Raw genomic sequence first — 53,634 nt, 5'->3', positions numbered from 1 at the left:
CGGTTACATTCCGAACCCGGAAGCTAAGCCTTTCAGCGCCGATGGTACTGCAGGGGGGACCCTGTGGGAGAGTAGGACGCCGCCGAACAATCTTTAGCCTCGGTCCCGAGCACTATGTGCTCGGGACCGAGGCATTTTTGCGTTCCCACTCGATCGGATGTTCCACCGGATCGAGTGAAAGGGTATCAGCGCTCTGGCGCTGCGAGGTCGAGGTCACGCAGAGTAGTCAGTGAGGGTCGGTCAGACGGCCCGTTGATGGCCAGTCAAGAGGCCCAAGTGGCAGCGGGGTATATGTGCCGAGCGGGCGGAGGGTGAGGTGATGGCCTGTGAGTATGACGGGCTGTGCGGTGAGGGGGCGTAGGGTGACGCCCCGTCCGTCCCCGCCTGCTGTGATGCCGTCAGTTCCAGGACGTGGAGCCGACGGTCGGCTGGTCCTCGCCATGGCCTTCCGCCGAGTCTCCCGGCACCCCCGCGGCGCGGGCGAGCTCGAGGTCGAGGGCCTCGCGCCGGATGCGCTGGTCCATGTAGAGGAGGGCCGTCACACCCGCGCTGATCGGGAAGGTGATGGTCGAGCTGATCACTCCGCCGACGCCGACCACGATCAGGAAGGTCCAGCCGACGGAGACGGATTCGCCGGACAGCCAGTCCATGGCGTTGTCCCCGCCGATCACCATGGCGACCAGGCTGGTGGGGATCTCGACGATGGCGCCGACAATGAAGACCAGGACGACGGCCAGCAGTTGGATGCCGAAGACGCGCCCCCACGAGCCGCGCACCAGCTTGAAGGAGCGTCGCAGGGCCTTGATGATCCCCTGCTTCTCCAGCATCAGCGCGGGAGCGGCGAGGCTGAAGCGGACCCAGAGCCAGGCGGCGACGCATGCCGCGGCGAGCCCGCCCAGAGAGGCCAGCGCTGCACCCTCGCTCGGCACGCCCGCGACGGCCAGCAGCAGACCCGGCGTCATACCGGCGGCGATGACGGCCGCGGCGATGGTGGGGATGAGCAGGAGCAGCCCGCACAGCTGAAGGAGGTGCGGCCGGGCACCGGCCCATGCCTCCCTGGCGGACACGTTCCGGCCCAGCACCGCCCGCGCGGCGACCACGGTCATGAGGGCGGTGGTGACGATCGTTCCGAGGACGCCGAGGAGGAGGGTGGCTCCGCTGTCCCCGAGGATGTCGCCGACGGCGCGCAGCGCCTGGCCGACGGTGGCGTCCGGATCGTCGAGGACATTGCTCTCGTTCCCTCGGCCGTCGTTGAACCACAGTCCCGTCGCGGCCGTGATCAGACCTTGGGTGACGATCGAGACGATCAGCGAAATACCGAGGACCGTGCGCCAGTGGGCGCGCATGATGGCCACCGCACCGTCCAGGATCTCGCTGACGCCCAGCGGCCGCAGCGGAATGACACCGGGGCGGGGAGCGGGCGGCTGACGCCGGCCGGTGCCCCATCCGCCACCCGGCGCGGGAGCGGGTGGCACCGGTGGTGGCGTGCGGCCTCCCGATGCGGCCCAGCGGCCGGGCGGCGGCTGGTGGCGGGCCCACTGTTCGCCCCATGCCCGCTGTTCCGGGGCGGGCTGGTCGGCGGGCTCGCCCTGCTGCTGAGCGCCGTGGTCCGGTTCGTCGGAAGGGGACGATCCGGGCGGGGCCCAGCCCGGAGAGTCATTCATCGTCGCTCCGTAGGTTGTTCGTTGACCGGCCGCGGCGTCCGCGGCGGGCGGATGTCAGCCATCGTGCCACGGTGCGTTCCGCCGCGTACCGGTCACTGGGGGCGGTCCGGCACTTCAATAGTCGGTGGCGCACAAGGCAGACTGGGCGGATGGCTGATCAGCATCCGGTGTCCCCGGAAGGCTCCATACCTCCCACCGCCCTGGCGCTGCGCTGGGAGGAGCCCCCTGAGGGACCCGTACTGGTACTTCTCGACCAGACCCGGCTGCCCGCCGAAGAGGTCGATCTGGTGTGCACCGATGTGCCGGCGCTGGTGGAGGCGATCCGCTCCCTCGCCGTGCGCGGCGCCCCGCTGCTCGGCCTCGCCGGGGCATACGGGGTCGCGCTTGCCGCGGCCCGCGGCTTCGATGTGGACGAGGCCGCCGAATCGCTTGCCCATGCCCGTCCCACGGCCGTCAACCTCGCCTATGGCGTCCGCCGTGCCGTCGCCGCGTATCACGCCGCGCTCCGGGACGACGCGGACGACGTTCAGGCCGCCGTGGCGGCCCTCGCCGAGGCCCGTGTTCTGCACCGGGAGGATGCCGAGGCCAGCGAGCGCATGGCGGCTCGTGGTCAGGCGCTCCTCGAAGAGCTGCTGCCTGCCGGGGGTCATCGGATCCTCACCCACTGCAACACCGGCGCCCTGGTCTCCGGAGGCGAGGGGACCGCCCTCGCTGTGGTCAAGGCGGTGCACCGGGCGGGGCAGCTGCGGCGGCTCTGGGTGGACGAGACCCGGCCCCTGCTCCAGGGAGCGCGGTTGACCGCGTACGAGGCGGCGCGCGCCGGTATGGCGTACACGCTGCTGGCCGACAATGCGGCGGGCTCGCTCTTCGCGGCCGGTGAGGTGGACGCGGTGCTGATCGGTGCGGACCGGATTGCCGCGGACGGCTCGGTGGCCAACAAGGTGGGCAGCTATCCGCTCGCGGTGCTGGCCCGCTACCACCATGTGCCGTTCGTGGTGGTGGCCCCGACCACCACGGTGGACCCGGCCACCCCCGACGGAGCCGCGATCGAGGTCGAACAGCGTCCTGGTCATGAAGTGACAGACATCACAATTCCGTATGCTCCCATCGCCAGACAGGAGGCGGGTACCGGAGTGCCGGTCGCTCCGCTGGGCACACAGGCCCACAATCCGGCCTTCGACGTCACGCCACCGGAGTTGGTGACGGCGATCGTCACCGAGGAGGGCGTGATTTCCCCGGTCACCGAGGACGGTATCGCCGAGCTGTGGACCAGGTCACGATCGGGTAATGGGATGATGTCGATATGAAGGGACGCGTCCTTGTCGTCGACGACGACACCGCACTGGCAGAGATGCTTGGCATCGTGCTGCGCGGCGAAGGCTTTGAACCGTCGTTCGTGTCGGACGGCGACAAGGCTCTTGCCGCCTTCCGCGAGACCAAGCCCGATCTTGTGCTGCTCGATTTGATGCTGCCCGGACGGGACGGCATCGAGGTCTGCCGACTGATCCGGGCCGAGTCCGGGGTGCCGATCGTCATGCTCACGGCCAAGACCGACACGGTCGATGTGGTGGTCGGGCTCGAGTCCGGGGCGGATGACTACATCGTCAAGCCGTTCAAGCCGAAGGAGCTGGTGGCCCGGATCAGGGCACGGCTGAGGCGTTCCGAGGAACCGGCGCCCGAGCAGCTGGCCATCGGCGATCTGGTGATCGACGTGGCGGGGCACTCGGTGAAGCGGGACGGCCAGTCGATAGCGCTGACGCCGCTGGAGTTCGATCTTCTGGTGGCGCTGGCCCGTAAGCCGTGGCAAGTGTTCACCCGTGAGGTGCTGCTGGAGCAGGTGTGGGGTTATCGGCATGCCGCCGACACCCGGCTGGTGAATGTGCATGTGCAGCGACTGCGGTCGAAGGTCGAGAAGGACCCGGAGCGGCCGGAGATCGTGGTGACCGTGCGCGGTGTCGGCTACAAGGCCGGGCCCAGCTGAGATGACCGGTGGTACGGCGCCGCCGCCCGATGGACCGGGCGGCGGGGCTCCGGAGGGTGCCCGGATTGGGCGGCCAGACCCGGCGGGTGAGATACCGCTGCTGCGCAGGTTGTGGAGCGGCGGGCATCTGCTGCCCGACGGGGCGTCCGGAGGGCCGGCCCACCCGGTGATCCGGCTGTTCGGCCGGTGGGTGCGCCGTCCGCTGCTGCCCGCTGCCCGGCTGTGGCGGCGGAACATCCAGCTGCGCGTGGTGGCCACCACGCTGCTGATGTCGCTCGGTGTGGTGCTGCTGCTGGGCCTGGTGGTCATCGGCCAGGTGCGCAACGGTCTGCTGGACGCCAAGCGCCATGCGGCGCAGGGCCAGGCTGTCGGTGGCTTCGAGGTGGCCGAGCAGATGGCCGACCGCAAGAGCGACAACCGTGGCCAGGACGGGGCCGGGGCCGGTGCCCAGGACTCCGGTGCCTGGCTGAACGCGCTGGTGGAGCAGCTCGCCAGCGGCGGCAAGGGTGCCTATTCGGTGGTGGCGCTCAGCTCCGACTCCGGCGAGACGCCCTATGTGGCCAGCCGGGGGCCGCGGGCATCCGGTGATGTCCAGCCGGACAGTGTGCCCGCCGATCTGCGCCGTCGCGTGGACGAGGGCCGCACCGCCCCGTATGAGCGCTACGGGAAGATCGTGCACGCGGGCTCCGGGGACTCCGAGCCCGCGCTGATCATCGGCAAGCGTCTGGACGACAACAACGGCGACGCCTACCAGCTGTACTACCTCTTCCCGTTCTCCCAGGAGGAGAAGTCCCTGAGCCTGGTCAAGGGCACCCTGGCCACGGCCGGGGTGTTCGTGGTGGTGCTGCTCGGGGCCATCGCCTGGGTGGTGGTCCGGCAGGTCGTGACGCCCGTGAGGATGGCGGCGGGGATCTCCGAGCGTCTGGCGGCCGGACTGCTCCAGGAGCGGATGAAGGTCACCGGGGAGGACGACATCGCCCGCCTGGGCGAGTCGTTCAACAAGATGGCGCAGAACCTCCAGCTCAAGATCCAGCAGTTGGAGGAGCTCTCCCGGATGCAGCGCCGCTTCGTCTCCGATGTCTCCCATGAGCTGCGCACTCCGCTGACGACCGTAAGGATGGCGGCGGACGTCATCCATGAGGCACGTGGGGACTTCGATCCGATCACCGCGCGCTCGGCCGAGCTGCTGTGGGGCCAGGTCGACCGCTTCGAGTCGCTGCTCAGCGATCTGCTGGAGATCAGCCGGTTCGACGCGGGCGCGGCCGCGCTGGAGGCCGAGCCGATCGATCTGCGCGATGTGGTGCACCGGGTGGTGGACGGGGCCGAGCCGCTCGCCGAGGCCAAGGGCACCCGGATCCTGGTGCGGGGCGCGGAGGCGCCGGTGATCGCCGAGGCGGACCCCCGCCGCGTCGAGCGGGTGCTGCGGAACCTGGTGGTCAACGCCGTGGAGCACGGCGAGGGCCGCGATGTGGTCGTACGGCTCGCGACGGCGGGCGGCGCGGTGGCCGTCGCGGTGCGGGACTACGGCGTCGGGCTCAAGCCCGGCGAGGCGACGCGGGTGTTCAACCGCTTCTGGCGGGCCGATCCGGCCCGTGCGCGCACTACTGGCGGCACCGGTCTGGGCCTGTCGATCGCGGTGGAGGACGCGCGGCTGCACGGCGGCTGGCTCCAGGCGTGGGGCGAGCCCGGCGGTGGTTCGCAGTTCCGGCTGACGCTGCCGCGTACCGCGGGCGATGTGCTGCGCGGCTCGCCGATCCCCCTGGAGCCCGAGGACTCCCGGCGCAACCGCCGTCCGAGTGATGTGACCCCGCAGCCCGCGGCGGAGCGGCTGGCGGCGGTGCCCGCGCAGCCGCGATCCGCGCTGCCCGCCGACGTCGTGGCGCCCGCCGCCGATCCGACGGCCCTGCCGGGCAATGGGGCCCGGGTGGTGCGTGGCACCACGGAGACGCCGTCCGACGGGCCGCGGGGCGGCCAGGAGCCGTCCTCCCGGCCGACGCCATCGAACGAAGGGGAGGGCCGCCCCCGTGGGCGCTGACCGTGCCGACCGTCGCCGTTTCCGCCGCCGTGTGCGCCCCCCGGGCGGCCGGGGCCTGAGCGCGCCCGTGCTGCTGGCCTGTGGCGCCCTGCTGCTGTCCGGCTGCGCCTCGATGCCCGACAGCGGCGATGTGCGGCGGGTGGACTCCTCACCGCGCTCCGACGTCGACTCGCAGGTGCGGGTGTACGGGGTGAGTCCGGGCAAGGGCGAGCAGCCCGCGGAGCTGGTCTCCGGCTTCCTGGAGGCCACGACGAGCGACGAGGAGAACTTCGGTACGGCGAAGGAGTACCTGACCAAGAGCGCGGTCAAGCGGTGGCAGCCCTTCGCGGCCACCACTGTGCTGGACCAGGCGCCTGACGTGCGGGTGGAGACGGACCCGGGCGACCGGGACGGCAACGGTAAGACGGTCGTGCTGTCGGGCAAGCGGATCGCCGTCGTGGACGAGACCCACGCCTACAAGCCCGATGAGCAGCCGTACGAGGAGCGCATCCATCTCACGCTGAGCGGTTCGGAGTGGCGCATCGACGGGCCGCCGCGGGGGCTGATCCTCGGCGAGTCCGACTTCCAGCGCATCTACCGCTCGGTCAACAAGTACTACTTCGCCGATCTCGGCCCGGACGCCGAGGATTCGAAGGCCGGGGACAACGTGCTGGTGGCCGATCCGGTCTATGTGCGGCGCCGTATCGACCCGGTGACCGCGACCGTCAAGGCGCTGCTGGACGGTCCCACGGGGTGGCTGGAGCCGGTGGTCAGCAGCTCCTTCCCGCGTGGTGCGGCGCTCGGCCGCCGGGACGAGCGGCTGTCGCTGGACGACTCGAACGCGTTGAAGATCCGGCTGAACGAGCCGGCCGCGCAGATCAGCGCGGCGCGCTGCGCCCGGATGGCGGCGCAGACGCTGTTCACGGTTCAGAATCTGGGCGAGGGATCGTCCGAGGTCAGCGGGGTGCGGCTGGAGCGGCAGAACGGTTCTGAGCTATGTGCCCTCTCCAGTGACGCGGCGCGGGCCTACGCCCCGGACGGGGTCGAGGGCCATCCGCGCCACCAGTATTTCGTGGACTCCGAACACCGGATGGTCCGGCTGTCCGACGACGAGGACCGGCCACAGCCGGTGCCGGGGCCGTTCGGCGCCGATGACGCGGGTCTGGGCTCGGTGGCGGTCTCCCGCGACGAGCGGGACGCGGCGGGGGTCACCGCCGACGGCTCGGCGCTGTATGTGACCGAGCTCGCGTCGGACGCCGACCGCGGCAAGGTGCGGGTGCGCAGCCGGGGCGGCAGCGTGGAGCACGGTCTGACGGCGCCGAGCTGGGACGGGCTGGGCGGTCTGTGGGTGGCCGACCGGGACCCGCGGCAGCCGAGGCTGCTGCGGCTGCCGGGCGGCACCGGACCGGCGGACGAGGTGCGGCTGCCGAAGCTGGACGGTGGCCGGATCACGGCGCTGCGGGTGTCCGCGGACGGTTCCAGGATCGCGATGCTGGTCAAGCGGTCCGGCCACACCACGCTGCGGCTCGGCCGGATCGAGCGGCGGGGCGCCGCGGACGCCCCGGAGCTCTCGGTGGGGGCGCTGCGGGCGGTCGCGCCGAAGCTGGAGGACGTGGACACCTTCTCCTGGGCGGGTGACAGCCGGCTGGTGGTCGCGGGCCGGGAGTCGGACGGGGTGCAGCAGCTGCAGTACGTGGAGACGGACGGCTCCCCGTCGAACGTCCCGGAGGTGCCGGGGCCGAACGGGGTGCAGTCGATCGGGGCCTCGGAGGACCAGACCCGGCCGCTTATCGCCGAGACCAGGGAGAACGGCATCGTGCGGCTGCTGCCGAACACCGACTGGAAGACCGTGGACCAGGACGGCTCGGCTCCGGTCTACCCCGGCTAGGTCTGCGCGGCCAGGTCTGCTCGGCCAGGTCCAGATCTGCTCTGGTTGGGTCCAGGTCTGCTCTGGTTGGGTCTGCCCCGGCTCTTAGGCCAGGACACCGATCGGGGGTGGCCGGTTGTCCACATGTGCGCGGTTGTCCACAAGGGGTGGCGCGGGGGCCTGACCACCGGGACAGTGGTCTTCATGCGGGGCTGGTGGCAGGAGATCTCTGATCTGGTGCTGCCGGCCGACTGCGCCGGATGCGGTCGGCCGGGAGGCACGCTGTGTGGTCGTTGTCGTGGAGCGCTGCGCGGGTCCGGGGCGCGCCGGGTGGAGCCGAGCCCGGCGCCGCCGGGGCTGCCGGTGGTCCATGCGGCGGTGGATTACGTGGACGAGGCGCGGGCGGTGCTGCTCGCGCACAAGGAGCGTGGAGCGCTCCGGCTGGCGCGGCCGCTGGGCGAGGCGCTGGCGAGAGCCGTGCGGGCGGCCTGCCCCGGCGGCGGGCCCGGTGCGGGGTCCCGAGGGCGGGCGGTCTTGGGATCGGGCGCGATATGCGGGGCCGGACCGGGTACTGGATCCGGGATGAGACCAGGGACCGAATCGGGTACGAGACCGGGTGCCGGGGCGAGCTTGGGACAGAAGGCCGGACCGGGTGCGAGACCCGGTGCCGGGCCGGGTGCGAGACCTCGCGGAGCGCCGCTGCTGCTGGTGCCGGTGCCGTCGGCCCGGCGCTCGGTGGGCGCCCGGGGGCATGACCCGGCTCGGCGGATCGCGCTCGCCGCGGCGAGCGTGCTGCGTGCCGACGGGCGCCCGGCGAGAGTCCCGGCCGTGCTGTGCCAGCGGCGCCGGGTGACCGACCAGTCGGGGCTGGACGCGCGGCAGCGGCGGGCGAATGTGACCGGTGCGCTGGGGGCGGTCCCCGGCGGCGGACGGCTGCTGGTGGCGGGCCCGGTAGTGGTGGTGGACGATCTGATGACCACAGGAGCCTCGCTCGCGGAGGCGGCGCGGGCGGTGACGGCGGCCGGTGGGCTGGTCATCGGCGCTGCCGTGGTCGCGGCACCCCTGACGGCCACCAACCGGAACTGATTACGAAGCCACATCGTTGCAGGTGATAAGCGTGGCAAAGCACCTGATCGGAGGTACGGGCCGGTAGGGGGTGCCGACTTCCGACCGGTCGAGCTATGTTCGGTTGTGAGGAATGGCGGGTGCTATGACTCACTCATCCGCTTGGCGTGTTTTGCCTGCATTCTAGTGAGGCTTGGAACAAACGGGATTGAGATCCTCCCCGTGGGAAGGAGGAGCTGAAAGCGCCAAGCCGGTGGCTCCGGAAGACGCCGGAGCCAAGTGCACAAGGGATGACGCTCCGATATTGACTGGAGCTACCCGGGAACGGAGTTCTGCGTGGACATCGTCGTCAAGGGCCGTAAAACTGAGGTGCCCGAGCGGTTCCGGAAGCACGTGGCCGAGAAGCTGAAGCTGGATAAGATCCAGAAGCTCGACGGCAAGGTGATCAGCCTCGACGTCGAGGTGTCCAAGGAGCACAACCCGCGGCAGTCCGACCGCGCCGACCGAGTGGAGATCACGCTTCGCTCGCGCGGCCCGGTGATCCGGGCGGAGGCCGCCGCGGCCGATCCGTACGCAGCGCTGGACCTGGCGGCCAGCAAGCTGGAGGCACGGATGCGCAAGCAGCACGACAAGCGCCATACGCGCCGTGGCAACGGTCGCATTCCGGCCAGCGACGTGGCCATCACCGTGCCCAACGCGGCGCGCATCAACGGGCATGGGGATATCGCCCCCCAGCGCACGACGGAGACCGTCCCCACCACCCGGATGGGCCCCCTGGAAGTCCAGGGCGAGGGCCCCCTGGTGGTCCGGGAGAAGACGCACGCCGCGGCTCCCATGTCGCTCGACCAGGCTCTTTACGAGATGGAGCTGGTCGGGCACGACTTCTATCTGTTCGTCGACTCCGACACCAATCGGCCCAGTGTCGTCTACCGGCGGCATGGCTATGACTACGGGGTGATTCATCTTCAGCCGGAAGCGTTCGTCGGAGAGGCAGCCGGCGGCGCCGGCGGCGCACTCGGTGGCTGACCGAGAAATTCAGCCGAATCCAGCCTGACACGTAAGTGGTGCCCCGGAGCGTCTGCGCGCCCCCCGGGGCACCTCCGTGCGACTACGGCGGGACCATTCCGCCGTCCGGGCATGAAATCATGGCCGGGCGACCAACCGGTGTACCGCAAACACCGGTTGACGCCAGACCGAGTGCACCCAGGGTGCGGACCGCAAGGGCCATGGCCTTCAGGGGGAGGAACGATGGCGGACAGCTTCGGGCCCGTGTCCGACGCCGGTGAAGACCATGGCGTCGGTCCGGACGGGGGCGAGCCGCGCGGCGAACCGCGCAAGGAGCCGATTCGGGTCCTCGTCGTGGACGACCACGCGCTCTTCCGGCGTGGATTGGAGATCGTCCTGGCCCAGGAGGAGGACATCCAGGTCGTCGGCGAGGCGGGGGACGGGGCCGAGGCCGTGGACAAGGCGGCGGATCTGCTGCCGGACATCGTCCTGATGGATGTGCGGATGCCCAAGCGCGGGGGGATCGAGGCCTGCACCGCCATCAAGGAGGTGGCACCCAGCGCCAAGATCATCATGCTGACGATCAGCGATGAGGAAGCCGATCTCTACGACGCGATCAAGGCTGGGGCCACGGGCTATCTGCTGAAGGAGATCTCGACCGACGAGGTCTCGACCGCCATCCGGGCGGTGGCGGACGGCCAGTCGCAGATCAGCCCGTCGATGGCGGCCAAGCTGCTGACCGAGTTCAAGTCGATGATCCAGCGCACCGACGAGCGGCGGCTGGTGCCCGCGCCCCGGCTCACCGACCGGGAGCTGGAGGTGCTCAAGCTGGTGGCGACCGGAATGAACAACCGGGATATCGCCAAGGAGCTGTTCATCAGCGAGAACACCGTGAAGAACCACGTGCGCAACATTCTGGAGAAATTGCAGCTGCACTCCAGGATGGAGGCCGTGGTGTACGCGATGCGGGAGAAGATCCTCGAGATCAGGTGAGGGTTTCGCCTCGCCGGGAGCCGGGAGCCGGGAGCCGGGAGCCGGGAGCCGGGAGCCGGGAGCCGGGAGCCGGGAGCCCGGCCCCCGGGGCCCCCGGGGCCCCCGGGGCCCCCGGGGCCCAAGCCCCGGGTGAGCGGAGATCGGTTCAGGCGACCCCGGCCGAGACCGCCGCCGCGAGCGGCGCGGCCAGCTCCGGGCGGTCCACGCGCTCCACCCGTACGGCGTCACAGCCCACCCATTCGGCCGCCTCCCGCAGCGCCTGCGCCATGGGGGCCACGGCCTTCGGCGACTCCAGGGACACCTGCCGCGCCACCAGGGTCGTCCCCTCCCGGGCCGGATCGACCCGGCCCAGCAACCGCCCGCCCGACAGCAGCGGCATGGCGAAGTAGCCGTACACCCGCTTGGGCCTGGGCACATACGCCTCCAGCCGATGGCTGAAGCCGAAGATCCGCTCGGTGCGCGCCCGGTCCCATATCAGCGAGTCGAAGGGCGACAGCAGAGTGGTGCGGTGCCGGCCGCGCGGCGGGGTGGCCAGCGCCTCGGGGTCCGCCCACGCCGGTTTGTCCCAGCCCTCGACCGCCACCGGCACCAGCCCCGAGTCCGCGATCACCGCCTCCACCTGCTCGCCCTTGAGCCGGTGGTAGTCGGCGATGTCCGCCCGCGTGCCCACGCCCAGGGACTGCCCGGCCAGCCGGACCAGCCGGCGCAGACACTCCCGGTCGTCCAGGTCGTCATGGAGCAGGGCGTCCGGAACGGCGCGCTCCGCCAGGTCGTACACCCGCTTCCAGCCGCGCCGCTCGACGCACACCACCTCGCCGAACATCAGCGCCCGCTCGACCGCGATCTTCGCGGCCGACCAGTCCCACCACGGCCCGCCGTTCTTGGCCCCGCCCAGCTCCGTCGCGGTCAGCGGGCCCTCCGCGCGCAGCTGCTTCACCACCGTCTCGTACACCCCGTCCGGCAGCTCGTGGTGCCAGTGCGGACGGACGCGGTAGGCGCGGCGCCGGAAGGCGAAGTGCGGCCACTCCTCGATGGGCAGTACGCAGGCGGCATGCGACCAGTACTCGAAGGCGTGGGTGCCGGTCCAGTACGCCGACTCGACCGTCTTACGGCCGACCGCGCCCAGCCGTGCGTACGGAATCAGCTCATGGGAGCGGGCCAGCACCGAGATCGTGTCCAGCTGCACCGCGCCCAGGTGACGCAGCACGCCCCGCACCCCGCCACGCCGGTCGGGGGCGCCCAGCAGCCCCTGGGCGCGCAGCGCGATCCGGCGCGCCTCGTCGGCGGAGAGGGTGGCCTCGGGCGTGCGGTCCACGGCGGACCCGGTGGCGGCGTTCGTCATGCGCGCCACCGTAGTAGCACCCACTGACAACGCCGCCGACGCCGCCCGCGCCCGCCGGATGTCCCACGCCCGGGGCCTCGGACCGCGGACGCGGACCCCGGACCGCGGACGCCGCCCCCGGACCGCCGACGCCGCCCTCAGGCGACCGATGGCGCCGTGGCCGCCCGGCCCCGGCCGGACGCCTCCGGCTCTTCCTGCTCCTCCTGTGGCGCATTGGCCGCCATGGACGCCTTGGCGGGCAGATACGGCGTCGTCGAGGGCAGTCCCCAGTCGGAAGGCAGCAGCGCGCCCCGCCAGGCGTCACGCCGGGTTCCCTGGTGGACGATCCGGGCGCGGTCCGTCCCCTCCATCCGGAAGCCCGCCCCGAGGGCGACCGCCCGCGAACCCTCGTTCCCGGCCTCGCTGCACCACTCCAGGCGCTCCACCCCGAGCCGGGTGAACGCCCACTCGATCACGGCCCGCGCCGCCTCGCCCGTGTAGCCGTGCCGCCGCCGCTCGCGCGCCGTCCAGTAGCCCAGCTCGGCCTGGTGCTCGGGGGAGCGCAGATGGGCCAGCCGGACCAGGCCCATGGCACCGACGAGGGCGCCGTCACTCTTGGTGACCACCGCGAAGTCGTAGGTCACGTCGTCACGCCAGTTCCCGGGGCAGATCCGGCCGGTGAAGTCCTCCGCGTGCGCGCGTTCGTACGGGGAGGGCACGCTGGTCCATCGCTGGATGTCCGGGTCCTGACAAGCAGCGAAGACCGCGTCCGTGTCGGAGGGCCGGAAGGGGCGCAGGACCAGGCGCTCGGTGGTGAGGGTGACAGGCTCCATGCGACCCGAGTCTGCGCCGCCGCCGTCACTCACCGCGAGCGGTTTCGGTGAATTGGAGGGCACCTGGGGGGCCTCTCGGGCGTTGACACGGTGAGGTGACATCCGGTCCTCGTGGTGACGGACCTCCCGGCGTGCCGGGGTCTGTCTTACGATGGCCGTTGCGGCGGGGCCTGCGCCCCTTGACAATGCCGCGCCAGCGCACCCCGACCGTGCCAGGCCCGACCGGCAAGGAGCCAGCCTACGTGTCCGTCCTCAACAAGCTCATGCGTGCAGGCGAAGGAAAGATCCTGCGCAAGCTGCACCGCATCGCGGACCAGGTCAATTCCATCGAAGAGGACTTCCTGTCCCTCTCCGACGCCGAGCTGCGCGCCCTCACCGACGAGTACAAGCAGCGGTACGACGACGGTGAGACCCTCGACGACCTGATGCCCGAAGCGTTCGCCACGGTGCGCGAGGCGGCCAAGCGGGTGCTCGGACAGCGTCACTACGACGTCCAGCTGATGGGCGGCGCGGCGCTGCATCTCGGGTATGTCGCCGAGATGAAGACCGGTGAGGGCAAGACCCTGGTCGGCACCCTCCCGGCGTATCTGAACGCGCTGTCGGGCAAGGGCGTCCACCTCATCACGGTCAACGACTACCTGGCCGAGCGTGACTCCGAGTGGATGGGCCGGGTGCACCGGTTCCTCGGCCTGGAGGTCGGCTGCATCCTCGCCAACATGACCCCGGCGCAGCGCCGCGAGCAGTACGCGTGCGACATCACCTACGGCACCAACAACGAGTTCGGCTTCGACTATCTGCGCGACAACATGGCGTGGGCGAAGGACGAGCTGGTCCAGCGCGGCCACAACTACGCGATCGTCGACGAGGTCGACTCGATCCTGGTGGACGAGGCCCGTACGCCGCTGATCATCTCCGGCCCGGCCGACCAGGCCACCAAGTGGTACGGCGACTTCGCCAAGCTGGTCACCCGGCTCAGCCGGGGCCAGGCCGCCGAGCCGCAGAAGGGCCAGGAGGAGACCGGGGACTACGAGGTCGACGAGAAGAAGCGGACCGTCGGCATCCATGAGTCCGGGGTCACCAAGGTCGAGGACTGGCTGGGGATCGACAACCTCTACGAGTCGGTCAACACCCCGCTGGTCGGCTACCTCAACAACGCGATCAAGGCCAAGGAGCTCTTCAAGAACGACAAGGACTACGTCGTCATGGACGGCGAAGTCATGATCGTCGACGAGCACACCGGCCGTATCCTCGCGGGCCGCCGCTACAACGAGGGCATGCACCAGGCCATCGAGGCGAAGGAAGGAGTGGAGATCAAGGACGAGAACCAGACGCTCGCCACGATCACCCTCCAGAACTTCTTCCGTCTCTACGACAAGCTCTCCGGCATGACCGGTACGGCGATGACCGAGGCCGCCGAGTTCCACCAGATCTACAAGCTCGGCGTGGTCCCGATCCCGACCCACCGCCCCCTCGCCCGGCTCGACCAGTCCGACCTGATCTACCGCACCGAGGTCGCGAAGTTCGATGCGGTGGTCGAGGACATCGTCGAGAAGCACACCAAGGGCCAGCCGGTCCTGGTCGGCACGACCTCCGTGGAGAAGTCCGAGTACCTCTCCCAGCAGCTCGCCAAGCGCGGGGTGCCGCATGAGGTGCTCAACGCCAAGCAGCACGACCGGGAGGCGACGATCGTCGCCCAGGCCGGCCGTAAGGGCGCCGTGACCGTCGCGACCAACATGGCGGGCCGCGGTACCGACATCAAGCTCGGCGGCAACCCCGACGACCTCGCCGAGGCCGAGCTGCGCCAGGGCGGTCTGGACCCGGTGGAGCACTCCGAGGAGTGGGCCGCCGCGCTGCCCACCGCCCTGGAGAAGGCGGAGGCCGCGGTCAAGGCCGAGTTCGAGGAGGTCAAGGAGCTCGGCGGGCTGTATGTGCTGGGCACCGAGCGCCATGAGTCGCGCCGGATCGACAACCAGCTGCGCGGCCGCTCCGGCCGTCAGGGCGACCCCGGCGAGTCCCGCTTCTACCTCTCCCTCGGCGACGACCTGATGCGGCTGTTCAAGGCGCAGATGGTCGAGCGCGTCATGGCGATGGCGAACGTCCCGGACGACGTCCCGATCGAGAACAAGATGGTCACGCGGGCCATCGCCTCCGCCCAGTCGCAGGTCGAGCAGCAGAACTTCGAGACCCGTAAGAACGTCCTGAAGTACGACGAGGTCCTCAACCGCCAGCGTGAGGTCATCTACGGCGAGCGCCGCCGCGTCCTGGAGGGCGAGAACCTTCAGGACCAGGTCGGCCACTTCATGAACGACACCATCGAGGCCTATGTGCGGGCGGAGACGGTCGAGGGCTTCGCCGAGGAGTGGGACCTGGACCGGCTGTGGAACGCCTTCAAGCAGCTCTACCCGGTCAGCGTGGTCATCGAGGAGCTGGAGGAGGAGGCCGGCGACCGCGCCGGGATCACCGCCGAGTTCATCGAGGAGTCCATCAAGGACGACATCCATCAGCAGTACGAGGCGCGCGAGGAGCAGCTGGGCTCCGAGATCATGCGTGAGCTGGAGCGCCGGGTCGTGCTCTCCGTCCTGGACCGCAAGTGGCGTGAGCACCTCTACGAGATGGACTACCTCCAGGAGGGCATCGGGCTGCGCGCGATGGCCCAGAAGGACCCGCTGGTCGAGTACCAGCGCGAGGGCTTCGACATGTTCCAGGCCATGATGGAGGGCATCAAGGAGGAGTCCGTCGGCTATCTGTTCAACCTGGAGGTCCAGGTCGAGCAGCAGGTCGAGGAGGTCCCGGTCGAGGCGTCGGAGGAGCAGGTCGCCCTCGAGAAGGACGTGCAGGACGCGGTGCCGGCGGGCGCGCCGTCCGTGGGCTCCTCGGCGGCCCGCCCCGAGATCCGTGCCAAGGGCCTGGAGGCCCCGCAGCGGCCGGACCGGCTGCACTTCTCCGCCCCGACGGTGGACGGAGAGGGCGGCGTCGTCGAGGGCGACTTCCCCAACGGTGAGACGCCCCCGCCGCCGCGGTCGGAGGCCGACGGGCTGACGCGTGCGGAGCGGCGCAAGGCGCAGAAGGGCCGCCGCCGCAAGAAGTAGTGACCGGGCTGGGGTGAACGGGCCGGGGCGCCGCGCGAGAGCGCGGCACCCCGGCCCGTCGCGTTGTGGTTGTGGTTGTGGTTGTGGGCCTATGGGGTCCGGCGGACCACGCGGCGGAGCCGCGTATCGAAGCTTTCCCCTCCCCGCCCCTTCCCGATACCGGGGCCCAGCCCCGGGCCCCGTCAGGGTTCCGCCCTTGGGCCCTGCTCCTCAATCGCCGGAGGGGCTGGGTTGGCTCCCCGCCTCTTCCCGTTACCAGGCTTCGCCCCTGCACCCCGGGGGCCGGGGTGCAGGCCCCTGCCACGCGGCGCAGCCGCATACCGACGCTGCAGGAAGGGGCGGCGCCCCAGTCCGGGGTCTGGGGCTGAGCACCAGTTTCGGGAAGGGGCGGGGAGGGGAGCAGCCCGCCGCAGGCGTGGAGATCCGTCGGACGGGGCTTAGGTGAGTGGGCCGAGGTCGATGGCGGCGCAGCGCCAGCGGGCGTCGGCGCCGAGCTCGAGCCGGAACGCGAGCGCTGTGAGCCGGTCTCCGGAGGCGATCCGGGCGAACGCCTCGATCACCCCATGCCGGGGCTGGTACTCGCCACAACGCCGCACCACGGGCGCTGTGGCCCGCTCTCCGGCGGGGCGCAGCGGCGCGCGCGGGGCGAGCTCGATCAGCTGGTCGTAGGCGGCCGGGAGGGCGTGCCCGAGGAGGGTGTGGACGGGGCGCTGACCGCTGAGGGTGAGCACCAGCCGGTTGGCGAACCAGAAGCGCGGCAGCCGATCCCGTTCCCGCCACGCCGCGGCGGCCGCCGCGGACCGCGATACGGCCGCGGCGCGGGACGCGGTGGGCGTGCGGTGCGCGGCCGGGGTGGGCGGTGTGGGCGGTGTGGAGACGCCCGGGGCGGGCGGTGGGGCCGTCGCGGCCGTCGCGGCCGTCGCGCCCGTCGTGGGCGGCGCGGGCGGGGCAGGTGGTGTGGCGCTGTGTGGTGCCGTCGTCGTGGGTGGTGCGGCCGTCGTGCGGGCCGCCTGCGGCGGTGCGGTCGCGGGCGGCGCGGCCGTTGTGCGGGGTGCCGCTGTTGTGGGGGTGCTGCGGGGGCGGCGGGGGTCCTTGCGGCCGGGCGGGCCGCTTCGCCCTGGCCCGCTGCCACCGCGCTGTCGTACGGCCTCCCCGGCCCTTGTGGCCCGGTTCGTGGACCGGTCCGTCGCCCGGACGCCCTCACTCATGCTGCTCGCCCCGTTCTCCGTGGCCCGGCCGGATACCGGGCGGTAGCTTTCGTCGGAGAGTCTTCTATCGGCGGGTTTTCGGGGTCCGCAATGCGCCTGACCCGCGATCGTGGTCGGCGTCGCGGTTCACCTATTCGGGGCATGCGGCGGATCGTCGGTCCCGGTCATCGGCTCGAGCGCGGCTCGGTCCCGTCTTCATACGGCCCCATCGGCACCAGTCCCCCGAAAGGGGACCACCGGCCTTCGCGGAAGGCTCGGGCGAGAGGACGGGCGATCGTATGCTGGGGGCCTATTGGTCTCTGATGAAAGCGGCAGCCATGCGCGTCTACGTCCCCCTGACCCTCTCCGGTCTCGCCGAGGCGTACAAGGAGGGCCAACTGGGGCCGACGCCGCTGACCGCCTACGCGGTCACCCCAGCGCTGCGCGAGTGGTATGTGTCCGACGACATCGAGGAACTGGAGTACGCGGCGCTGAGCCGGGCCGCGCAGGCGTCGCTGCGGCTGCTCGCCGTCGACCCCCGGGCGCCCCGCCGTCGGGTCGTGGTGGCCGTGGACGTGCCCGACGGGCAGGCGGTCGCCGATCCGGACCGGGGGCTGGACCAGTCCGCGCTGGGTGAGGTGCGGATCAAGGCCGCCATACCGCTCGCGAAGGCCGCCGCCGTGCACCTGGACGCCGACGATGCCGAGCGGGACATCGCCGCGGCCGCCGACGCGCTCGGCGCGGCGGACCTCGGTGACGACGACGCGCAGTTCACCGTGGACGGCGCCGAGGACCACGAACTGCTCTGGTACGCCACCCAGGAGATCCCCAATCTGATCGAGTGATGCCCGCTGTCCGACCCTCCGGGTACGGTCGTGGAATGGGGAAGAACCACGTGACGCACCTCGTCTGGGACTGGAACGGCACGCTGCTCCACGACATCGACGCCGTGATCTCGGCGACGAACGCATCGTTCCAGGAGATCGGGCTGCCGCCGATCACCCTCGAGCGCTATCGCGACCTGTACTGCGTCCCGGTGCCCCGCTTCTATGAGCGGCTGATGGGGCGGCTGCCCTCCGACGAGGAGTGGGCGGTCATGGACGAGGCGTTCCACCGGCACTACTGGGCGCTGGCCGAGACCGCCGGGCTGGCGATCGGCGCCCGGCAGCTGCTCACCGAGTGGCAGGAGGCGGGTCTCACCCAGTCGTTGTGTTCACTGGCCCCGCATGAGTATCTGCTCCCCCTGGTGCGGACGCATGGCATCGAGCGCCATTTCGTCCGGGTGGACGGCCGCACAGGGCAGAGCAATACCGGCAAGGCCGAGCAGATGATGCGCCACATCGCCGAGCTCGAAGGGATGCCGCCGCAGCGGATGGTGGTGATCGGGGACGCCCTGGACGACGCGGTGGCGGCGCAGCACGTGGGGGCGCGGGCCGTGCTCTACACGGGCGGTTCGCACAGCCGGGCCAGCCTGGAGGCGGCCGGGGTGCCGGTCGTGGACACGCTCGAGGAGGCCGTACGGGAGGCCGAGCGCATGGCCGACGAGGGAGCCGGGTGACGTGAGCCGGGGTCCGTGGCGGGTGACGTGAGCCGACGAGTGAGCCGGGGTCCGTGCCGGGTGATGTGAGCCGGAGTCCGTGCGTGCCGGGTGATGTGAGCCGGGGTCCGTGCGTGCTGGGCGACGCGAGCCGGGGTCCGTGCCGGGCCGCCTCGGCTCGCTCCTCGGCTCACACCACCGGCGCCTTTGACCGCAGCGCCGCCAGGAACTCCCGCATCCACGCCGGATGGTCCGGCCATGCCCGCGACGAGATCAGTGTGCCGTCGACCACGACCTCCGCGTCCTGGTAGTCCGCCCCCGCCGCCTGCATGTCCGGCTCCAGCGCCGGATACGCGGTGACCCGCCGCCCGCTCAGGCCGCCCACGGCCGCCGTGAGCAGCGGGCCGTGGCAGATCTGCGCCACCGGCTTGTCCGCGTCGAAGAACGCCTTGCAGATCTTGCGCAGTTCGGGGTCGTTCCGCAGATACTCCGGGGCCCGGCCGCCCGGGATCACCAGGGCGGTGTACTGCCCGGGGTCCACCTCGGAAAAGGCCAGGTCGGCGGGGATCGTATAGCCCGGCTTCTCGGTGTAGGTGTCGAAGCCCTCCTCGAAGTCATGGACCACCAGGCGCAGCGTCTTGCGGCTCGGGGCCGCGATATGGACCTCGTACCCCTCCTCGCGCAGCCGCTGGTACGGGTAGAGCACCTCCAGCGATTCGGCCGCGTCGCCGGTCACCAGCAGGATCTTCGCAGCCATGCCACGCACCTCCAGGTCCACACCTACCACCGTGCTTACCACCGTCCAGATCACGGTGCATCCGCGTCCACGCTTTGCCAAGGGGGCATGGGCGGCGCATCATCGGCCCGTGCGCCCCTCCCGGTCGCTGTCCATTTCGTCAAACTTCAGGGCCCGGTTTTGTACACGAACGGCTCATGACGACGCCCTGGGGAGGAGCGATAGCCTTACTGCGTGATCAGCGCGATAGTCCGTGAGGGCAACGAGGCCCTCGCTCCGCGCCCGGCGCCCCACCAGGGCCGGGCCCGAGCCGCCGCTGACCCGTGGCGCATGGGGTCTTGGTCACTTACGGCCGAGTACACCCCGGCCATTTCCCGATCCGGCATACCGTCGTTCACGACCGGATTTTTCGCGTCGCGGCGTCATGCCACCGCCATCGATGTCACGCAACGGCGCGCGACAGGAGCCAGAGGACATGCAGACCAAGCTGGACGAAGCCAAGGCCGAGTTGCTCGAACGGGCCGCCCGGGTCGCTGAGAACAGCCCTGCCGGGGGGCAACCGGCGCAGGGCCCAGGACCGGAGACCCTGACCGCATACCTCCAGCACTACTACCTGCACACGCCTCCAGAGGACCTCGCCGATCGTGACCCGGTCGATGTCTTCGGGGCGGCGCTCTCCCACTACCGGCTCGCCGAGGTGCGTCCGCAGGGCACGGCGAACGTCCGGGTGCACACCCCGACCGTCGAGGAGCACGGCTGGACCTGCAGCCACTCCGTGGTCGAGGTGGTCACCGACGACATGCCGTTCCTGGTCGACTCGGTCACCAATGAGCTCACCCGCCAGGGGCGCGGCATCCATGTCGTGATCCACCCGCAGGTGATCGTGCGCCGTGACATCACCGGCAAGCTGATCGAGCTGCTCGACATCTCCCCGGACGGCCCGTCCCGGAAGAACCGGAAGAAGCTGCCCCATGACGCGGTCGTGGAGTCCTGGATCCATGTCGAGACCGATCGCGAGACCGACCGCGGCGATCTGAAGCAGATCACCGCCGATCTGCTGCGCGTCCTGTCCGATGTCCGCGAGGCCGTCGAGGACTGGGAGAAGATGCGCGACTCCGCGCTGCGCATCGCCGAGGGTTTGCCGGACGAGCCGAAGGCCGCCGAGGTCCGCGAGGAGGAGGTGGAGGAGGCCCGTGAGCTGCTGCGCTGGCTCGCGGACGACCACTTCACCTTCATCGGCTTCCGCGAGTACGAGCTGACGCGGGTCCCCACCGAGGCCGGTGGCGAGGAGGACGCGCTGACCGCGGTGCCCGGCACGGGCCTCGGCATCCTGCGTTCCGACCCGCAGCACAAGGACACCGACGAGAGCGCCCACGCGGGCCCCGGCACCCCGGTGTCCCAGGCCTTCAACCGGCTGCCGGCCGACGCCCGCGCCAAGGCGCGCGAGCGCAAGCTGCTGGTGCTGACCAAGGCGAACAGCCGGGCCACCGTCCACCGCCCCTCGTACCTCGACTACATCGGCGTGAAGAAGTTCGACGCCGAGGGCAATGTGATCGGCGAGCGCCGCTTCCTGGGGCTGTTCTCGTCCGCCGCGTACACCGAGTCGGTGCGCCGGGTGCCGGTGATCCGCCGCAAGGTCGACGAGGTGCTCGCGGGCGCGGGCTTCCGGGCCAACAGCCACGACGGCCGTGACCTGCTGCAGATCCTGGAGACCTACCCGCGCGACGAGCTGTTCCAGACCCCGGTCGACCAGCTCCGCTCGATCGCCACCAGCGTGCTCTACCTCCAGGAGCGCCGCCGGCTGCGGATGTTCCTGCGCCAGGACGAGTACGGGCGCTACTACTCCGCGCTGGTCTACCTTCCGCGCGATCGTTTCACCACCGATGTGCGGCTGCGGCTGACCGACATCCTGCTGGAGGAGCTGAGCGGCCGTCCGCCGGTCGACTTCACCGCCCTGCACACCGAATCGGTGCTCTCGCGGCTGCACTTCGTGGTCCGCGTCCAGCCGGGCACCGAGCTGCCCGACCTCACCGACTCCGATGTGGAGCGGATCGAGAGCCGGCTGATCGAGGCCGCCCGCTCCTGGGCCGACGGCTTCACCGACGCGCTGGTCTCCGAGGTCGGCGAGGAGCGCGCCGCCGAGCTGCTCCGCCGCTACCAGAACGCCTTCCCCGAGGGCTACAAGGCGGACCACACCCCACGCGGCGCCGTCGCCGACCTCCAGCACCTGGAGCGGCTGAAGGACGGTGAGAAGGACTTCGCGCTCAGCCTCTACGAGCCGGTGGGCGCGGCTCACGCCGAGCGCCGCTTCAAGATCTACCGGGCCGGGGCCCAGATCTCGCTGTCCGCGGTGCTCCCGGTGCTCAACACCCTCGGTGTCGAGGTGGTGGACGAGCGTCCGTACGAGCTGCGCTGCTCGGACAAGACCACCGCCTGGATCTACGACTTCGGGCTGCGGCTGCCGCTGCGCGAGGGCGAGGCCCTCGCCGACGACGCCCGTGAGCGCTTCCAGAACGCGTTCGCCGCGGTGTGGACCGGCCTGGCCGAGAGCGACGACTTCAACCAGCTGGTGCTGGGCGCGGGTCTTGACTGGCGGCAGGCGATGGTGCTGCGGGCCTACGCCAAGTACCTGCGGCAGGCCGGTTCCACCTTCAGCCAGTCGTACATGGAGGACACCCTCCGCAACAATGTGCACACCACCCGGCTGCTGGTCTCCCTCTTCGAGGCCCGGATGTCGCCGGAGCGGCAGCGGGCGGGCCTGGAGCTGACCGACGCCCTGCTGGAGGAGCTGGACGCGGCGCTGGACCAGGTGGCCTCGCTGGACGAGGACCGCATCCTGCGCTCCTTCCTCACTCTGATCAAGGCCACTCTCCGGACCAATCACTTCCAGATGAACGGGGACGGCAGGCCGCACGACTATCTGTCGATCAAGCTGGACCCGCAGGCCGTGCCGGATCTGCCCGCGCCCCGCCCGGCGTACGAGATCTGGGTCTACTCGCCGCGGGTCGAGGGTGTGCATCTGCGGTTCGGCAAGGTCGCGCGTGGCGGTCTGCGCTGGTCCGACCGTCGTGAGGACTTCCGCACCGAGATCCTGGGCCTGGTCAAGGCGCAGATGGTGAAGAACACGGTCATCGTGCCGGTGGGTGCCAAGGGCGGCTTCGTCGGCAAGCGGCTGCCGGACCCGTCCGTGGACCGCGACGCCTGGATGGCCGAGGGCATCGCCTGCTACAAGACCTTCATCTCCGGTCTGCTCGACATCACCGACAACCTGGTCGCCGGGCAGGTCGAGCCGCCGAAGGACGTGGTCCGCCACGACGGGGACGACACCTATCTCGTCGTCGCCGCCGACAAGGGCACCGCGACCTTCTCCGACATCGCCAACGACGTGGCGCAGGCGTACGGTTTCTGGCTCGGGGACGCCTTCGCCTCCGGCGGCTCCGCCGGATACGACCACAAGGGCATGGGCATCACCGCCCGCGGCGCCTGGGAGTCGGTCAAGCGCCACTTCCGCGAGCTGGGCCATGACACCCAGACCCAGGACTTCACGGTCGTGGGCGTCGGTGACATGTCCGGTGACGTGTTCGGCAACGGGATGCTGCTGAGCGAGAACATCCGGCTGATCGCCGCCTTCGACCACCGGCACATCTTCCTGGACCCCAACCCGGACGCCGCCACCTCCTACGCCGAGCGCCGCCGCCTGTTCGAGCTGCCGCGCTCCTCGTGGGAGGACTACAACGCCGAGCTGCTGTCGGCGGGCGGCGGCATCCACCCCCGTAAGGCCAAGGCCATCCCGATCACCCCGCAGGTGCGGGCCGCGCTCGGGATCGAGAAGCGGGTCGCCAAGATGACCCCGGCCGATCTGATGAAGACGATCCTCAAGGCCCCGGTGGACCTGCTGTGGAACGGCGGCATCGGCACCTACGTCAAGGCGTCCACCGAGTCGCACGGCGATGTGGGCGACAAGGCCAATGACGCGATCCGGGTGGACGGCCAGGATCTGCGGGTCAAGGTCGTCGGCGAGGGCGGCAACCTGGGCCTGACCCAGCTCGGCCGGATCGAGTTCGCCTCCAACGGCGGCCGGATCAACACCGACGCGATCGACAACAGCGCCGGTGTGGACACCTCCGACCACGAGGTGAACATCAAGATCCTGCTCAACGCCCTGGTCACCGAGGGCGACCTCACCCTCAAGCAGCGCAACAAGCTGCTCGCCGAGATGACCGACGAGGTCGGCGCGCTGGTGCTGCGCAACAACTACGCGCAGAACGTGGCGCTGGCCAACTCCGTCGTCCAGTCCTCCAGCCTGCTCCACGCCCACCAGCGGCTGATGCGCCGACTGGGCCGCGAGGGGCGGCTGGACCGGGCGCTGGAGTTCCTGCCCACCGACCGTCAGATCCGCGAGCGGCTCTCCGCCGGGCGCGGTCTGACCCAGCCCGAGCTGGCCGTGCTGCTGGCCTACGTCAAGATCACGGTGGCCGATGAGCTGATCACCACCGGGCTGCCCGACGACCCGTACCTCCAGCGGCTGCTGCACGCGTATTTCCCGCAGGCGCTGCGGCAGCGGTTCCCCGAGTACATCGACGGCCACGCCCTGCGGCGCGAGATCATCACCACGGTGCTGGTCAACGACACCGTCAACACCGCCGGGTCGACCTTCCTGCACCGGATGCGGGAGGAGACCGGGGCCTCGACCGAGGAGGTCGTGCGCGCCCAGACCGCGGCCCGTGCGATCTTCGAGCTGAACCAGGTGTGGGACGAGGTCGAGGCGCTGGACACGGTCGTCGACGCCGACATCCAGACCCGGATGCGGCTGCACTCGCGCCGGCTGGTCGAGCGGGGCACCCGCTGGCTGCTGAACAACCGGCCGCAGCCGCTCGCGCTGGCCGAGACGATCGACTTCTTCGGCGAGCGGGTCGGCGCGGTCCGGGCGCAGCTGCCCAAGCTGCTGCGCGGCTCCGACATCGAGTGGTACCAGCGGATCTACGACGACCTGACCGCGGCGCACGTCCCGGAGGATCTGGCCACCCGGGTGGCGGGCTTCTCCTCGGCCTTCCCGACGCTGGACATCGTGGCCATCGCGGACCGCACCGGCAAGGACCCGCTGGCGGTCGCCGAGGTCTACTACGACCTGGCCGACCGGCTGCGGATCAGCCAGCTGATGGACCGGATCATCGAGCTGCCGCGCGCGGACCGGTGGCAGTCCATGGCCCGGGTCTCCATCCGCGAGGACCTGTACGCGGCCCATGCCGCCCTGACCGCCGATGTGCTGTCGGTGGGCAACGGGGGCTCCACGCCCGAGCAGCGCTTCAAGGCGTGGGAGGAGAAGAACGCCGCGCTCCTGCAGCGGGCCCGCACCACGCTCGATGAGATCCAGTCGTCGGAGACCTTCGACCTGGCCAATCTGTCGGTCGCGATGCGGACGATGCGGACGCTGCTGCGCACCCACAGCTGACCCGGTCGGCCGCGAGTGAGCCAAAGGGGCGCGTCGCTGTCGTAAGGGAGAGCGCGCGCAGGCCCCGAGGAACGAGGGGCCGAGCACGGTCGACCGTCGACAGGGGGCACCTCCCAGCGGTAGCTGGGGGAGAACCGAGTTCTCAAAAAGCAGCTCGACGCGCCCCCGGTGGACTTCATGTCCGCCGGGGGCGTTTGTCACCCGCTTGGGCGCCCCTCCAACGACCGAGCGGGCATACCGGGACGAACCCACCTAGCGTGGGTGGTCAGTGAGTGCTTCGCGCCTCGAACCGCCACCGCGTCCCGAGGAGCCTTATGCCCCGCTTCACCATCGTCATCGCCGCCTATCGCGTCCAGGGCTATCTGAGTGCCTGCCTGGACTCCGTGCTGACGCAGTCGTATCCCGACCTCGAGGTGGTCGCCGTGGACGACCGCTCACCGGACCACTGCGGCGCGATCATCGACGCGTACGCGGCGCGCGACAGCCGGGTCGTGCCCGTGCACCAGCGGGTCAACTCCGGCCCTGGCCGGGCCCGTAACGCCGGGGTGGAGCGGGCGGGCGGGGACTATCTGCTCTTCCTGGACGGCGATGACACCCTCGCCCCGGGCACCCTCCAGGGACTCGCCGACCGGCTCGCCCTCACCCACGACCCGGAGATCCTCTACTTCAACCATGTGCGCACCTACTGGTCGGAGCGCCGGGCCCCCAGCCTCTTCGGGGAACTGCTGGCCTCGGCGGGCACCGATGTCTTCGCCGCCGTCGAACGCCCGGAATTCCTGCGGCTGTTCGCGATGTCGTCCAATCGCGTCTACCACCGGGATTTCTACCTCCGCCACGGCTTCGCGTTCAGCGAGGGCATCTACGAGGACGCGCTGCTCTCGTACAAGACGATGCTCACCGCGCGGCGAATAGCCTGTGTGGACCTGGTGGGCCTGGAATACCGGCAGCGGCGGGTCGGGGCCAGTACGGGAAGCCCCGGCGAGAAGCACTTCATCATCTTCCAGCAGTACGCCCGGCTCTTCGACTTCCTCGACGACCGGCCGCAGCTGGATCCGCTGCGCCCGCTGCTCTTCGAGCGGGCCGTATCGCATTTCCTGTTCTGCCTGGACCGGACGTCCCGGGTGGCTACGGCGGACCGGCCGCGCTTCTTCGCCCGCGCCGCCGAGTGGTACCGCGCCCATCTCCCGGCCGGGTTCACCATGCCGGTCGAGGGCCGTTGGCGCTTCGAGGCGCTGGCGTCGGGCTCCTTCCTCCGCTACCGCGAGCACGAACTGGCCGTACGGGCGGCCGCCGGGGCCCGTAAGCTGCGCCGGACCGTCCGGCCGCCGCTGGCGGCGCGCGCCAAGCAGGGCCTGTACCGGCTGCACCGGCAGCGGCCCGTTGACCCCCAGCTGGCCGTCTACTCCGCGTACTGGGGCCGGGGGGTGCTGTGCAATCCGGGGGCGATCTACCACAGGGCGCGGGAGCTGGCACCGGAGGTCCACGGGGTGTGGGCGGTCAAGAAGTCGGAGATCGAGACCCTTCCGGAAGGCGTCGACTACGTCGTCACCGGCACCCGCGACTTCTACCGCACGGTGGCCCGCGCGAAATACCTCATCAACAATGTCAACTTCCCCAATGAGGTGGTGAAGCGGCCGGGCACGGTGCATCTGCAGACCTTCCACGGCACCCCGCTCAAATGCATGGGCCTGGACCAGCAGCGCTATCCCGCCGCCGCGGGCGGGATGAGCTTCGGCAATCTGCTCAAGCGCATCGACCGCTGGGACTTCGCCCTCTCCTCCAATCCGCACTCCAGCCAGATCTGGGAGCGGGTCTACCCCGCCGGGTACCGGCTGCTGGAGTACGGATATCCGCGCAATGACGTCTTCTTCACCGCGACCGAGGAGGACATCCGGCGGATCCGTGCGGAGCTGGGAATCCCGGCCGGGAACACCGCCCTCCTCTACGCGCCCACCCTCCGCGACTACCAGAAGGGGTTCACCCCCCGGCTGGACCTGGAGCGGCTCGGCCGCGAACTCGGCCCGGAGACGACGCTGTTGGTGCGGGCCCACTACTCCTACCGGCCGGATGACGAGCTGGCCCGGCTCCAGGAGGCCGGGCCGGTGATCGACGTCTCGCGCCACCGGTCGGTGGAGGAGCTGTGCCTGGCGGCCGACGCGCTGATCACCGACTACTCGTCGATGATGTTCGACTACGCCGTGCTGGACCGGCCCGTCGTGATCTACGCCGACGACTGGGACATCTACCGCTCCTCCCGCGGCGTCTACTTCGACCTGCTCTCGGGGTCCCCCGGCGAGACCCCGGGGGCCGTCGCCCGCAGCGAGCGGGAGCTGGTCGAGGTCTTCCGCGAGGGCCGCTGGTGCGACGCGGACGCGACCGCGCTGCGGACCGCGTTCCGGGCCCGCTTCTGCCGGTTCGACGACGGCCACGCGGCCGAGCGGGTGGTGCGGGCCCTGATGCTGGGCCAGGACATCGCGCTCCCGCTCGCCCCCACGCCACAGACGCGGCCCCTGGCGGACAGCGCCCCGGCCGGGCCGCGCGGTGGCGTTCTCACCGCCGAGTGACCGATCCGCCGCGTGATCCGGCGGTCCGCCGAGTGTCCCCGACCTGCCGTGTGTCCCCGACCTGCTGTGTGTCCCCGATCCGCCGTGTGCCCGATCCGCGGTGTGTCCCCGACCCCGACCCGTCGAGAGCCCGGAGTCAGGAGGCCGTCATGCCCGCTCTGTCCCGACCTCGTGTCAGTGTGATCATCCCCGCCTACAACGCCCTGCCGGAGCTGACCCGGGCCGTCACCTCCGCGATGGACCAGACCCTGGGCCCGGACCGGGTCGAGATCATCGCGGTGGACGACGGTTCGACCGACGGCACCGGCGAGGAGCTGGAGCGGCTCGCCCGCACCTGCCCCGCACTCCACGTCGTCCACCAGGAGAACTCCGGCTGCGCGGGCGTCCCCCGCAACACCGGCCTTGACCACGCCCGGGGCGACTTCGTCTTCTTCCTCGACTCCGACGACTATCTGGGCCCGGACGCGCTGCGCCGCATGGTCGCCATGGCCGACGCCCACGGCACCGACATCGTCCTCGGCAAGATCGCCTCGGTGGGCGGGCGGGCCGTGCCCCGGGCCGTCTTCCAGCGCAATCAGCCCCGTACGGACATCTTCTCCTCCCACGCCTATCTGACCCTGGGCCCGTGGAAGCTGTTCCGCCGCTCCCTCATCGAGCGGCTGCACCTGCGCTTCCCGCCCTACCGCAACTGCGAGGACAAGCCGTTCACCGCGGCCGCCTACCTCAACGCCTCCGGTATCTCCGTGGTCGCCGACTACGACTGCTACTACGTCCGCTACCGCGAGAACCGCACCAACCTCACCCTCACCGCCGCCGACCTCGCCCACCGCATGGACGGCACCCGGCTGTGCTTCGAGACCGTGGCCCGCTATCTGGAACCGGGCCCGCGCCGGGACCAGATCATGCGCCGCCATGTGGAGTGGGAGCTGTGCGGTCCGCTGCGCGCCCTGCTGCCCCGCGAGAGCGAACAGGACGCGCGGGAGCGGTTCTTCCCCGAGTTCCGGCACTGGGCGAGCACCTGGGTGACCGACGCCCTCTTCGCACGGCTCGGCGCCCCCGACCGGCTGCTGATCCATCTGCTGCGCGCCGACCGCTTCGACGATGTGCTGACCGTGGCCAGGAACGCCGGAGCGGACGAGCGGCGCGGCCATCTCGTCGACAAGGGCCGGGTCTACTGGCTGCACCCCTTCTTCCGGGACCATGCCGCCGCCGTCCCCGACATCTGCTTCGACGTGACCGACCGGCTGCCGGTCCGGCACCACCTGGAGGCGGCGAGCTGGCACGGTGGGGTGCTGCGGCTGGCCGGGCACGCGTACGTCGAGGACGTGGACTCCCTCGACCCGGCCACCGAGATCGTGCTGCGCAAGTACCGGGCCGACCGCCCCGAGATCCGGCTGCCCACCACGCCGTGCCTGTCCGCCCATCCGCTGCCGGGCGAGGGGCGGCGGTACGAGATGGCGGGCTTCACTGCCGAGATCGACCCGGCCACCGCGGACGGCGGGGCCCCGCTGGAGCGGGGGCTGTGGAACATCTACCTGGACGTCCGCGCCCAGGGCGTCAGCCGTACGGTGCGGTTCGGCAACCGCCGCGAGGGCGGTGAGGTCACCCATCCCACCCGGCGCCGCGTCACCACCTCCCAGGGTCCGGTGACGGTGGTGCCGTACTTCACCCCGTACGGCAATCTCTCGCTCGACGTCGGCGAGGTGGCCCATCCCCTCGACCCGCCCTGCCAGGTGCTCCGGACCATCTGGCGCACCCGCAGCACCCTGCTGGTCGGCGGACGGCTGACCGAGGAGGCGGAGCGGGACGGCGGGGCGCTGCGGCTGCGGGCCGAGACGGGGGCGGGCGCGGTGTACGAGGTGCCGGTGCGCACTGAGCAGGGCGGCTCCGCGACCGTCTTCACCGCCAGGCTGCCGATCGGCCGCCTGGTCGAGGGCTGCTGGACGCTGACGCTGATCATGGAGGGACCCGGGGAGGACGCGCCGCGCCGCACCGCGATCGTGCCGTACTTCGACCGGCTGGCCGCCACCCGCTGGCTCCGCTTCGGCTGCCGTCCGTACTACGCCAAGCCGGTGGCCCTGGGCCCGGCGCGGGCCCTGGGCCTGGAGGTGGCTCCGCTCAAGGTCGTCACGGGGGTGCGGCGGCGGCTGGGGCGGTGAGCGTGGCAGATTCCCCTACCCGCCCCTTCCCGTTACCAGGGGCTTCGGCCCCTGGACCCCGGACGCCCTTCGGGCGTGTCCTCAAACGCCGGACGGGCTGAAATCAAGGGGCGGGTGGGGGAACAGCCTGCCGCGGGCGCCGGTCAGTTCAGGCCCAGCCGGTTGCGTACGGCGGCGAGCAGCCGGACCGGGGCCACCCGCAGCTCCAGGGTCACCTCGCCGCGCCCGGTGAGCGGCTTGGCGTAGTACGGCCGGCCGCGCCGCACCCAGCGGGCGCCGGGCAGCCGGGCGGGCGGCGGCACGGGCGCGGCGGGCGCCGCGCGCCCGGGGCTCTGGGCGTCGCCGGGGGCGACGACGGCCAGCGTCACCGTCCACCGGCCGCGGCCCAGGTCCCGCACCGGCAGCCGGGCGGTGAAGGCGCCCGCCGGATGCCCCGCGGCGAACCGCACCGGATGGTCGTGGACCCGTCCGTCGGTGTGCTCGGCGCGCAGCCGCAGCACCCGCCCGCGCGCCGGGGTGCCGGGCGGCAGCAACCGTCCGGCGACGACGAGGGTGCCCTTGTCCGACGGGTGCCACACGGCCTCCGTCACCTCGCAGGGCGCCCCGCGCGGGGCCGGGCCGATGTCCAGGGAGAGGTTGCGGTACGGGCTGGTGAAGTACGGCGTGACCCGGGCGCGCAACCCGGGCCCGGCGGCCACCACCCGGCGCGCGGTGCCGATGTCGAGCAGGTCGTCATGGCGGTTGCCGAACCGTACGGTGCGGCTGATGCCCTGGGCGCGGACGTCGAGGAAGACGTCCCAGACCCCGGGGCGCAGCGCGGTGCCGCCGTCGGCGGTGGCGATGTCCACGTCCGCCTCGAACCGCGCGGGGTCGTCCTCCGCCGTGGCGTCCACCGGGATCCGCACCTCGTCCCGCGCCTCGCGGCGGCGCAGCACCAGCTCGGCGCGGTCCTCCTCGCGGTCGGCCGCCAGCCCGTCGATGGCCGCCCGGCCGCGCACCCGCAGGGTGCTGCGGCCGTGCCAGCCGGCGCCCGCGAGGTGGTGACGGACCGGCAGCCGGTCGGTCACGTCGAAGCAGGCGTCGGGGACCTCGGCGTCGGGGTCGCGGAAGAAGGGGTGCAGCCAGTAGACGCTGCCCTTCTCGACCAGATGGCCGCACCGGGCGTCCCGCTTGGTGTTGCGCACGACGGACAGCAGATCCTCGAAGCGGCCGGTGCGCAGCAGATGGACCATCAGCCGCTCGGGCGCGGTGAGGGTGGGGAAGAGCGCGTCGGAGCAGTGGGCCAGCGCCCACCGGCGCAGCTCGGGCAGGAACCGCTCGCGGACCTCGGTCTCGTCCTCGCGCGGCAGCGCGCGCAGGGCCGGGCACAGCTCGCGCCGGATGTGGTGGCGCATCACCGCGTCGCGGCGGGCGCCGGTCCGGGTGTGCCGGGCGGCGGTCTCGAACAGCGGCCGCATGGCCTCGACGCGCTCGGCGAGACCGGGGGCGGCGCGGCCCCGGTTCGGGCCCAGGTGGTAGCAGTCGTAGTCGGCGACGACGGAGATCCCGGAGGCGTTGAGATAGGCGGCCGCGGTGAACGGCTTGCCCTCGCCGTGGCGGACGTGGGCGGGGAAGCGCAGCCGCAGCCGCTCGATCAGGGAACGGCGGAACAGCTTGCAGGGCTCCAGGCTGGCGTAGGCGTGGGAGCTGTGGACGTCGGTGCGCAGCTGGTTGTGGCGGAAGACCGCCTTGGGGACGCCGCGCCCGTCCGGGGAGACCATCTTGCCCAGGACCACGTCGGTGCCGTTCTGGTCGGCCATCGCGACCATGCGGCGCAGCGCGTCGGGTGCGAGCCGGGCGTCGGCGTCCAGGAAGAAGACGAAGTCGCCGGTGGCGCGGGCCAGTCCGGTGTTGCGGGGGCCGCCGGCGCCGCCGTGGCAGGGGTGGGGGTCGCGGACCACATGGAGCGAGGGACAGTCGGCGGCGAGCCGGTCCAGTTCCTCCGCTGTGCCGTCGGTCGATCCGTCGTCGACGGCGATGATGTCGAGGCGGCTGAGCCCGAGGGTCTGCTCCATGGCGGAGGTGACGGCCCGGGTGATTCCGGGCATGGCGTCACGGGCGGGGACGATCACGCTGACACGGGGAGGCGGGCCGGGGCGGTGATTGCGCGGCATGCTGGCTCCGGAAGGTGTGCGGGGGGCTCAGGGGGCGTGAGAGGGGGGCTCCTGGGACGGGGCCTGGGGACAGGGCCGGGGACAGGGCCGGGGGTGGAAGCTCATGGTGAGGGCCTGGGGTGAGGTCCGGGTGTGGGAAGTGCTGCTACCGGGTGACGTGGATGTGGGGTGTCGTGTTGCCGGGTGCCGTACGTGTGGGATGTCTTGCTACCGGGTGATGGACCAGCGTCCGGCGCCGGGCGGCGGGGCCGGGTGGAGGTCGCGCAGCCGGACGACCGCCTCTCCCTTCTCGGCGAGCGCGTCGACGGCGTCGGTGAAGCGCTGGATGGACGGTGGTGTGGCGGGGCCGAGGAGAAACTCCTTCACCTCGCGGCGGGCGGTGCGCAGCTCGTCGAGGGAGGGGTCGAAGAGCGGGCGCAGGAGGTTCTGCATTCCTGATGCCCCGGGACCGAGTGGATAGGCCGCTCTGGCCATGACGTGTCGCCGCCGGAACTCCTCCTCGCCGAGCCCCGCCGGGGCGGTGAGGGCGTACGGCTTGAGGGTGACGAGGAAGTCGCCGACCACGTCGGAGGGGTCGCCGATCAGCAGATCGGCCTGGTCGAAGCAGGAGTGGAGGGTGGGGGCGTTCCCCTCGATCACCTGGTGGAGCCAGGGCGGTGAGGCCGCCCAGTGGGCCTGGTGCCACTCCCGGCGCAGCCCCTCGGCCTCGGTGAGCAGGGCCGGATCGGGTGCGGCGCGGTCTCTGGTGAGCATGGCCTCGTCGGCGTCCGCCCGGCGCAGCCGGGCCTCGAGCGCGGCGATGCGCTTGGTCAACTCGGCGCGGTGGCGGGCGGCTTCGGTACGGAGGGCTTCGGTGTGCGGGGTGTCGGTGTGCGGGTCGTCGGTATCCGGGGCCTGGGCGTCGTCGGGCCCTTCGCCGAAGGCGTCCGGGGTTACGGCGTCCCCGCCGAGGGCTTCGGCGGCGAGGGCGTCCGCACTGAGGGCGTCGGCGGCGAAGGTGCCCTTGCCGAGGGCGTTCGCCGCGAGGGCCTCCGCGGCGCGCCGCTCGTTCGCGGCCTGGATCAGGGCGACGATACGGCGGTGGGCAGCGTGGTCCTCGGGGGAGCGGGGGCGGGTGGGCGGATGCGGCCGGTAGAGCACCCGGACCGGGCGCTCGCTCTCCAGCAGCGCTCGTACGATCGGCTCACCCGCCGCGAGGTCACGGGTGGGCGCGTACAGCACGGTGGGCAGGGGCGTGGCCGTGGGCGTCGGCGCGGGGGCACGGCCGGCTCCCGCGACGCGCAGGCCGTCGAGCTGAGGGCGGCCGATCTCCACGATGTCGGCCTCCTCGACACCGACCGCGGCCCGCACATGGCGGCGGCGCCCCGCCTCGCCCGCCACCCACACCTGGTCGTAGACCTTGCTGTACGGATCGACGGCGGCGGTCTCGTCGCCGTCGCCGGGGGCCAGGAAGACGTGCTGCATGGTGGGGATCCGCAGCAGGTGGATGTTCCGGCTGGTGTTGGCGGGGTAGAGCGCGACCCGCACCCCGCTCAGGTCCAGCTGCGACAGATGGGCGGCGCTCGGCACGCACAGCACCGGCAGCGGGGTCGGTTCCAGGGCCTCCAGCAGTTCCCGTTCGCGCAGGATGACCAGGGATGGGGTGTGCAGCGCGGCCACGGGCCCCAGCCATCGGGTGACCTGGTCGGCGCGGTCGCGCGGGCCGGAGAAGTAGAGCACCGTACGGGGACGGTGCTGGATCAGCCAGGCGTCCACCTCGGCCAGTACCTCGGCGGCGCCGGGCAGCCGGCGGGCGGCCCGGACCAGGTACGGAACGAGCGCCACCACCGTGATCAGGGAGGAACCGGCGGCGAGGGTGAGCGCCGCCACCACCCAGCGGGCGTCACCGGTCGTCAGCGAAGCGGTGAGCCCGAGCAGGGCGGACAGCTCGTAGACCAGGATCCGCTGACCGGGCCATTCGGTGAGTCTGCGGGGCGGCCGGTCGCTGATGCCCAGTCGGCGCAGATCGATGTTGCGGGCCGCGACCGCGAGGGCGCGGCGGCGCCGGATGAGGGTGGTGAGCGCGGCGTGCAGGGCCTGCCCGGCGAGCAGACACAGCACCAGCGTCATGGCCGCGGCCAGTCCGATGGGCCCGGTGACATGGAGTCGGCCGAGCAGCAGGAGCAGCAGCACGCAGCGGAACTCGAAGCGTGACGTGGCGCCCATGTGGAGCCGCCCCAGACGGGTCATCAACCCCGGCGCGGTGCGGTGCAGCAGCAGCTCACAGCCGCATCCGGCCAGCCCGGCGGCCGCGAAGACCCCTCCGGCCCCGGTGAGCGCCGCCACCGCCATGGTCACCAGACACCCGGTCAGCGTGGCGAAGGCCACGAGACCGCGGGGGCTTTCGATACCGAGGCGGTTCATGACGCGTGCCCTTCGCGGCGGATGAGTCGTCCTGATTGCACACTGTAGGCGAATAGTCGTATTTATGCCTTTTGCTGTCGTGAGTGAGAGTGAGGCTGAGCGTTGGGGAAGCGCGGAATCTCCAAGCGGGCGGCGATCGTGCTCCCGACGACCGTCATGCTCGGGCTGGGGCTGTGGGGCCTGGACCGGGGCACGATGTGGCGCGATGAGTCCGCGACGTACCAGATGGCCCGGCGGACCCTCCCTCAGATCCGCGACGCGCTCGGCACGGTGGACGCCGTCCACGGGCTCTACTACCTCCTGATGCACCCGGTCCTGGCCCTGCGGCCCTCCGAGGTGACCATGCGTCTGCTCTCGGTGCTCGCCGCCATGGCCGCCACCGCCCTCGTCGCGGCCCTGGGCTGCCGCCTCGCCCGCCCCCGGGTGGGCCTGTGGGCCGGACTGCTCTACGCGACCACGCCCGTGGTCACCCACTACGCCCAGGAGGGCCGCTCCTACGCCCTGGTCGCGGCGAGCGCGGCGGGGGCGACGTACCTGCTGGTGGGCGCGGCCGGGCTGGCGCCGGGGAAGAGCCGAGGGGGCAGCTGGACGGGCGGTGGGGCGGCCAGCCGTACGGACAGCCGGGCGGGCGACCGGGCGGACAGCCGGACGGCCGACCGGGCGGACCGGCCCGCGCGGGATCCGGCCCTCGCGCCCGGTCCCGCGCCGGGTGCGGCCCCCACACCAACGCCCGCCCCGGTCCCCGCCCCCGGGACGGCGTCGGCCACCCGGGTCCGTTCGGCCGTACCGGTCCGCGGCGACGCGTCCCGCCTGGCGCCGGGGCCGGGTCCGGGCGGGCCCGGGGCGAGGGGCCATGCGGCAGGGTGGCGCTGGGCCGCGTACGGGGGTGTGGTGGCCGCGACCGCGCTGCTGCACGTGTTCGCGGTGCTCATGCTCGCCGCGCACGCGTTGACCCTGCTCGTCTCGCGCGCCCCGCGCCGCGTGTGGTGGGGCTGGGGGAGCGCGGCGGCCGGGGCGCTGGGGGCGGTGGTGCCGCTGGCGTTGGTGGCCCGGCGGCAGAGTGCGCAGATCGCCTGGATGCGCCATCCGACGCCGGGTCGGCTGTGGGCGGTGGTCGAGGAGTTCGCGGGCCCCAGCGCGCTCGTCCTCGCCGTCAACCTCCTGCTGACCGCGATCGCCGTGGTCCGCCCCCGCCGGCGGACGCTGACCGCGGTGGCCCTGCCCCTGATCTGCGTCCCGCCCGTCCTCCTCTTCGCCCTGGCCCTCCACCGCCCCTGCTTCCACGAGCGCTACCTCCTCTTCGCCCTGGCGGGCGTCCCCCTACTGGCCGCGGCGGGCGTGGACCGGCTGGCGGAGGCGGTGTCCGGTCACCGCCGCGCCGTGGTCGCCGCGGCCGGAGTCCTCGCGGTCGGCTGCGCGTTCGTCTGGCAGCTCCCGCTGCACCAGCGGGAGCGGGAGCCGTTGAGCCGTCAGGACGACCTGGCGGCGCTGTCCGCCGCGGTGGGGCGGCTGACCCGGCCGGGTGAGCCCGTGCTGTACGACCCACCCAAGGAACGGCGGATCGCGATCGCCTATCCGCGCCCCCTCGCCGGGCTGCGCGACATCGCGCTGAGCACTCCGGGCCCGGCCTCCGGCACGCTCTACGGGGTCGACGTCGGCCCCACCGAGCTGCTGCGACGGCTGAACGGGGCACGCTCGGCATGGCTGATCGCGGCCGATGAACCGGAGACACGCGGCCCGAAGGCGGCCGTGCTGACGGGACACTTCCGGCTGGCGTACTCGCTGTGCCTGCCCGGTATCCGCCTGGAGCGCTATGTGCGGGCGGGGTCCGCGCACTGAACGCTAAGCTCTGCGGATGACCTTGGAATGGGAACAGGTAATCGTTCATTCGGAAGATCCGGTGGCCCTGGGGCAGTGGTGGGCCGAGGCTCTCGGCTGGGTCGTGGTCCACTCCTCCGATGACGAGTTCGAGATCCGCCCGGAGCCGGATCGCGTGCCAGGGTTGGACTTCGTCCGGATCAATGAGAGCAAGAAGGCCAAGAGCCGACTGCATCTCGACTTCAGGCCCGATGACCAGGACGCCGAGGTGGCTCGTCTGGTGGCGCACGGCGCACAGCGAGTCGACATCGGCCAGGGCGATCAGTCGTGGGTCGTCTTGGCGGACCCCGAAGGCAACGAGTTCTGCATCCTGGGCCAGCGCCGTCAGTAAGCGCTCCCGCGCGCAGTGACCCGCTCCGGGGTCCGGGGCGGAGCCCCGGCGGGGGTGAGGGGGCGGAGCCCCCTCTTTCAGGAAGGGGCGGGGTGGGGAAGAGCCACCCCTCGTGCCCCCGCCCCACCACTCACCCCCGCAGCGCCCCGCTCCCCGTGGCCTGCGCACCGGGCGCCCGCCGGGCCGGGACGACGGCGCGGCGCGCCAGAGCGGCGGCGCCCGCCAGGCGCAGCAGACCTGTGAGCGGGACGCGCCCCGCCCCGCGCGGGCCCGTGCGGGGCACCCGCACCGCACCCCGCGGCGAGCGGTACGGCGCGTTCCACCCGTAGGGGAAGGACGCCTTGTCGGTCGTGATGATGTTCGTCGTCTCGTCGCACGCCAGAATCGCGATCAGCCACCGCCGCACCACCCGGTGGAAGGCGGGCGTCAGCGGCCGCGGCGCCAGCAGCCAGTCGCGGCACTGGCCGCTCACCGCGGACCGGTACGTGGTCTCGTCGTAGCGGTGCCAGGGCGCCTCCGGGGTGATCGGGTGGAGGCCGTAGTCCATGGCGGTCAGCGGCGCCAGGGCGGTGCGCAGCGCGTTGTGGTCGGCGCCGGGGAGCAGTTCGCACACGATCCACGGCCGGTGGCGCCGGATCGTGTCGTACGACCCGCGCAACACCGCCGCCTCCAGCGTCTCCACGTCGATCTTGATCAGATGGGGCGCGAGACCGCGCTCCCCGGTGAACGCGTCGACCGTCGTGACCGGCACCGTGACCGACTCGGTGTGCCGGCGGTGGGCCGGGTTCAGCGAGTTGGAAGACTCCGACTTGAGGGAGAAGTACAGCTCGGCGGTGCCCGGTTCATCGGCCAGCGCGGTCTGCTGCACCTCGAAGCCGAGCCGGTTGCACTCCCGGATCCGGCGGCACAGCGCGGCCGTCTCCGGGGTCGGTTCGAAGGCGATGGCCCGCGGCCCGCGCCCGCCGTCCCCGTACACCGCGCTGATCAGCGCCGAGTACAGCCCGATGTGCGCGCCGATGTCGTACACCGCGCTGCCCTCGGGCGCCTGCTGGGCCAGGGCCAGCAAGGTGGCCTGGGTGGTCGGCTCGTAGCCCGCGAGCCCGGCGCGCCGCAACTGCCGCTGTACGGCGGTCTGTTTGCGGCTGAGCACATTGAGCGCCCGTGGATACGGCCCGCCCGCCTCGAGGACGTCCGGGTTCAGGGGAAGGGTGATGGCGAGGGGCATGGCTGCCGCGTCTCCTGTCGGGTGACGGCCCGCTCCAGCGGGCTGGGAAGGGGGAAGTAGGCGTCGAGGAAGGGGCGGACCAACGCCAGCTGGTCTTCGAGGTCGTGCTCGGAGGAGACCGTGTCGTTGAGGCAGAACGCCTGGCAGTGGCGGGCCCGCAGCAGTCTGGCCAGCCGGGTGCGGATGGTGGGCTGGGCCAGGTCGAAGTAGTCGTAGCGCAGATGGGCGGGGATCGCGCGCCCGGTGAGGAACGCGTAGTAGTGGTGGAGCGAGGACGGTACGGAGATGTCCGACGTCGAGCGCACCCGGCTGGCCATGGTCGCGCGGACCGCGTCGGGGAACTCCTTCTCGATCTCGGCGAGCACGCTGGTGCGCAGGGCATGCGGGGTGTGCTTCATCTTCTGGGTGACGGCCGGGCCGAACCGCTCCTCCAGCAGCGCCCGGTTGTTCTTGCCCGCCGCCGATACGGGCACGTCGCCGGGGCCCACGGGGGTCAGCGGGATCAGCGCGCGGGACGGGAAGAACTTGGAGACGCCGTTGGCCAGGAAGAAGTCCTGCGGAGTCACCGGCGAGCCGAGGAAGACATCGTCGTTGAAGTAGAGGAAGTGCTCGGCGAGTCCGTCGATGTGGTGCAGCCGGGTCTCGATGGCGTGGGAGTTGAAGGTGGGCAGCACATCGGGGTCGTCGAAGATGTCGTGGTGGTCCACGACGGTGACCCCTGGGTGTGACTCGGCCAGCCAGTCGGGCATCTGACGGTCGGTCACCAGGTAGATGTGGCGCACCCAGGGGGCGTACAGGTACAGCGAGCGCAGCGAATAGCGCAGTTCGTCGCGGTTGGCGTAGCGGGCGGCATTGGCGGCCTGCGCGTGGTAGCCCGTGCCCGCGAGGGCCGCCCGCCGCCGCTGCCACTGCGGATCCGAGCCGTCCACCCAGGTGTAGACGACGTCGATGGGGAAGCGGACCTCGTCCGGCAGCCGGGTCAGGAACTCCGGGCGGGTGCGCACCAGCGGCCCCGGCTGCCAGCCGATGGGCGGGGCGAGCCGGGTGAACAGCTGGTCGGGGGCGCGCACCGGCTCGCCCACGAGCGGTACGGACGCGGTGGTGCGGTTGAAGCGCGGCGCGATGAGCACCCGTTCCTCGTCCTGCCCGCCCGGCTCCCAGAACTCGATGTCGCAGCCGTGCGCAGGGCCGAGGACCAGCCGTCCGCCCGGCCCGGTGTGGAAGCGGGTGAAGCGGACCACGGGGGCGGCGGCCAGCCGCCGCCAGGACCGTCGCGTACCGCCGAGCCGGGGCGGGGTCGCCGGGTGGCCGCGCAGCGGGGGCGGTGAGACATACCCGGCCTCCTCGGCGCACAGCGCGGCCAGCGCCTTGACCACCTCGGCCCGCTGATCGGCCCGGACGCCCACGGCCGAGCCGACGTTGCTGTAGCAGCGGACCACGAAGTGGTCGATCCGGGCCCGGTCCAGGGCCTCGCACACCAGCCGCAGATTCTCGGCGCGCGCGAACAGCGGGGTGGGGGAGGGGGCCAGGGTCGCCACGAGGGTGCCGCCCCGCCGGTCGGCGATCACCATCCGGCCGGACCCGGCCAGCAGTCCGGCCCGGCGCATCCGCCGCCGCGCCCGGCGCAGCCGCAGCGTGCCGGAGGCGGCCGACAGCCCGCCGAGGCCCCGCATGGCCGCCCGGCGCAGCCCGGGGCCGGTCATGGAGACGACCGCGCGGCGCAGCGGCAGCGGGACCGTACGCCGGTAGCCGCGCACCAGCGGCGGCGGGTCGGCGAGCCAGGGGCGGGGGGCGGCGGGCGGTGCGGTGAGGGGCATCGTGCGTCCTGGGTCGGGGCGTCGGGACGGGGCGCGTCGAGGCGGGGTGGGGCGCGTCGAGTCGGGGTGGGGCGGGGCGCGGGGGTTAGCGGGGGCTGGTGGGGCGGCTCCGGTGGGGGAGTGAGGCGGCGGATGCGGGTGCGGGTGTGGATGCGGGTGCGGGTGCGGGTGTGGATGCGGATGCGGGTGTGGGTGCGGGTGTGGGCGGAGGTGCGGGTGTGGGCGGGGGTGAGGCGGCTGGTGGGGTGCGCACGGCCCCGGCCCGTGGCGCCGTCCGGGCCTCGACGGGCCGGTCAGGACCGTGCGCGATGGTGCGTACGGCGGCGGGGGCGGGACGGCGCTCGGCGAGCGGGACGACGGGCGGCAGCAGTTCGGGGTGCTCGCCGAGGAACACCCGGCGCACCACGCGTTCGGCCGTTCGCCCGTCGTCGTACGGACAGAAGCGGGCCCGGAACGCGGCGCGCAGGGCGGCCGAGCGCGGACCGCACCAGGCGCCCGTGGTGAAGAGGGCGATCAGCTCGTCCTCGGTGCGGGAGACCGGGCCGGGCGGGGCGGCGGTGATGTCGAAGTAGGTGCCGCGGGCGGCGCGATAGGCGTCCCAGTCGTCGGCGTGGATGACGATGGGGCGGTCGAGGTTGGCGTAGTCGAACATGATGGACGAGTAGTCCGTCAGCAGCGCGTCGGCCGCCAGGCACAGCTCCTCCACCCGGCCGTGCCCCGAGACATCGAGCACCCGGCGGCCCGCACTCCCCATCGCCCCGTCCGGAGCGTGGAAGTAGTGCGGCCTGACCAGCAGCGTGAACCCGGGCCCCAGCGCGCGGGCCACCCGCTCCGGGTTCAGCCGGGGCACGGGGCGGCGCTGGTAGTCGCGGTGGGTCGGCGCGTACAGCACGGCGACGCTGCCCGCGGGGATGCCGAGCCGGGCGCGCAGCCGGGCCACGTCGTCCTCGGTGGCGTGCTGGAAGACGTCGTCGCGCGGCGAGCCGTAGGGGAGCGTGGTGTAGCCGGAGGGGTAGACCCGCTCCCAGACCAGGGTGGTGTGGCGGTTGGCGGAGAGGCTGTAGTCCCAGCGGTCCACCCGCTCCAGCAGCTTGCCGAAGTCCATGCCGCGGGCGGCGGCCGGTCGGTCCCGCAGATCCAGGCCCATGTGCTTGAGCGGGGTGCCGTGGTGGGTCTGGAGATGGATCTGTCCGGGTCGCTTCCGCATCCCCGGCGTGAAGTTGACGTTGTTGACGAGGAAGCGGGCGCGGGCCAGCGCCGTCCAGTACGCGGCCGAACCGGGGTGCAGCCGTCGCACCCCTGGCGGCAGGGTGTGGGCGTACTCGGGGGTGGTGATCCAGGCGGTGCGCACCCCCGGCACCAGCTCGCGCGCCTTCGCCTCGATGGCCGCCGGATGACAGGCGTAGCCCTTGTGCCAGTACGCGGCGAAGACGGCGAGCCGGGGATCGAGAGGGAGGCACAGCCGCACCCGGTAATGCGCCCAAAGCGCGGCGGCGCGCGCCTGCCCGTACGCCGCGCGGGCGCATTCGTGGACACTCCGCCACCCCCGATCGCCACCCCGCAGCAGCTCAAACGCCCACCGGGCACCCAGCCGCAGCAGCAGACACCGCCACCGGGCGCGCCCCGGCGGGGTGGCCGCGCCGTGCGGCCGGTAGCGGCGGTGATGCGCACCCGCCCGGCGGAAGAACTCGGTCCGGGCCCGCACCGGCAGCCGGTCCGGCGCGGCGGCGATCACGCCGAGGTGGTCGACCATCCGCCGGAACAGCGCCGGGCGCCAGTGGGCCAGTTCGGGCCTGGCGTCGAGAAACCGGAACACCCGGTCGTACTGCTCGAACACATCGAGGTGGCGCCGGCTGGTGGTGCGCAGGATCCCGCCGCGCCGCCGCTGCCGGTAGTGGACGCACACCCGGTCCAGGACGGCGATGGACTGGGCGCTGAGCAGCACGGGAAAGGTCCAGGGCGTGTCCTCGTAGAACCCGGGCGGAAAGGCGAAGCCCTCCGCGTGGACGAAGTCCCGGCGGTACGCCTTGTTCCAGGCGACCATCAGCAGCCGCAACAGCTCCGGCCGCTGATCGAGCCGGAAGACCTGCCGGACGCGTCCGGGATCCCCCTCCCGGAGCAGCTCGGCCCGGACGTTCCGTACGACGTCACCCGTCCAGTCCACCCGCGCGTAGTCGAAGACCAGCAGCTGCGGCTCGCCGGTCCGCGCCAGCCGGTCGGCGATGGCGCGCAGCGAGCCGGGGGCGAGGGTGTCGTCCCCGTCGAGAAAGAGCAGATAGTCCCCGGTGGCCCGCCGGATCCCGGCGTTCCGCGCCCGCCCGAGGCCCGCGTTCTCCGCCAGGTGCACGGCCCGCACCCGCGGGTCCCGTTCGGCAGCCTCATCGATGATCGCGCCACACGCGTCCGGCGAGTGGTCATCGACCGCGATCAGCTCCAGGTCCGTGAAGTCCTGCTCCAGCACGGACCGCAGACAGTCACTCAGATACGGCTGGACCTCGTATGCGGGCACGATGACGCTGAACCGGGGCACGGCGGATCCCATCGGTCGAAGCGGCACGGATGGTTCCTCACACCATCATCTGAACGCCCACCGAATGGGACGACGCCATGGCGAGGCCCCCCGCAAAAGCCCCCCGTTCGGCCCAATGCCAGCCCTCATGAGGTCCAGGACATGACTGTCCTGCCGGTTGACTACCCCTCTGAGAGAAACTAGTTTCCTCTCAGGAAACTAGTTCTGCTGGAGCGTAGCCAAGCACCACCTGGAGGTACCCCATGTCCGAGCGTATGACCCCGCCCGCCGAGGCCGCCCGCGCACTGCGCGACGTCGAGCGGCGCCGCGACCAAGCCCGCGCCTCGGAGCAGGAATCCCGCTGGGTCAGCGTCGTGTTCGGCGTCGCGATCTTCGCCCAAATGGCGGCACCCGACTTCGTCGGCGACGATGTGCGCTCCTGGATCTCCATGGCGATCGCCGTACTCTCCTTGGTGTACATGGTGATGCTGCGGACCCCCCGGGGCGGCGCCCTCCTGGGCCGGCCCACCCGCGTGCGCAGGGACGAAATCTCCCCGCGCTTCGTACGGCTGGCCCAACTGGTGATGGTCGCCGTGGCGGTGATCTGCTTCCTCGCCACACGCTTTCTGCCGCACGGGCCGTTCCCGTACACAGGGACGGTGGTGGGCGCGGTGATCGGTGCCACTCTCATCCTCTTCGGCCGCAACCTGCAGCGAGCCATGAACTCCCTGGCGTTCCGAGGCGACGGCAAGAGCGGCCTGGACGGCGGCACCTATGGATCCCGCTGACTTCGACACCGCCCTGCTCGACCCGACGCGGCTGTCGATCGTGTCGCTGCTGGTGGGCGTGGAATGGGCCGAGTTCGGATGGGTGCGCGAATCGGTGGGAATGTCGCCCTCCGCGCTCTCCAAGCAGGTCAGCACGCTCGAGACCCGGGGCTACGTCGAGGTGAAGAAGGGCTACGTGGGCAAACGCCCCCGAACCTGGCTCGCGCTCACCCCGACCGGACGCGCCGCCCTCGAAAGACACGTGGCGGCGCTGCGCCGCGTCGTCGAGGAGTCCCAGCGGGCCGCGGAGCGACGCGACGCCTGACCCGACCCCGGCTGTTCGTGACCGGCGAGGTCACTGGTGGGCGCGACGTCAACGACGTCGTCGAGCTGGCCGTCGTGCGCGTCGAGCCCACCGGCTAACCCCGAGCGACCTCAGCGGTGTGCGCGGGGATGTAGCGCTCGCCCGTCACCTGGTCGCTCAGCGGGTCCAGCGCGGCCAGCGCCTCGGCGTCCAGGGTGAGCTCCAGCGCGGCCGCGTTCTGCTCCAGCCGGGTCGGGCTGCGGGTGCCCGGAATGGTCGCCACCGCCACCCCGAGCCGCTCGGCCTGGGCGTACACCCAGGCCAGCGCCACCTGGGCCGGGGTGGCACCCAGCCGGTCGGCCACCTCGCGCACGGTCTGCGCGATCTTCTCGTTGGCCTCGCCCGCCTCTCCGGCGAAGCGGGGGTTGGTGCGCCGGAAGTCCTTCTCGCCCAGTGTGGAGCGGTCCAGGGCGCCGGTCAGGAACCCCCGCCCCAGCGGCGAGTACGGCACCAACCCGACCCCCAGCTCGGCCATCACCGGGGTGACCGCCTCGACGTCGCGGGTCCACAGCGAGTACTCGCTCTGCACCGCGGTGATCGGGTGCACCGCGTGCGCCCGGCGCAGCAGCTCGCCGTCGACCTCGGACAGGCCCAGATGGCGGACCTTGCCCGCCTCGACCAGCTCGGCCATCGCCCCGACGGTCTCCTCGATCTCCACGTCCTGGGGCGGGCGGTGGGCGTAGTACAGGTCGATCACCTCGACGCCCAGCCGCAGCAGCGAGGCGTCGCAGGAGCGCAGCACGTAGTCCCGGGCACCGCGGATGTGGCGTGCCCGGTCGCCGGCACTGCGGTCGATGCCGAACTTGGTGGCCAGCTGCACCTGGTCCCGGCGGCCGTGGATGGCCCGGCCCACCAGCACCTCGTTGTGCCCGGTGCCGTAGGCGTCGGCGGTGTCCAGGAACGTGATGCCCAGCTCCAGGGCCCGGCCGATGGTGGCCAGGCCGCCGTCCCAGTCGGCGGCGCCATAGCTCTCGCTCATCCCCATGCACCCCAGGCCCATCGCGCTGACGGTGAGACCGGGCGAGCCGAGCGTGGTTCGGGTGATCATGCGCGGATACTCCTCCTGCCCGGCGGACCGGGCGGTAGTGCCCTGACGAAGACCTCCGAAACTAGGACTTGGAGCGCGCTCGAAGTCAAGCATGCCGCTTCGGCTCGATCAACACACGATCGTACCGTGTGAGACATTCATGTCTCGTATGGGTTACTCTCGTCTCATGCCTGTTGATCGTGAACACGTCCTGCATGCCGCCGCCGATCTGCTCGCCCGCAAGGCCACGGCTTCCATGGACGAGATCGCCAAGTCCGCCGGTATCAGCCGCGCCACCCTGCACCGGCACTTCGCCGGACGGGACGCCCTCGTCCAGGCGCTCGGCGTACTCGGCGTGCAGCTTGTCGAGGAACGGCTCGCGGCTGCACGGATCGACGAGGGGGACCCCGTGGACGCGGTGCGGCGCCTGGTCACCGAGGCGCTTCCGGTGTCGGGCTTCCTGGCCTTCCTCTACGGCGAGAACCAGCTGTTCGAGTCCACCGCCATGAACGAGGGCTGGGAGCGCATCGACGAACATGTGGGTGCGCTGTTCCGGCGCGGCCAGGAGCTGGGGCTGATCCGGCTCGATCTGACGCCGGCCTGGCTGACCGAGGCGCTGTACGCCCTCATCGCCGCCTCGGGCTGGAGTGCCCAGGAAGGCAGGATCGCGTCCAAGGACGCGGGTCACATGGTCTCCGAGCTGCTGCTCGGAGGGATGATTCGGACTGTGGAGAAGTGAAGGGGATTCCGGGCCGCTGGCTTGCCCTGTCGGTGCTCATCCTCGCCGTGTTGCTCGTGGCCGTTGACGCGACCGTCCTCGGTCTTGCCACGCCATACCTCAGCGAGGACCTGGAGCCGACCGGCAATCAGCTGCTGTGGATAGGCGATGTCTACTCGTTCGTCATCGCCGGTCTGCTGGTGTCCATGGGTAGTCTCGGCGACCGCATCGGCCGCAAGAAACTGCTCCTTGTCGGCGCCACCGCCTTCGGCGCGCTGTCGCTGCTGGCCGCGTATGCCACCTCGCCCGAGATGATGATCGCGACCCGTGCGCTGCTCGGAGTCGCGGGCGCGACACTGATGCCGTCGACCCTCGCCCTCATCCGCAACCTCTTCCTCGATCCGAAGGAGCGCAGTGTCGCCATCGGCATCTGGGGCGCCGCGGCATCGGCGGGCGCGGCGGTCGGACCGGTTGTCGGCGGATTCCTGCTGGAGCACTTCTGGTGGGGATCGGTGTTCCTCATCAACCTGCCCGTGATGGCTGTCCTCGTCCTCGTCGGCGTCAGACTGCTGCCGGAGTCGAAGAACCCCGACCCCGGCCCCTGGGATCTGCCCAGCGTCGGCTTCTCCCTCGTCGGCATGATCGGCATCGTCTACTGCGTCAAGGAGATGGCCGCGCACCACACCGGTGCGATGGCGATCGCGGCCGGTATTGCCGGTGCCCTGTCGCTGCTGGCGTTCGTCCGGCGCCAACTCGCCCTCCCCGCACCGCTGCTGGACATGCGGCTGTTCCGGCACCGCGGCTTCTCGGGTGCGGTCCTGGCCGACCTGCTCACCATCCTGGGCCTGTCCGGTCTGGTCTTCTTCCTGTCGCAGTTCCTGCAACTGGTCCAGGGGCGGACACCGCTTCAGGCGGGACTCGCCGAACTGCCCGCGGCCATCGGCGCCGTGGTGGCGGGGCTCGTCGCGGGCGCGGCGGCCCGCCGCTACTCCGTCCGCGCGATCGTGGCCGGAGGGCTCGCGGCCATCGGCGTGGCGCTCGCCGTGCTGGTCTTCCTCACCGCGCACACCGGCTTCCCGGTGCTCGGCCCGGTGCTGCTGGTCGTCGGTGCCGGCGCGGGCTTCTCGTTCACGGTCACCGCGGATGTGATCCTCTCCAGCGTCCCCAAGGAGCAGGCGGGCGCCGCGTCCGCCGTTTCCGAGACGGCCTACGAGCTCGGCGCGGCGCTTGGTATCGCCCTCCTCGGCTCCGTTGTCACCGGTGTCTACCGCGGCTTCGCCACGCCCTCGGGCGTGCCGGCGGATGTGGAGGCCGCCGCCCACGAGTCACTGGGCGGCGCGGTGGATTCGGCCACCCATCTGCCGTCCGGCCTCGCCTCAGGGCTCCTCGCCTCGGCGCAGGAGGCATTCGTGGACGGTCTGCGGATCGCCTGCGGTGTGGGTGCGGTGGTGCTGCTCGCGACGGCGGTCGGGGCGTGGTTCCTGCTGCGCGGGCAGAGCCTCCAGGACGGGGCCGACGAGAGTGCGGCCGGGCAACTCGCGAGTGGCGACGAATGGTGCGCTGACCGGCCCCAAGGCCGGGCGTGCCGCGTGTCGGACGTGGCCACCGCGCCACCCTCCGAGGGGTTCCGCGGTGGCCACCAGCGACGCTGAAGGGAAGCTCAGCGGCTGTCCAGCTTGGTTACAGCCCGACCGGGTTGAGGTAGGTGGCCGGGTGGGTGGCGCCGTCCTGCTTGAGGATCTGGCCGCCGAACGGCCACTTCAGGGTGAAGTGCTCCGTCTCGTTCGGCGGGGTGACCAGGAACTTCGCCGGAACGAACTTCTCCTTCTGCGGTGTGGACCCGGCCACCGGGAGCAGGGTGATGCTGAAGTCCGTCGTGTCTCCCGGCTCCAGGGTCATCTTTTCGGGCTTCTCGGAGGAGCGCGCCAGCGACCAGGTGCCGTCGGTCCCCTGAGCGCCGATCATGTCGACACCGGCGAAGCCGGACAGGGTGCAGGTGCGCGTGCTCTTGTTGGTGAACCAGATGTGCGCCTGGGTTTGCTTCTCGGTCTGCTCCATCTCCGGTCTCGCGTCCTCCCCCATGGCGAAACCGGCCTTCAGGTCGGCGGTGTGGCAGCGGGTCGGCGCGGCCTTGGCGGTGGCGGCCGAGGCCGGGATGGCCGTAGCGGCAGTCCCCGCGACGACGAGGGCCGCAAGGGCCACGGCGGTCAGCTTGCTGTTCATGAAGTTTTGGGTCCCCTCGCATACGAATCGGCGCGCGAAGTCAGTGCGCGCCTGCGCACCGGAAGATGTGCGGTGCCCGGGGGAGGTTCCGTGTGCCGAAGAGCCTATTTCGGACAGCCAGGCTCCCAACTGTTCAGCTCATCGATGAAGGCGGCCCAGGAACCTGACGGGAAGACCAGCGCGGGGCCGTCGGGCCGCTTGCTGTCACGGACGGGGACGGCGCCGGGTATGCCGTCGGCCACCTCTACGCAGTCGCCACCCTCCTGGTTGCTGTAGCTGCTCTTGCGCCACGCGGCGCCGTTCAGATCGGGACGGGACACTCGCTCCACGGTGGTTGCCCTCCATCACGGACCGGATCATGTCGAGCGACATGAGCGGGGGCAGGGATGCTGCCCGCAGCCGATCGTAGGACAGTGCCAAGCGCCTGACGTCCATTGGTTCTTCGATGAGTTGGCCGTAGTGGGCGCCTTCGGTGTAGGCCACTTCCGTTTCGTCGGGGGACGTCAGCACGGTCAGGGACCCGCCCATCACGTCGTGTTCCGCTTGGTCGAAAGGCAGTACCTGCACGGTGATGTGGGGGTCCATGGCAGCGTCCAGCAGCCTGGCCAACTGTTCCCGCATGACGGCCCTGCCCCCGATCGGACGCCGCAATACCGCCTCGTCCAGGACGACCCACAGCTCAGGACGGTCGGGTGAAGTGAGGCGTTGTTGTCGTCTGAGCCTGGCGTCCACCCGGTCTTCCAACTGCTCGTCGCTGGTGAGAGACAGACCAACGCGCAGGACAGCCCGCGCGTAGTCCTCGGTCTGCAACAGACCGGGCACCACATGTGCCGCGTACTGCCTGATGGACACCGCCCGCTCCGAGTAGGCCATGAACGCCCGCGACCAGTCCGGGAACGCCTCCCGGTAGACGTACGGCCACATGTCCACGAGCAGGCTGTCCGCCTCGAGGACGGAGTCGAGCGTCCGGGCCAGCTCGAACGTCGGTTTCGCCCCGGACGCGCGCTCGATCTGGGTGATCCGGGTGCTGACCACATGCGTGCGCGCGCCTAACTCGGCCTGGGTCAGACCGGCGGCCGTACGCAGTCTGCGGACCCGGGATCCGAAGAGCGCCGCCATCGATGAGCGAGGATCAACTTCTCTGGCCAAAACATCACTTCCGTTCCTTACGGCCTGAAAGGTAAAGCGTCATGGCCTTTCGAGCGTAGACCCACGACACGATCCTTGAGCACGGAACGTCACGATGCGCACACGGTGCGAATCGTACGGAAGATCGATCGGACGGAAATGGACAACACCGTGCTGAAGACGACCACGGCGCCGGACCCCGAACCCGAACTCCGGGAGCTCACCCAGCAGTTCCCGGCTACACCGCGCGGCGCGCGCCTCGCCCGGCGGCTTGCCGTGCGGCGGATGGAGGAGTGGGGCTATCCGCCTGCGTCGGACGCGTCCTGCACGGTGGCCCTGCTGGTGGCGGAGCTGGCCTCGAACGCCGTACGGCACGGCCGCGTACCCGGGCGGGACTTCCGTCTCCGCCTCGCCTGCACGCCCTCGTCGCGGACGATCCGTATCGAGGTCTCGGACGCTCGCGAGGACCGTCTCCCGGCCATTCCGTCGGCTCTGACGGCCGATGACGAATCGGGCCGTGGGCTGCTCCTGGTGGATCTGCTGGCCACTCGCTGGGGGACGACCCGGCGTATCCCCGTTGGTAAGACAGTCTGGGCGGAGTGCGGTGCGTCGTGAGGTGTAAAGGGGCGGCCCGGTGCCCCCTGAATGGGGTGCCGGGCCGCCCGTCGTTCGGGGGCGCTACTTCACCGCGCCCGCCATCACCCCCGCCACGAACTGGCGCTGGAAGGCGAAGAAGACCGCCAGCGGGATCAGCATCGAGACGAAGGCGCCGGGGCCGAGGATGTCGATGTTGTTGCCGAACTGGCGGACCTGCTGCTGGAGGGCGACTGTGATCGGGGGGTTGCCGCTGTCGGCGAAGATCAGGGCGACCAGCATGTCGTTCCAGACCCAGAGGAACTGGAAGATGCCCAGCGAGGCGATGGCCGGGCCGCCGAGGGGCATGACGACGCGCAGGAAGAGCCGTAGCTCGCCCGCGCCGTCCAGGCGGGCGGCCTCCAGGAGCTCGCGGGGGATCTCCGCGAAGAAGTTGCGGAGGAGGAAGATCGCGAAGGGGAGGCCGAAGGCGGTGTGGAAGAGGACCACGCCGGTGGTGGTCTGGAAGATGCCGATCTCGCCGAAGAGCTTGGCCACCGGGATCAGCGCCACCTGGATCGGGACCACCAGCAGGCCGACCACGATGAGGAACCAGACGTCGCGGCCGGGGAAGTCCATCCAGGCGAAGGCGTAACCGGCCAGGGCGCCGATCACGACGACCAGCAGGGTCGCCGGGACGGTGATCGCGAGCGTGGTCCAGAGGGAGTCGGTGATCTGCTGGTTGCCCAGCAGATTGTCGTAGCCGCTGAAGGTGAGCTGTCCGGGGTCGGTGAAGACCTTCCACCAGCCGGAGAGGTCCACCTCCGACGGGTCCCGCAGGGAGGACAGCAGCAGTCCGGCGGTCGGCATCAGCCACAACAGGCCGACCAGGAGCAGGACGACCCGCAGGGCCCCGCCGCCGGCGCGGGCGGCGATCCGCGCGACCGGGGACTGCTTCGCCTGTACGACCGTGTCCGCGCTGGTCATCGGCGGCTCTCCCTTCGGATCCGGCGGATGTTGATGAACATGACGGGCAGCACGAGCAACAGCAGCAGCACGGCGATCGCGCTGCCGAGGCCCTGGTTGACGTCGGTGCCGAAGGACGACTGGAAGAGCTGGAGGGCGAGGACGTTGGCGTCGTCCTGGGAGGGGCCGGGCGCGATGATGTAGACGAGGTCGAAGATCTTCATCACGTTGATCATCAGCGTGACGACGACGACCGAGAGCACCGGCGCCAGCATCGGCACCGTGATCCGCCGGAAGACCTGCCACTCATTGGCGCCGTCCATCCGCGCGGCCTCCATCAGCTCGCGTGGCACCCCCGCGAGCCCCGCCGCGATCAGCACCATCGCGAAACCGGCCCAGATCCAGACGTACGCGCCGATGATGGCCGGGGTGACGAGGGACGGGCCGAGCCAGTCCACGCCGTTGTACGGCTCGGAGAAGTTCCAGGCGGGCAGCCGCAGCTGGGCGCCCTCGGCCTTGGCGGGGAGGGTGTACGTGCCGTCCGCCGCCGTCGTGGCCTTGGCGACCACCTTGCCGTTCTTGACCGCCTCCACCCTGAGGTCGGCCATCGCCTTCTCGCCCTTGTCGATGGTGCCCTGCTCGCCGCCGCCGCCCCGGGTGAAGTCGAACCAGACGGTGCCGGTGATCTTCCCGGGCTCGGCCTTGGCGGCCTTGGCGTCCTGCGCCCCGCTGATGTCCCCGCGCTTGGCCGCGACCAGCGGCAGCGAGGCGGGCGTGCCCGCGCGCACGGCGTCCTTGGTGGTGAATGAGCCGTTCGACGCCTCGGTCAGCCCGGCGGTGGGACGCGGATGGGCGCCGGGGAACGGCGGCGACTCGCTGAAGGAGTCATGCACGCCCACCCACATGGCGTTGGCCACGCCCTTGTCCGGGTCCTGCTCGTAGACCAGCCGGAAGATGATGCCCGCCGCCAGCATCGAGATCGCCATCGGCATGAAGACGACCAGCTTGAAGGCGGTGGCCCAGCGGATCCTCTCGGTGAGCACGGCGAAGATCAGGCCCAGGGCGGTGGAGACGGTCGGGGCCAGGATCAGCCAGATGACGTTGTTCTTGATGGCCGTCTTGGTGGCGTCGTCGGAGAACATCTCCTGGTAGTTGTCCAGGCCGACGAAGCCATTGCCCGAGGCGTCGAAGAAGCTCCGGTAGACGGAGTAGGCGATCGGATAGACGACGAGCGCCCCGAGCAGCACCAGGGCGGGCAGCAGGAACACCGCCGCCAGCCAGGGCCGGGTGCCCATGAGGCTCTTCCGCTTGCTTGCGCTCGGCCGGTTGGCCGGTGGGGAGGACGACGCCCGGCCAGGTGTGGCCGCGCCGTCCGCTGTCGCGGTCGACATGATGTGGTTCTCCCGGTCGAGTCGTCAGTTCTTGTACGCCTTGGCGGCATCCCGCTCCAGCTGGCGCTGGATGCCTTCGACATTCCTCGGGTTCTTGAGAAAGTCCTGGAGCGCTTTCCACTCGCCCTGTGCCGGCTTGCCGCCGAAGGAGGCGGGCGCCTGGTCGGACATGTCGAACCGGAAGTCATTGCCCGCCGCGATCAGGGCCTGTGCGATCTTGCGCATGGAGGCATTGGGATAGGCGCTGAACTTGACGTTCTTGTTCGCCGAGATGAACCCGCCGGACTGGGCCCAGATGGTCCCGGCGTCGGGCGAGGCGAGGAAGGTGAGCAGCGCCTGCGCCGCCTTGCTGTTCTTCAGCGCCACGCCGACGTCGCCGCCGGTCACCACCGGCGCGTCGTCGCCCACCGCCGGGAACGGGAACACCTTCGCGTCCTGGTCCAGCTCCGCGCCCGCGTCGGCGACGTTGGCGGCGACGAAGTCGGCCTCGAAGACCATGCCCGCGTCCGGCTCGGACTTGTTGCCGAACGCCTTGGTGACGGAGTCCGGGAACGCGGTCTGGAGCGCGCCGCCCCGGCCGCCCGCGACCAGGCCCTTGGTGCCCCAGAGCTCGGCGAGCGTCTCGAGCGCCTTCTTCACCGACGGATCGGTCCACTTGATCTTGTGCTGGGCGAGCTGGTCGTACTTCTCCGGGCCCGCCTGGGAGAGATAGACGTTCTCGAACCAGTCGGTGAGCGTCCAGCCGTCCTGGCCGCCGATCGCGACCGCGTCGGTGCCGGAGTCGGAGACCAGCTGGGCCTGCTCCAGGAATTGCTGCCAGGTCTTGGGCACCTTGGCGCCCGCGTAGTCGAACGCGGAGGTGTTGTACCAGAGCAGGGATTTGTTGCTGGCCTTGAAATACACCCCGTAAGGCTTGCCCTCGTACGAGCCGAGATCCTGCCAGCCCTTGGCGAAGTTCTTGGTCAACTCGGCCTTGGCGGTGGCGTCGAGCGGTTTGGCCCAGCCCTTCTGGGCGAATTCGCGCATGACGCCGACCTGTCCGACCATCGCGACATCCGGCGGAGCGCCACCCGCGATCTTCGAGCCGACGAAGCCCGCCATGTCGTCACCGCTCGGTACGAAGGAGACCTTGGCGCCGGTGCGCTTCTCGAACTCCTTGAGCACCTTGGTGAAGTTCTCCTGCTCGGTGCCCGTCCAGACCGCCGTGACCTGGAGTTTCTGCCCTTTCAGATTCGGCAGTTTCACGGTGTTGGGCGGTGGGCCGCCGCTGACCGTGTCTCCGTCGTCGCCGCCGCAGCCCGCGGCGGTGAGCATGAGTGCTCCCGCCGCCAGCAGGGCCACCGCGGCTCGTGTCGAACGCTTCGCAGGAAGCGATACGTGCATCCCCGTGTTCCCTCCGATGCCGGCCGCCCCCGCGCGGCCGTGTCCGTGCTGAGTAGTCCTACGCCCGGTCACCGAACGTGGCAATACTGCGTCCGGCGTTCACTCACGGATCGTGACCGGGCCGTGATGAAGGGTCGGCCGTGAAACGGGGCAGGTGGGACAGACGGGAGGATGGCCGGAACGGCTCGGAAGCTCGGCCAGGGGCGATGGCAGCGGTCGGGAACTGGCGCGAAACGGGCGCGAAACGGGGCGCGAATCGGGCGGGAATCGGACAGGTATCGGACAGGTATCGGGCGGGGCGCGGGCGGCGGCGAGCGGGGCCGGTCAGATCAGCGCGGGTGCGGTGGGGGCGTCCGCCGACTGCGCGGCGCGCTGCAGCGCACTGGCGAGAAGTGCCAGGTCGGTGGGGCCGTTCCCCAGCTCGCGCAGCGGCCGACGAGCGGGCGGATCGCCCATCCGCCGCCACTCCAGCGGTACGACGGTGGGCCGCTGGGTCGCGGTGCGCGGTATCCGTCCGGTCACCCGGCCCGCCTGAAACGGCGTTCCGGCGGCGTCATCCGGGCGGAACAGCCGCCCACGGCCCGGTGCCGGGTCACCGCCCGGGGCGGCTGCGGCGGCGGGGGCGGTGGGGGCGGAGGTGACCGAGCGTGTCGATGCGGCGGGGGATGTATCGGGCCTTTCGGGCTCGCCGGGGTGTGTGGGGCGGGTGGCGTGGGCGGCGCGTGCGGGGCCGCTCGCGTGTGCGGGCGTCGCGGTGTTCAGCGGGCGCGCGTCCAGGGCGATCCGCAGCGCGGCCCGCTCGACGGCCGCCGTGTCCGCCGTACGGTCCGGACGGCCGGACGCCACGACCAGATGCACCCCGAGACGGTCGCCGTCACGGGCGATCGCCTCCAGCGCCCGGACGACCGAACCGGACGCCGGACGACCGGGGCTGCCGAGGGCCGGGGCCACCAGCGCGTCGAAGTCGTCGACGATCACGACGAGACGGGGGAGGAGCGAGCGAGGACGGGCGGGCGCCGCGCTCGCGGCGCGCTGGGCGCGCAGATTGAGCGTGTGGAGGGTGTCGCTCGGAGGAGGGTCGATATCGCCGGGCGGGCGAGGCGCGACGACACGGGGCGCACCGGCCGTGCGGGCGGCACGGGCTGCGCCGGGCGTACCGGCTGGGCCGGGTGTACCGGCCGAACGCGGCGCCCCGGGCGAACCGGCGCCGGGCGCACCGGACGAACCGGGCGCACCAGTTGCGCGGGGTACACCGGCTCCACCCGGCGCCCCGGACGAACCGGCGCCGGACACGCCGGATGCGCCGGACGC

At 71.4% G+C, this 53,634-nt stretch carries 37 protein-coding genes, 1 rRNA gene and 1 pseudogene; 21 read left to right on the top strand and 18 right to left on the bottom strand.

Going from position 1 to position 53,634, the window contains the following annotated elements; all coding sequences use genetic code 11:
- Positions 1-88, top strand: a 5S ribosomal RNA gene (gene rrf, locus J2Z30_RS48200); the annotation flags it as partial.
- Between the two features lie 310 nt (positions 89-398).
- Here rrf and J2Z30_RS48195 read toward each other — a convergent pair.
- Positions 399-1,664: a DUF7544 domain-containing protein gene (locus tag J2Z30_RS48195; RefSeq protein WP_044574419.1), complete on the bottom strand. Its 1,266-nt coding sequence runs from the start codon at positions 1,662-1,664 to the stop codon at positions 399-401.
- 149 nt (positions 1,665-1,813) lie between these two features.
- Between J2Z30_RS48195 and mtnA the strand changes: the two genes are divergently transcribed.
- The 7 genes from mtnA (at position 1,814) to J2Z30_RS48160 (ending at position 10,589) form a co-directional block, all read left to right on the top strand.
- Positions 1,814-2,971, top strand: a complete 1,158-nt coding sequence (gene mtnA, locus J2Z30_RS48190; protein WP_044574421.1) for an S-methyl-5-thioribose-1-phosphate isomerase — start codon at positions 1,814-1,816, stop codon at positions 2,969-2,971.
- Complete coding sequence (gene mtrA / locus J2Z30_RS48185) at positions 2,968-3,645, top strand: two-component system response regulator MtrA (RefSeq protein WP_020870844.1); 678 nt, start codon at positions 2,968-2,970, stop codon at positions 3,643-3,645. Before mtnA ends, mtrA begins: the two co-directional genes overlap by 4 nt.
- 1 nt (position 3,646) lies before the next feature.
- The gene (mtrB, locus tag J2Z30_RS48180; protein WP_245389329.1) at positions 3,647-5,680 is read left to right on the top strand and encodes an MtrAB system histidine kinase MtrB; all 2,034 of its coding nucleotides are present in this window, start codon (positions 3,647-3,649) and stop codon (positions 5,678-5,680) included.
- A complete protein-coding gene (locus tag J2Z30_RS48175; protein ID WP_308280288.1) occupies positions 5,670-7,547 on the top strand; it encodes an LpqB family beta-propeller domain-containing protein in 1,878 nt (625 codons plus the stop codon). Before mtrB ends, J2Z30_RS48175 begins: the two co-directional genes overlap by 11 nt.
- Before the next feature lie 183 nt (positions 7,548-7,730).
- Positions 7,731-8,612: a ComF family protein gene (locus J2Z30_RS48170; protein ID WP_044581848.1), complete on the top strand. Its 882-nt coding sequence runs from the start codon at positions 7,731-7,733 to the stop codon at positions 8,610-8,612.
- Positions 8,613-8,927: 315 nt separating this feature from the next.
- Positions 8,928-9,617: a ribosome hibernation-promoting factor, HPF/YfiA family gene (gene hpf / locus J2Z30_RS48165; RefSeq protein ID WP_020870848.1), complete on the top strand. Its 690-nt coding sequence runs from the start codon at positions 8,928-8,930 to the stop codon at positions 9,615-9,617.
- A 222-nt stretch (positions 9,618-9,839) separates the two neighbouring features.
- A complete protein-coding gene (locus J2Z30_RS48160) occupies positions 9,840-10,589 on the top strand; it encodes a response regulator (RefSeq protein ID WP_014061176.1) in 750 nt (249 codons plus the stop codon).
- Positions 10,590-10,734: 145 nt separating this feature from the next.
- Here J2Z30_RS48160 and J2Z30_RS48155 read toward each other — a convergent pair whose 3' ends face one another.
- Both J2Z30_RS48155 and J2Z30_RS48150 read right to left on the bottom strand, forming a co-directional pair.
- On the bottom strand, positions 10,735-11,931 hold the full coding sequence (locus J2Z30_RS48155; protein ID WP_078956845.1) for a winged helix-turn-helix domain-containing protein: 1,197 nt from the start codon (positions 11,929-11,931) through the stop codon (positions 10,735-10,737).
- Positions 11,932-12,068: 137 nt separating this feature from the next.
- Positions 12,069-12,743 (bottom strand): GNAT family N-acetyltransferase, encoded by a 675-nt coding sequence (locus J2Z30_RS48150; protein ID WP_245389328.1) that lies wholly within the window; start codon positions 12,741-12,743, stop codon positions 12,069-12,071.
- Between the two features lie 242 nt (positions 12,744-12,985).
- Here J2Z30_RS48150 and secA point away from each other — a divergent pair, with 242 nt between their 5' ends.
- The gene (gene secA / locus J2Z30_RS48145; RefSeq protein WP_044581851.1) at positions 12,986-15,832 is read left to right on the top strand and encodes a preprotein translocase subunit SecA; all 2,847 of its coding nucleotides are present in this window, start codon (positions 12,986-12,988) and stop codon (positions 15,830-15,832) included.
- A gap of 437 nt (positions 15,833-16,269) precedes the next feature.
- On the opposite strand, the gene J2Z30_RS50600 is transcribed toward secA, so the two are convergent.
- Positions 16,270-17,040 carry an Rv3235 family protein gene (locus tag J2Z30_RS50600; RefSeq protein ID WP_245389327.1) on the bottom strand — a complete coding sequence of 257 codons (771 nt, stop codon included), beginning with the start codon at positions 17,038-17,040 and terminating at the stop codon, positions 16,270-16,272.
- Between the two features lie 317 nt (positions 17,041-17,357).
- On the opposite strand from J2Z30_RS50600, the gene J2Z30_RS48135 reads away from it, so the two are divergent.
- Both J2Z30_RS48135 and J2Z30_RS48130 read left to right on the top strand, forming a co-directional pair.
- Positions 17,358-17,864 (top strand): DUF6912 family protein, encoded by a 507-nt coding sequence (locus J2Z30_RS48135; RefSeq protein WP_044574423.1) that lies wholly within the window; start codon positions 17,358-17,360, stop codon positions 17,862-17,864.
- A gap of 35 nt (positions 17,865-17,899) precedes the next feature.
- Positions 17,900-18,577 (top strand): HAD family hydrolase, encoded by a 678-nt coding sequence (locus J2Z30_RS48130; RefSeq protein WP_044574425.1) that lies wholly within the window; start codon positions 17,900-17,902, stop codon positions 18,575-18,577.
- Positions 18,578-18,746: 169 nt separating this feature from the next.
- Here the strand turns inward: J2Z30_RS48130 and J2Z30_RS48125 are convergent, their stop codons facing one another.
- Positions 18,747-19,313: a DJ-1/PfpI family protein gene (locus J2Z30_RS48125; protein ID WP_044581853.1), complete on the bottom strand. Its 567-nt coding sequence runs from the start codon at positions 19,311-19,313 to the stop codon at positions 18,747-18,749.
- Between the two features lie 454 nt (positions 19,314-19,767).
- On the opposite strand from J2Z30_RS48125, the gene J2Z30_RS48120 reads away from it, so the two are divergent.
- The 3 genes from J2Z30_RS48120 (at position 19,768) to J2Z30_RS48110 (ending at position 29,467) form a co-directional block, all read left to right on the top strand.
- Complete coding sequence (locus J2Z30_RS48120; protein ID WP_044574426.1) at positions 19,768-24,744, top strand: NAD-glutamate dehydrogenase; 4,977 nt, start codon at positions 19,768-19,770, stop codon at positions 24,742-24,744.
- 314 nt (positions 24,745-25,058) lie between these two features.
- Positions 25,059-27,308, top strand: coding sequence for a bifunctional glycosyltransferase/CDP-glycerol:glycerophosphate glycerophosphotransferase (locus J2Z30_RS48115; RefSeq protein ID WP_044574428.1), 2,250 nt, complete (start codon positions 25,059-25,061; stop codon positions 27,306-27,308).
- Between the two features lie 149 nt (positions 27,309-27,457).
- Positions 27,458-29,467: a glycosyltransferase family 2 protein gene (locus tag J2Z30_RS48110; RefSeq protein ID WP_044574430.1), complete on the top strand. Its 2,010-nt coding sequence runs from the start codon at positions 27,458-27,460 to the stop codon at positions 29,465-29,467.
- Positions 29,468-29,610: 143 nt separating this feature from the next.
- On the opposite strand, the gene J2Z30_RS48105 is transcribed toward J2Z30_RS48110, so the two are convergent.
- A complete protein-coding gene (locus J2Z30_RS48105; protein WP_044574432.1) occupies positions 29,611-31,620 on the bottom strand; it encodes a glycosyltransferase in 2,010 nt (669 codons plus the stop codon).
- 207 nt (positions 31,621-31,827) lie between these two features.
- Positions 31,828-34,023, bottom strand: a complete 2,196-nt coding sequence (locus tag J2Z30_RS48100; protein ID WP_052701533.1) for a hypothetical protein — start codon at positions 34,021-34,023, stop codon at positions 31,828-31,830.
- Positions 34,024-34,179: 156 nt separating this feature from the next.
- On the opposite strand from J2Z30_RS48100, the gene J2Z30_RS50595 reads away from it, so the two are divergent.
- Positions 34,180-35,862: a glycosyltransferase family protein gene (locus tag J2Z30_RS50595; protein ID WP_245389332.1), complete on the top strand. Its 1,683-nt coding sequence runs from the start codon at positions 34,180-34,182 to the stop codon at positions 35,860-35,862.
- A gap of 16 nt (positions 35,863-35,878) precedes the next feature.
- On the top strand, positions 35,879-36,232 hold the full coding sequence (locus J2Z30_RS48090; RefSeq protein WP_044574434.1) for a VOC family protein: 354 nt from the start codon (positions 35,879-35,881) through the stop codon (positions 36,230-36,232).
- A 130-nt stretch (positions 36,233-36,362) separates the two neighbouring features.
- Here J2Z30_RS48090 and J2Z30_RS48085 read toward each other — a convergent pair whose 3' ends face one another.
- The 3 genes from J2Z30_RS48085 to J2Z30_RS48075 all read right to left on the bottom strand — a co-directional run bounded on the left by J2Z30_RS48085 (position 36,363) and on the right by J2Z30_RS48075 (position 41,804).
- On the bottom strand, positions 36,363-37,457 hold the full coding sequence (locus J2Z30_RS48085; protein WP_044574436.1) for an FkbM family methyltransferase: 1,095 nt from the start codon (positions 37,455-37,457) through the stop codon (positions 36,363-36,365).
- A complete protein-coding gene (locus tag J2Z30_RS48080) occupies positions 37,430-39,274 on the bottom strand; it encodes a stealth family protein (RefSeq protein ID WP_044574439.1) in 1,845 nt (614 codons plus the stop codon). Before J2Z30_RS48080 ends, J2Z30_RS48085 begins: the two co-directional genes overlap by 28 nt.
- A gap of 85 nt (positions 39,275-39,359) precedes the next feature.
- Positions 39,360-41,804, bottom strand: a complete 2,445-nt coding sequence (locus J2Z30_RS48075; protein ID WP_078957370.1) for a bifunctional glycosyltransferase/CDP-glycerol:glycerophosphate glycerophosphotransferase — start codon at positions 41,802-41,804, stop codon at positions 39,360-39,362.
- Between the two features lie 242 nt (positions 41,805-42,046).
- Here J2Z30_RS48075 and J2Z30_RS48070 point away from each other — a divergent pair, with 242 nt between their 5' ends.
- Both J2Z30_RS48070 and J2Z30_RS48065 read left to right on the top strand, forming a co-directional pair.
- Complete coding sequence (locus J2Z30_RS48070) at positions 42,047-42,571, top strand: hypothetical protein (protein ID WP_044574443.1); 525 nt, start codon at positions 42,047-42,049, stop codon at positions 42,569-42,571.
- Positions 42,558-42,875 carry a winged helix-turn-helix domain-containing protein gene (locus J2Z30_RS48065; protein ID WP_044574445.1) on the top strand — a complete coding sequence of 106 codons (318 nt, stop codon included), beginning with the start codon at positions 42,558-42,560 and terminating at the stop codon, positions 42,873-42,875. The genes J2Z30_RS48070 and J2Z30_RS48065 overlap by 14 nt, the downstream gene beginning before the upstream one ends.
- Positions 42,876-42,969: 94 nt before the next feature.
- On the opposite strand, the gene J2Z30_RS48060 is transcribed toward J2Z30_RS48065, so the two are convergent.
- Entirely contained in the window at positions 42,970-43,962 is a 993-nt protein-coding gene (locus tag J2Z30_RS48060) for an aldo/keto reductase (protein WP_044574447.1), read from the bottom strand.
- A gap of 166 nt (positions 43,963-44,128) precedes the next feature.
- On the opposite strand from J2Z30_RS48060, the gene J2Z30_RS48055 reads away from it, so the two are divergent.
- Positions 44,129-44,680 carry a TetR/AcrR family transcriptional regulator gene (locus tag J2Z30_RS48055; protein WP_044574448.1) on the top strand — a complete coding sequence of 184 codons (552 nt, stop codon included), beginning with the start codon at positions 44,129-44,131 and terminating at the stop codon, positions 44,678-44,680.
- A complete protein-coding gene (locus tag J2Z30_RS48050) occupies positions 44,677-46,311 on the top strand; it encodes an MFS transporter (RefSeq protein ID WP_078956846.1) in 1,635 nt (544 codons plus the stop codon). The genes J2Z30_RS48055 and J2Z30_RS48050 overlap by 4 nt, the downstream gene beginning before the upstream one ends.
- Before the next feature lie 28 nt (positions 46,312-46,339).
- Here J2Z30_RS48050 and J2Z30_RS48045 read toward each other — a convergent pair whose 3' ends face one another.
- The 3 genes from J2Z30_RS48045 to J2Z30_RS48040 all read right to left on the bottom strand — a co-directional run bounded on the left by J2Z30_RS48045 (position 46,340) and on the right by J2Z30_RS48040 (position 48,001).
- Entirely contained in the window at positions 46,340-46,882 is a 543-nt protein-coding gene (locus J2Z30_RS48045) for a DUF4232 domain-containing protein (protein WP_044574449.1), read from the bottom strand.
- Positions 46,883-46,986: 104 nt separating this feature from the next.
- Positions 46,987-47,124: a DUF397 domain-containing protein gene (locus J2Z30_RS50590; protein WP_308280287.1), complete on the bottom strand. Its 138-nt coding sequence runs from the start codon at positions 47,122-47,124 to the stop codon at positions 46,987-46,989.
- Positions 47,087-48,001: a helix-turn-helix domain-containing protein gene (locus tag J2Z30_RS48040; protein ID WP_044574450.1), complete on the bottom strand. Its 915-nt coding sequence runs from the start codon at positions 47,999-48,001 to the stop codon at positions 47,087-47,089. Before J2Z30_RS48040 ends, J2Z30_RS50590 begins: the two co-directional genes overlap by 38 nt.
- Positions 48,002-48,169: 168 nt before the next feature.
- Here J2Z30_RS48040 and J2Z30_RS48035 point away from each other — a divergent pair, with 168 nt between their 5' ends.
- Positions 48,170-48,625 (top strand): ATP-binding protein, encoded by a 456-nt coding sequence (locus J2Z30_RS48035; RefSeq protein WP_044574451.1) that lies wholly within the window; start codon positions 48,170-48,172, stop codon positions 48,623-48,625.
- A 63-nt stretch (positions 48,626-48,688) separates the two neighbouring features.
- Here J2Z30_RS48035 and J2Z30_RS48030 read toward each other — a convergent pair whose 3' ends face one another.
- The 4 genes and pseudogenes from J2Z30_RS48030 to J2Z30_RS48015 form a co-directional block, all read right to left on the bottom strand.
- Positions 48,689-49,570 (bottom strand): carbohydrate ABC transporter permease, encoded by an 882-nt coding sequence (locus tag J2Z30_RS48030; RefSeq protein WP_044574452.1) that lies wholly within the window; start codon positions 49,568-49,570, stop codon positions 48,689-48,691.
- Positions 49,567-50,940 carry a carbohydrate ABC transporter permease gene (locus J2Z30_RS48025; protein ID WP_044574453.1) on the bottom strand — a complete coding sequence of 458 codons (1,374 nt, stop codon included), beginning with the start codon at positions 50,938-50,940 and terminating at the stop codon, positions 49,567-49,569. Before J2Z30_RS48025 ends, J2Z30_RS48030 begins: the two co-directional genes overlap by 4 nt.
- Positions 50,941-50,964: 24 nt before the next feature.
- Positions 50,965-52,323, bottom strand: coding sequence for an ABC transporter substrate-binding protein (locus J2Z30_RS48020; RefSeq protein ID WP_044574454.1), 1,359 nt, complete (start codon positions 52,321-52,323; stop codon positions 50,965-50,967).
- Between the two features lie 324 nt (positions 52,324-52,647).
- Positions 52,648-53,634, bottom strand: a pseudogene (locus tag J2Z30_RS48015) (hypothetical protein); the annotation flags it as partial.

This window comes from Streptomyces iranensis (assembly GCF_017874715.1).
Lineage (GTDB): Bacteria > Actinomycetota > Actinomycetes > Streptomycetales > Streptomycetaceae > Streptomyces > Streptomyces iranensis.
Note: the sequence above shows the minus strand (reverse complement) of the source record. Positions and strands in the feature narration are given on the sequence as shown.

Bases quoted from the DNA above. Each gene is read 5' to 3' on its own strand.
- mtnA (WP_044574421.1), top strand. From the start codon at position 1,814: ATGGCTGATCAGCATCCGGTGTCCCCGGAAGGCTCCATACCTCCCACC.
- J2Z30_RS48080 (WP_044574439.1), bottom strand. From the start codon at position 39,274: ATGCCCCTCACCGCACCGCCCGCCGCCCCCCGCCCCTGGCTCGCCGAC.
- J2Z30_RS48150 (WP_245389328.1), bottom strand. From the start codon at position 12,743: ATGGAGCCTGTCACCCTCACCACCGAGCGCCTGGTCCTGCGCCCCTTC.
- J2Z30_RS48045 (WP_044574449.1), bottom strand. From the start codon at position 46,882: ATGAACAGCAAGCTGACCGCCGTGGCCCTTGCGGCCCTCGTCGTCGCG.
- J2Z30_RS48030 (WP_044574452.1), bottom strand. From the start codon at position 49,570: ATGACCAGCGCGGACACGGTCGTACAGGCGAAGCAGTCCCCGGTCGCG.
- mtrA (WP_020870844.1), top strand. From the start codon at position 2,968: ATGAAGGGACGCGTCCTTGTCGTCGACGACGACACCGCACTGGCAGAG.
- J2Z30_RS48055 (WP_044574448.1), top strand. From the start codon at position 44,129: ATGCCTGTTGATCGTGAACACGTCCTGCATGCCGCCGCCGATCTGCTC.
- J2Z30_RS48035 (WP_044574451.1), top strand. From the start codon at position 48,170: ATGGACAACACCGTGCTGAAGACGACCACGGCGCCGGACCCCGAACCC.
- J2Z30_RS48130 (WP_044574425.1), top strand. From the start codon at position 17,900: ATGGGGAAGAACCACGTGACGCACCTCGTCTGGGACTGGAACGGCACG.
- J2Z30_RS48160 (WP_014061176.1), top strand. From the start codon at position 9,840: ATGGCGGACAGCTTCGGGCCCGTGTCCGACGCCGGTGAAGACCATGGC.
- J2Z30_RS48085 (WP_044574436.1), bottom strand. From the start codon at position 37,457: ATGCCCCTCGCCATCACCCTTCCCCTGAACCCGGACGTCCTCGAGGCG.
- J2Z30_RS48040 (WP_044574450.1), bottom strand. From the start codon at position 48,001: ATGGCGGCGCTCTTCGGATCCCGGGTCCGCAGACTGCGTACGGCCGCC.
- J2Z30_RS48020 (WP_044574454.1), bottom strand. From the start codon at position 52,323: ATGCACGTATCGCTTCCTGCGAAGCGTTCGACACGAGCCGCGGTGGCC.
- J2Z30_RS48100 (WP_052701533.1), bottom strand. From the start codon at position 34,023: ATGAACCGCCTCGGTATCGAAAGCCCCCGCGGTCTCGTGGCCTTCGCC.
- J2Z30_RS50595 (WP_245389332.1), top strand. From the start codon at position 34,180: ATGCTCGGGCTGGGGCTGTGGGGCCTGGACCGGGGCACGATGTGGCGC.
- J2Z30_RS48070 (WP_044574443.1), top strand. From the start codon at position 42,047: ATGTCCGAGCGTATGACCCCGCCCGCCGAGGCCGCCCGCGCACTGCGC.
- J2Z30_RS48170 (WP_044581848.1), top strand. From the start codon at position 7,731: ATGCGGGGCTGGTGGCAGGAGATCTCTGATCTGGTGCTGCCGGCCGAC.
- mtrB (WP_245389329.1), top strand. From the start codon at position 3,647: ATGACCGGTGGTACGGCGCCGCCGCCCGATGGACCGGGCGGCGGGGCT.
- J2Z30_RS48060 (WP_044574447.1), bottom strand. From the start codon at position 43,962: ATGATCACCCGAACCACGCTCGGCTCGCCCGGTCTCACCGTCAGCGCG.
- J2Z30_RS48135 (WP_044574423.1), top strand. From the start codon at position 17,358: ATGCGCGTCTACGTCCCCCTGACCCTCTCCGGTCTCGCCGAGGCGTAC.
- J2Z30_RS48110 (WP_044574430.1), top strand. From the start codon at position 27,458: ATGCCCGCTCTGTCCCGACCTCGTGTCAGTGTGATCATCCCCGCCTAC.
- J2Z30_RS48115 (WP_044574428.1), top strand. From the start codon at position 25,059: ATGCCCCGCTTCACCATCGTCATCGCCGCCTATCGCGTCCAGGGCTAT.
- J2Z30_RS48155 (WP_078956845.1), bottom strand. From the start codon at position 11,931: ATGACGAACGCCGCCACCGGGTCCGCCGTGGACCGCACGCCCGAGGCC.
- J2Z30_RS48025 (WP_044574453.1), bottom strand. From the start codon at position 50,940: ATGTCGACCGCGACAGCGGACGGCGCGGCCACACCTGGCCGGGCGTCG.
- J2Z30_RS50600 (WP_245389327.1), bottom strand. From the start codon at position 17,040: ATGAGTGAGGGCGTCCGGGCGACGGACCGGTCCACGAACCGGGCCACA.
- J2Z30_RS48195 (WP_044574419.1), bottom strand. From the start codon at position 1,664: ATGAATGACTCTCCGGGCTGGGCCCCGCCCGGATCGTCCCCTTCCGAC.
- J2Z30_RS48105 (WP_044574432.1), bottom strand. From the start codon at position 31,620: ATGCCGCGCAATCACCGCCCCGGCCCGCCTCCCCGTGTCAGCGTGATC.
- J2Z30_RS48125 (WP_044581853.1), bottom strand. From the start codon at position 19,313: ATGGCTGCGAAGATCCTGCTGGTGACCGGCGACGCGGCCGAATCGCTG.
- J2Z30_RS48065 (WP_044574445.1), top strand. From the start codon at position 42,558: ATGGATCCCGCTGACTTCGACACCGCCCTGCTCGACCCGACGCGGCTG.
- J2Z30_RS48090 (WP_044574434.1), top strand. From the start codon at position 35,879: ATGACCTTGGAATGGGAACAGGTAATCGTTCATTCGGAAGATCCGGTG.
- J2Z30_RS48120 (WP_044574426.1), top strand. From the start codon at position 19,768: ATGCAGACCAAGCTGGACGAAGCCAAGGCCGAGTTGCTCGAACGGGCC.